Origin of the sequence: Streptomyces mauvecolor, from assembly GCF_039532965.1 — a bacterium.
In the GTDB taxonomy this organism is placed as follows: Bacteria; Actinomycetota; Actinomycetes; order Streptomycetales; family Streptomycetaceae; genus Streptomyces; species Streptomyces violascens.
In genome coordinates this window covers 1-56,460 of sequence record NZ_BAAASQ010000010.1, presented here as the reverse complement: position 1 = coordinate 56,460, position 56,460 = coordinate 1, and the positions used below count along the sequence as shown (strand labels likewise).

Here is a 56,460-nt window from a genome sequence, read left to right as displayed (position 1 = left end):
GGCTCGACCCGGATGTTGCGGTAGCGGGACAGACCCGTACCGGCCGGGATGAGCTTACCGATGATGACGTTCTCCTTGAGGCCGATGAGGCTGTCGGACTTGGCGTTGATCGCCGCATCCGTCAGGACTCGGGTCGTCTCCTGGAAGGAGGCGGCCGACAGCCAGGATTCCGTCGCCAGCGAGGCCTTGGTGATACCCATCAGCTGCGGACGGCCGGAGGCGGGGTGACCGCCCTCGGTGACCACACGACGGTTCTCGGTCTCGAACTTCGAGCGCTCGACGAGCTCGCCCGGCAGCAGCTCCGCGTCGCCGGACTCGATGATCGTCACGCGGCGCAGCATCTGCCGGATGATGATCTCGATGTGCTTGTCGTGGATCGACACGCCCTGGCTGTTGTAGACCTTCTGGACTTCGCCGACCAGGTGGACCTGGACCGCACGCTGACCGAGGATCCGCAGCACGTCGTGCGGGTTGGTGGCACCGACGGTGAGCTTCTGGCCCACCTCGACCGCGTCGCCCTCGCCGACCAGCAGACGGGCACGCTTGGAGATCGGGAACGCCGTCTCCTCGCTGCCGTCGTCCGGGGTGACGACGATCTTCTTGGTCTTCTCGGTCTCCTCGATCCGGACGCGGCCCTTGGCCTCCGAGATCGGCGCGACACCCTTGGGCGTACGGGCCTCGAAGAGCTCGACGACACGCGGCAGACCCTGCGTGATGTCGTCACCGGCCACACCACCGGTGTGGAAGGTACGCATCGTCAGCTGGGTACCGGGCTCACCGATGGACTGGGCGGCGATGATGCCGACCGCCTCACCGATGTCGACCAGCTTGCCGGTGGCGAGCGAGCGTCCGTAGCAGAAGGCACAGGTGCCGACCGCGGACTCACAGGTCAGGACCGAGCGGGTCTTGACCTCCTCGACACCCGCACCCACGAGGGCGTCGATGAGCACGTCACCGAGGTCCACGTTGGCCGGCGCGATGACCTTGCCGTCGACGACGACGTCCTCGGCGAGCATGCGGGCGTAGACGGAGGTCTCGACGTCCTCGGTCTTGCGCAGCACGCCGTCGGCGCCCCGCTCCGCGATCTTGAGCTTGAGGCCGCGGTCGGTGCCGCAGTCCTCCTCGCGGATGATGACGTCCTGCGAGACGTCCACCAGACGACGGGTCAGGTAACCCGAGTCGGCGGTACGAAGCGCGGTGTCCGCCAGACCCTTACGGGCACCGTGCGTGGAGATGAAGTACTCCAGAACGGTGAGGCCCTCACGGAAGGACGCCTTAATGGGACGCGGGATGGTCTCGTTCTTCGCGTTCGACACCAGACCACGCATACCGGCGATCTGACGCATCTGCATCATGTTTCCTCGGGCACCCGAGTCAACCATCATGAAGATGGGGTTCGTCTTGGGGAAGTTCGCGTTCATCGCCTCGGCAACCTCGTTGGTCGCCTTGGTCCAGATCGCGATGAGCTCCTGCGTGCGCTCGTCCTTGGTGATCAGACCGCGCTCGTACTGCTTCTGGACCTTCTCGTCCTGCGCCTCGTAGCCCGCGACGATCGCCTTCTTGGCCTCGGGGACCACGACGTCGGAGATGGCCACGGTGACACCGGAACGGGTCGCCCAGTAGAAGCCGGCCGCCTTCAGGTTGTCGAGCGTCGCCGCCACGATGACCTTGGGGTAGCGCTCGGCGAGGTCGTTGACGATCTCGGAGAGCTGCTTCTTGCCCACCGAGTAGTCGACGAACGGGTAGTCCTCGGGCAGCAGCTCGTTGAAGAGCGCGCGGCCCAGGGACGTACGCAGACGGAACGAGTCGCCCTGCTGCCAGGTCGTCTCGCCGTCCTCGTCGAGCGGCGGGGTCCAGCCACGCGGCGGGACGGTGCCGATCGGGAAGCGGATGTCGACCTTCGCCTGGAGCGAGAGCTCCCGGGCGTCGAACGCCATGATCGCCTCGGCGGTCGAGTTGAAGGAACGGCCCGCGCCCTTCACCTCGCGCTCCTCTTCGTCCGTGGTGAGGAAGAAGAGGCCGAGCACCATGTCCTGGGTCGGCATGGTGACGGGACGGCCGTCGGCCGGCTTCAGGATGTTGTTCGAGGACAGCATCAGGATGCGGGCCTCGGCCTGCGCCTCCGCGGAGAGCGGCAGGTGGACGGCCATCTGGTCACCGTCGAAGTCCGCGTTGAACGCGGTGCAGACGAGCGGGTGGATCTGGATGGCCTTGCCCTCGACCAGCTGGGGCTCGAAGGCCTGGATGCCGAGGCGGTGCAGCGTGGGCGCACGGTTCAGCAGAACCGGGTGCTCGGCGATGACCTCTTCGAGGACGTCGTACACGACCGTGCGGCCGCGCTCGACCATCCGCTTGGCGCTCTTGATGTTCTGCGCGTGGTTCAGGTCGACCAGGCGCTTCATCACGAACGGCTTGAAGAGCTCCAGCGCCATGGCCTTCGGCAGACCGCACTGGTGCAGCTTCAGCTGCGGACCGACGACGATGACGGAACGCGCGGAGTAGTCCACACGCTTGCCGAGCAGGTTCTGACGGAATCGACCCTGCTTGCCCTTGAGCATGTCGGACAGCGACTTCAGCGGACGGTTGCCGGGGCCCGTGACCGGGCGACCACGACGGCCGTTGTCGAAGAGCGCGTCGACGGCCTCCTGAAGCATGCGCTTCTCGTTGTTCACGATGATCTCGGGGGCACCGAGGTCGAGGAGTCGCTTCAGGCGGTTGTTGCGGTTGATCACGCGGCGGTACAGGTCGTTCAGGTCGGAGGTCGCGAAGCGGCCACCGTCCAGCTGCACCATCGGACGCAGGTCCGGCGGGATGACCGGGACGCAGTCGAGGACCATGCCCTTGGGGCTGTTGGAGGTCTGCAGGAACGCGGACACAACCTTCAGCCGCTTCAGCGCACGGGTCTTCTTCTGGCCCTTGCCGGTGCGGATGATCTCGCGGAGGCGCTCGGCCTCCTCGTCGAGGTCGAAGGTCTCCAGGCGCTTCTGCAGAGCAGCGGCACCCATCGAGCCGTCGAAGTACGTGCCGAAGCGGTCACGCAGCTCGCGGTAGAGCAGCTCGTCGCCCTCGAGGTCCTGGACCTTGAGGTTCTTGAAGCGGCTCCACACCTCGTCGAGGCGGTCGATCTCGCGCTGCGAACGGTCGCGCAGCTGCTTCATCTCGCGCTCGGCACCCTCGCGCACCTTGCGGCGCACGTCGGCCTTGGCGCCCTCGGCCTCCAGCTCGGCGAGGTCCGTCTCGAGCTTCTTGGCGCGGGCTTCGAGGTCCGAGTCGCGACGGTTCTCGATCTGCTGACGCTCGACGGAGACGTGCGCCTCCAGCGACGGCAGGTCGCGCGTACGGCGCTCCTCGTCCACGAACGTGATCATGTACGCGGCGAAGTAGATGACCTTTTCGAGGTCCTTCGGCGCGAGGTCGAGCAGGTAGCCAAGACGCGACGGAACGCCCTTGAAGTACCAGATGTGGGTCACGGGAGCGGCAAGCTCGATGTGGCCCATCCGCTCGCGGCGCACCTTGGCACGCGTGACCTCTACGCCACAGCGCTCACAGATGATGCCCTTGAAGCGGACGCGCTTGTACTTGCCGCAGTAGCACTCCCAGTCCCGGGTCGGACCGAAGATCTTCTCGCAGAAGAGTCCGTCCTTTTCGGGCTTGAGGGTGCGGTAGTTGATGGTCTCCGGCTTCTTGACCTCACCGTGGGACCACTGACGAATGTCGTCAGCGGTGGCGAGGCCGATCCGCAGCTCGTCGAAGAAGTTGACGTCGAGCACTTGTCGTCAATCCCTCTTTCGGGGTCGATTCTTCAAGATGGTCTGAGGGGGGTCCGGGGACGGTGGGGGGCTCTCAGGGAGAGCCCCCCACCAGACCCGTCAGACCTCTTCGACGCTGCTCGGCTCGCGCCGGGACAGGTCGATACCGAGCTCCTCCGCAGCGCGGAAGACGTCCTCGTCCGTGTCGCGCATCTCGATGGACATGCCGTCCGAGGACAGCACCTCCACGTTGAGGCAGAGCGACTGCATTTCCTTGATGAGCACCTTGAAGGACTCGGGAATGCCGGGCTCGGGAATGTTCTCGCCCTTGACGATGGCCTCGTAGACCTTCACACGGCCGGTCACGTCGTCGGACTTGATGGTCAGCAGCTCCTGGAGGGCGTACGCGGCGCCGTATGCCTCCAGCGCCCACACCTCCATCTCACCGAAGCGCTGGCCACCGAACTGGGCCTTACCACCCAGCGGCTGCTGGGTGATCATCGAGTACGGACCGGTCGAGCGGGCGTGCAGCTTGTCGTCGACCAGGTGGTGCAGCTTCAGGATGTACATGTACCCGACCGAGATCGGGTCCGGGAACGGCTCGCCGGAGCGGCCGTCGAAGAGCTGCGCCTTGCCGGACGGCTGGACCAGGCGGTCACCGTCGCGGTTGGGGATCGTGGCCTCGAAGAGACCGGAGATCTCGTCCTCGCGGGCACCGTCGAAGACCGGGGTCGCGACGTTGGTACCGGCGGCGACCTGGTCGGCGCCGATGGCCTGCAGACGCTGGGCCCAGTCGTCGGCCAGACCGGAGACGTCCCAGCCGCGGCTGGCGAGCCAGCCGAGGTGGATCTCCAGGACCTGTCCCGGGTTCATTCGGGACGGGACACCGAGCGGGTTGAGGATGATGTCGACCGGAGTTCCGTCCTCGAGGAACGGCATGTCCTCGATCGGAAGGATCTTCGAGATGACACCCTTGTTGCCGTGACGGCCGGCGAGCTTGTCACCGTCCGTGATCTTGCGCTTCTGCGCCACGTAGACACGAACCAGCTGGTTCACGCCCGGCGGCAGCTCGTCGCCCTCTTCACGGTCGAAGACGCGGACGCCGATGACCTTGCCGGTCTCGCCGTGCGGCACCTTCAGCGAGGTGTCACGCACCTCGCGGGCCTTCTCACCGAAGATCGCGCGCAGCAGGCGCTCCTCCGGCGTCAGCTCGGTCTCACCCTTGGGCGTGACCTTGCCGACGAGGATGTCGCCGGCGACGACCTCGGCACCGATACGGATGATGCCGCGCTCGTCGAGGTCGGCGAGGACCTCCTCGGAGACGTTCGGGATGTCCCGGGTGATCTCCTCCGGGCCGAGCTTGGTGTCACGGGCGTCGACCTCGTGCTCCTCGATGTGGATCGAGGAGAGGACGTCGTCCTGCACGAGGCGCTGCGACAGGATGATCGCGTCCTCGTAGTTGTGACCCTCCCACGGCATGAACGCCACGAGCAGGTTCTTGCCGAGCGCCATCTCACCCTGCTGGGTGGCGGGACCGTCGGCCAGGACCTGGCCCTCGATCACGCGGGCGCCCTCGTCCACGACAACCTTCTGGTTGACCGAGGTGCCCTGGTTGGAGCGGGAGAACTTGGCGATCCGGTACGTGGTGTACGTGCCGTCGTCGTTGGCGACGGTGATGTAGTCCGCGGAGACCTCCTGGACGACACCCGCCTTCTCCGCCTTGATGACGTCACCGGCGTCGACCGCGCAGCGGTACTCCATGCCGGTGCCGACGAGCGGCGCCTCGGACGTGATCAGCGGCACGGCCTGACGCATCATGTTCGCGCCCATGAGGGCACGGTTGGCGTCGTCGTGCTCGAGGAACGGGATCATGGCGGTCGCGACCGACACCATCTGGCGCGGCGAGACGTCCATGTAGTCGACCTCGGTGCCGGGCACGTAGTCGACCTCGCCGCCACGGCGGCGGACCAGGACGCGCGGCTCGGTGAACCGCATCTCGTCGCTGAGCGCGGCGTTGGCCTGCGCGATGACGAAGCGGTCCTCCTCGTCGGCGGTGACGTAGTCGACCTCGTCGGTGACCTGGCCGTCGACGACCTTGCGGTACGGCGTCTCGATGAAGCCGAACGCGTTGACGCGGCCGTACGAGGCGAGCGAACCGATCAGACCGATGTTCGGGCCTTCCGGGGTCTCAATCGGGCACATGCGGCCGTAGTGAGACGGGTGCACGTCACGGACCTCGAAGCCGGCCCGCTCACGCGAGAGACCACCCGGGCCGAGCGCCGACAGACGGCGCTTGTGGGTGAGACCCGACAGCGGGTTGTTCTGGTCCATGAACTGCGACAGCTGGCTGGTGCCGAAGAACTCCTTGATGGAGGCGACGACCGGCCGGATGTTGATCAGGGTCTGCGGCGTGATCGCCTCGACGTCCTGGGTCGTCATGCGCTCACGCACGACGCGCTCCATACGAGCCAGACCCGTACGGACCTGGTTCTGGATGAGCTCGCCGACGTTGCGCAGACGACGGTTGCCGAAGTGGTCGATGTCGTCGGTCTCGACGACGATGTTCCGGCCCGACTCGCCGACCGTCTCGGTCTCACCGGCGTGCAGCTTGACCAGGTACTTGATGGTCGCGATGACGTCGTCGGTGGTGAGCACGCCGGCGTCCAGCGGCTCGTCCGCGCCGAGCTTCTTGTTCACCTTGTAGCGGCCGACCTTCGCGAGGTCGTAGCGCTTCGGGTTGAAGTAGAGGTTCTCGAGCAGCGTCTGAGCGGCCTCGCGCGTCGGCGGCTCGCCCGGGCGCAGCTTGCGGTAGATGTCGAGAAGCGCGTCGTCCTGGCCCTGGGTGTGGTCCTTCTCCAGGGTGGCGCGCATGGACTCGTACTCGCCGAACTCCTCCAGGATCTGCTCGGTGGTCCAACCGAGAGCCTTCAGGAGAACGGTGACGGACTGCTTGCGCTTGCGGTCGATGCGGACACCGACCATGTCGCGCTTGTCGATCTCCATCTCGAGCCAGGCACCCCGGGACGGGATGATCTTGGCCGTGAAGATGTCCTTGTCGGACGTCTTGTCGATGTTGGAGTCGAAGTAGACACCCGGCGAGCGGACCAGCTGCGACACGACGACACGCTCGGTGCCGTTGATGACGAAGGTGCCCTTGTTGGTCATGAGCGGGAAGTCGCCCATGAAGACCGTCTGGGACTTGATCTCGCCGGTCTCGTTGTTGGTGAACTCGGCGGTGACGAAGAGCGGGGCCGCGAACGTGAAGTCGCGCTCCTTGCACTCGTCGATCGAGTTCTTCGGCGGCTCGAAGCGGTGGTCGCGGAAGGTCAGCGACATCGACCCGGAGAAGTCCTCGATCGGAGAGATCTCTTCGAAGATCTCCTCCAGACCGGACTTGGTGGGGACGTCCTGTCCACTCTCGAGAGCGGCCTCGACCCGAGACTTCCAAGCGGCATTGCCGAGCAGCCAGTCAAAGCTCTCGGTCTGCAGCGCAAGAAGGTTCGGAACCTCGAGGGGCTCCTTGATCTTTGCAAAGGAGATGCGCAGCGGGGCGGTGCTGGCGCCGTTGTTCGTATTGGCGGTCGAGGCGTTGCGCGAGGCGGCCAAGAGGGGGTCCTTCCGAGGGCTCGGACTCACTACGCGCGTACCGGTCCCACGTGGGCACAGAGAGAGACGTTTCTGATTCGGCCGGAAAGGCCAGTTCAGGGCGGTTCAATCCGAGGTGCTCAAGCGAGGGCATGCCCCTGGTGACGGGCAGGGGACAGCTAACAGGCAGCGCAAAGGGACAGTGTAGCCACTCGGCACACTGATGTCCAGGGCGGATTTTTCGAGACCCGCATTGCTCTTCTCAAGTACCTCGGTACCTCGGTCAGCCGTGCGCCGCGCAGACGCAGATTAGTACTGCCCTCTTCGCCGTCGATCCATGCCTCGGATCCGGATCGTTGTGACGACGCGTCCTGAGAATTGCGCGCTGCGTGCGGTTCGTCAAGACCCCTCCGCTCCCCGGAGATCGCCGCGGGAGCCGTGCGGGGCGTACGCCTGCGTCCCTGCCGAGCAGACGGCGAAGATCACCATACTCCCAGACAGGCCCCGTGCAAGGCAGGGCCGCGGGTACGCCGAAGGGCGACCACCCGGATGGGTGATCGCCCTTGGCGGTGTCCAGCGGCGCGCTGGCGCGCCTGCGAGACGGGTGCGGGTCAGCGAAGACCCGCGAGGTGTTACTTGACCGTGACGGAGGCGCCGGCGGCCTTGAGGGACTCGGCAGCCTTCTCCGCGGCCTCCTTGGCGACCTTCTCGAGGACCGGCTTCGGGGTGCCGTCGACGAGGTCCTTGGCCTCCTTCAGACCCAGGGAGGTCAGCTCGCGCACGACCTTGATGACCTGGATCTTCTTGTCGCCAGCACCCTCGAGGATGACGTCGAACTCGTCCTGCTCCTCGACGGCCTCAGCGGCGGCACCCGGGGCACCCGGGGCAACGGCGGCGACGGCCGCGGCGGCGGTGACGTCGAACTTCTCCTCGAAGGCCTTCACGAACTCGGAGAGCTCGATGAGGGTCATCTCCTCGAACTGAGCGAGCAGGTCTTCCTGGCTGAGCTTCGCCATGATGGGCGATCCTTCCACTAATTCGGCAGGTGCCGGATGTACATGTAGGCGGGCGTACGTTCGGCCCGCTGCGACCGCGTCCCTAGTGGGCCGCGATCAATGCGCGAGCCGAATTACTCGGCACCGCCCTGCTCGGCGAGCTTGACGCGAAGCGCTTCCGCGGTGCGGACGAACTTCGACGGCAGCGCCTGGAGGAGCGAGGCAGTCTGGGACTGCTTGCCCTTGAACGCGCCGGCCAGCTTGCTGAGCAGAACCTCGCGGGACTCGAGGTCCGCAAGCTTCTTGATCTCATCGGCGGACAGCGCCTTGCCATCAAGGACACCGCCCTTGATGATCAGGTTCGGGTTTTCCTTGGCGAAGTCACGAAGACCCTTCGCCGACTCCACCGGGTCACCGGTGATGAAGGCAGCGCCCGTCGGACCGGTGAACTGGTCGTCGAGCGAGGTGATCCCGGCGTTGTTGGCCGCAATCTTGGTCAGCGTGTTCTTCACCACGGCGTACTGGGCGTTCTCACCGAGCGAACGACGCAGCGTCTTGAGCTGCGCCACGGTGAGACCCCGGTACTCGGTCAGCACGACGGCGTTCGAGCTGCGGAACTTGTCCTCAAGCTCGGCTACGTCGGCAGCCTTGTTGGGCGTCGGCATAGTGCGTCGGCCTCCTTCCGGGTGATGAGGACCGCTCAGAAGGGGCTGAACAATACGAAACGCCCCGGCGCAGGCGCACGGGGCGTAGCTCAACCAGCTGCACTCAGAAGAGGAACATCCGGGAACTTTCCACGGTCACCTGCGCGGGTCGTCCGCATTGAGCGGATCCTTCGGCCACCGCCCCTTCGAATGAAGGCACGGCAACGACCAGCGGTCTTTGGCTTCTGGGAGAGCGTACGTTACGGGGTCCGTGTCAAGCAAATCCGCCCATACGGACCCCGCGACAGATCCGGCGGGCTCAGGCTGCGTCGCCCTTGTCCAGGCCCTTCATCATCTCGGCGAAGTCGTACGTCTCCCCCGCGGGCGGCGCCTGGACCGTGTTCTTGGTGCCGTAGTCCGAGTAGTGCGCGCTCATCGAGATCTTGCCCTGCGGGGTGTCGATGCCGACGTTCATCTGCACCGGGTACCCGGCCTTGTTGATCCAGAGCTCGGTGTCGTAGCCCTTGATCCCGGACGTCTTCATGCCGTCGATGAACTTCTGGCGCTCCTGCGCGGACAGGCCGTCCAGACTCTGGTTGCCGGCGACCATCTCCTCCAGCGTCAGGGTGCCCTTGTAGTGCTCCGCGGGGGCGCCGTCGACCTGCTCGCTGCCGAGGTGCTTCACGTTCGGCGAGTCCGTCAGGAGGGCGAGCTGCTGGGCCGGGTCCTGGTTCTGCGCGCCGCCCGTGAGCTGCTGGGCCATCGCGTCGCCGCCGGCGTCCTTGGCGAGCGCGCCGAGGTCCATCTTCATCCAGCGCTTGCCGTCGTGCCTCTGGGCCGCCTCGGCACCCAGGTCCATGTACATGACGTTGTTCACCATGACCGTACGGAACTTGTCCGGCGCGCCCGGCTTGCCCTTGAGGGCCGCCGCGCTCGTGGTGATGTCCATCGCCGCCGGGTTCCACGACTGGACGCCCGTCATCTCCATGTCACCGGCGCCTGCGCCGGCGGCGGACGGCATCGACATCTTCATGGTGACCTTCGCCGACTTGGCCGCCGACGTCTTCTTGTACGCCGCCTGGAGCGCCATGCGCGCGTCGCCGGCGCTCGACTGTCCGGCCGCCTTCTTCGGCGCGTCCGCGGCCTTCTTGGAGTCCCCGCTCTGGCACGCGGCGGCTCCCGCCACCAGCACCGCGACCGCCGCCAGGGAGATTCCGGCGCGCTTGACGGACCTGCTCATCTTGTCCCCACCCTTGATCAAAACCGACGAAATCTTTCACAACCGTAACTCAGCGCACTGACAGCACACACAGAAAAAAACCGGCCCCCGCACCTCTGACGAGGTGCGGGGGCCGGTCTCAGTACGCGGCGTACGTCTCCGTACGCGAACCCGCGACTGCCGGTGATCCGAGGGATCAGACGGCGGCCGGGTCCTCCTCGACGAGGAGGTTGCGGGTGCGGTTCTGGTCCAGGGTGATACCGGGGCCCATCGTGGTGGTGATGGTGGCCTTCTTGATGTACCGGCCCTTGGCGGCGGACGGCTTCAGACGGAGGATCTCCTCCAGAGCCGCACCGTAGTTCTCCACCAGCTTGGTGTCGTCGAAGGACACCTTGCCGATGATGAAGTGCAGGTTCGAGTGCTTGTCGACGCGGAACTCGATCTTGCCGCCCTTGATCTCCTCGACCGCCTTGGCGACGTCGGGGGTGACCGTGCCGGTCTTCGGGTTCGGCATCAGGCCACGGGGACCGAGCACGCGGCCGAGGCGGCCGACCTTGCCCATGAGGTCCGGGGTGGCGACGACGGCGTCGAAGTCCAGACGGCCCTTCGAAACCTCGTCGATGAGCTCGTCGGAGCCGACGATGTCGGCGCCCGCGGCAAGCGCGGCCTCGGCACGGTCGCCGGTCGCGAAGACCAGGACCCGGGCGGTCTTACCGGTGCCGTGCGGGAGGTTCACGGTGCCACGGACCATCTGGTCGGCCTTGCGCGGGTCGACACCCAGGCGGAAGGCGACCTCGACGGTGCCGTCGAACTTGGTCGTGGAGGTCTCCTTGGCGAGACGGACCGCCTCGAGCGGCGCGTACAGCTTGTCCGCGTCGATCTTGGCGTCCGCAGCGCGGAGAGTCTTGCTGCGCTTCACTTCAGCTCCTGTGTGGAGTAGCGCCATGCGGCTGTCGCCGCGTGGCAGGCATGGAGTCGTGGTGCGGGCCAGCGCTTGGCCCTACCACTGGAGGTCAAACGGGGGTGAGCTGAGATCAGCCCTCGACCGTGATGCCCATGGAACGGGCGGTGCCGGCGATGATCTTCGACGCGGCGTCCAGGTCGTTGGCGTTCAGGTCGGCGAGCTTCGTCGTGGCGATCTCGCGGACCTGGGCCTCGGTGATCTTGGCGACCTTGGTCTTGTGCGGCTCGCCGGAGCCCTTCTCGACACCAGCGGCCTTGAGGATCATCTTCGCGGCCGGCGGAGTCTTGGTGATGAAGGTGAAGGAGCGGTCTTCGTAGACCGTGATCTCCACCGGGATCACCCAGCCACGCTGCGACTCGGTCGCGGCGTTGTAGGCCTTGCAGAACTCCATGATGTTGACGCCGTGCTGGCCGAGCGCGGGGCCGACCGGCGGGGCCGGGTTCGCCGCACCGGCGTTGATCTGGAGCTTGATAAGCCCCGTGACCTTCTTCTTCTTGGGAGGCATTGCTCTCTCCGGGTCCTAGTGAGAGTGAACCGCCTGCATCCGATCAACCGGATGGAGGCATACCGCACAACGATAACGGGTATAGCTGTGCGGCTAAAAACCGAGCAGGTCAGAGGGGCTGCGAGAGCCTCTCTGACCTGCTCGGAAGTGCTGGTTCCAGAAAGCGCCGGTGGCCTGGGCCGCTAGTTCTTCTGGATCTGGTCGAAGCTGAGCTCGACCGGGGTCTCGCGGCCGAAGATCTCGACGAGGCCCTTGACCTTCTTCGAGTCGGCGTTGATCTCGTTGATGGTCGCCTGCAGCGTCGCGAACGGGCCGTCGGTGACGGTGACCGAGTCGCCCACCTCGAAGTCCAGTACCTGGACCTCGACCTTGCGCTGCGGAGCCGGCTTGCCCTCGGCCTCGGCGGCCTCGCGGGCGGCCTTCTCCTCGGCCTCCGGGGCGAGCATCTTCACGATCTCGTCGAGCGTCAGCGGGTACGGGTCGTAGGCGTTGCCCACGAAGCCGGTGACACCGGGGGTGTTGCGGACGACGCCCCAGGACTCGTTCGTCAGATCCATGCGGACGAGAACGTAACCGGGCAGCTTGTTCTGCCGGACGTTCTTGCGCTCGCCGTTCTTGATCTGGACGATCTCCTCTTCGGGGACCTCGGCCTGGTAGATGAACTCCTCGACGTTCAGCGAGACGGCACGCTGTTCGAGGTTGGCCTTCACTCGCTTCTCGTAACCGGCGTACGTGTGGATGACGTACCACTCGCCGGGCAGGAAGCGGAGCTCCTGGCGCAGGGCCTCGACCGGGTCGACGGGCTCGGCGGGCTCCGCCGGCTCCTCGTCCTCGCCGGATTCGGCGGAGACTTCGGCGGGCTCCTCGTCCGACTCGGAGGCGTCGTCCTCGACGGAGGCCTCGGCCTCGTCGGAAGCGTCCTCTTCGGCCGCGTCGGAAGCCTCGGCGGCTTCGGTCTCGGGCTCGGCGTCGTCGGACTCGACGTGCAGGGCAGCCTCTTCGGCCGCTTCGCCCGCAGCGGCGTCGGCAGCCTCGGCCTCGTCCTCGTCGGCCGCCTCGATGATCTCGAGCTCGTCCTCGACGGACTCGACCGACTCGATGGCGTCGTTCAGGTTCGGGTCAGACACGGTGGCTGCTTCTTCCTGGCTACAGATTGGGTGGAACATGCGAAAGGGGCGCCGATGAGGGGCGCCCTTCGCTGATCAGCCGAAGACGTACTTGACTACCTGCGAGAAGCCGGAGTCAATCAACGTCACGATGCCAATCATGATGACAACGAACACGATCACCACGGAGGTGTACGTCGTCAGCTGGCTGCGTGTCGGCCAGACAACTTTACGGAGTTCGGCGACGACCTGCCGGTAGAAGAGCGCGAGACGGCCCAGAGGGCCCTTCTTGCCGCGCTTACCGCCCTTGCGGGCCTTCTTCTTCGAATCCTTGGACTCCGCTGCCTCGTCCTGGGCATCAGGCATGTCGATGGAGCCCACGGCGTCCGTCACGCTTCTCACCTGATTCCGGGTCATGGCCGTGCCGCGCCCGGTGGAGCCGCACGGCGGTGCATTGAAGTACGTACATGCGCACACATCCTGGCGAAGGTGTGTGTAGCAGGGCCGGAGGGACTTGAACCCCCAACCGCTGGTTTTGGAGACCAGTGCTCTACCAATTGAGCTACGACCCTTTGTGGTTCCCCCAACCTACCGCATGTGGTGGTGTGGTCGGTGAGGGCCAACAGGCAGTGAGTGTACGTGGTCAGGGGCCCGGCGTCGAACAGCTTGCTCCCGAACACCTTCCGACCGCCTCACCATCACCTCCGCCTCCCCTTCACACAGCCCCTTCGCACGGCCTCTTCAAGCAGGCCGTTCGGACGCCTGTCCACATGCTGACCGGTCCGTGAAACGCGGGTGCTCCCCTCGCAGGGGGTCTGGGACCATGGCCCGCATGAGCGCTGCAACTCCCCCGCCTTCCTCCCCCACCGAGCGCCGGGTCTCCGCGCGCATCGGCGCCATCTCCGAGTCCGCGACCCTCGCCGTCGACGCCAAGGCCAAGGCCCTCAAGGCCGCCGGGCGTCCGGTCATCGGTTTCGGCGCGGGCGAGCCCGACTTCCCGACGCCCGACTACATCGTCGAGGCCGCCGTCGAGGCCTGCCGCAACCCGAAGTACCACCGCTACACGCCGGCGGGGGGCCTGCCCGAGCTCAAGGCCGCCATCGCCGCCAAGACGCTGCGCGACTCCGGCTACGAGGTCGACGCCTCCCAGGTCCTGGTGACCAACGGCGGCAAGCAGGCGATCTACGAGGCCTTCGCGGCGATCCTCGACCCGGGCGACGAGGTCATCGTCCCGGCGCCGTACTGGACCACCTACCCCGAGTCGATCCGGCTCGCGGGCGGTGTCCCCGTCGACGTCGTGGCCGACGAGACGACCGGGTACCGGGTGTCGGTGGAGCAGCTGGAGGCGGCCCGTACGGAGCGTACGAAGGTCGTTCTGTTCGTCTCCCCGTCCAACCCCACCGGCGCCGTCTACAGCGAGGCCGACGCCGAGGCGATCGGGCGCTGGGCCGTCGAGCACGGCCTGTGGGTCATGACCGACGAGATCTACGAGCACCTGGTGTACGGCAGCGCCACGTTCACCTCGCTGCCCGCGATCGTGCCCGAGCTGCGCGACAAGTGCATCGTCGTCAACGGCGTCGCCAAGACCTTCGCCATGACCGGCTGGCGGGTCGGGTGGATCATCGGCCCGAAGGACGTCGTGAAGGCCGCGACCAACCTCCAGTCCCACGCGACGTCCAACGTCAGCAACGTGGCCCAGGTCGCTGCGCTGGCCGCCGTCTCCGGGAACCTCGACGCGGTCGCCACGATGCGCGAGTCCTTCGACCGGCGCCGCACCACCATGGTGCGCATGCTGAGCGAGATCCCCGGCGTGGTCTGCCCCACCCCGGAGGGCGCGTTCTACGCCTACCCCTCGGTCAAGGGCGTGCTCGGCAAGGAGATCCGCGGCAAGCGGCCGCAGACCTCGGCCGAGCTCGCCGCGCTGATCCTGGACGAGACCGAGGTCGCGGTCGTCCCCGGCGAGGCCTTCGGCACGCCGGGCTACCTGCGGCTCTCCTACGCACTGGGCGACGAGGACCTCGTCGAGGGCGTCGCCCGCATCCAGAAGCTGCTGGCCGAGGCTCGGGATTAGGTTCGGGCCGATTCGGGTTGGGCCGGGTCGGGTCGGGTCGGGTGCGGTCGGTTCGGGACTCGTTCGGGTTCGGGTCGGTTCGGAATGGTTCGGGTCGGTTCGGGACTCTTTCGGGTTCGGCTCTGATTCGGGGCTAGTTCGGGTTGGGGTCGGGACTGGGTTCGGGTTCGGGTTCGGGACTCGCTCTGGTTCGGCTCGGTACTGGTTCGGCGCTCGGGTCTGGTTCCGTTCGGGTCTGGGCCGGGGGCGGTGCCTCGTTTGAGGTGTCGCCCCCGTTTCTGCGTTCGGACCCCGTCCCGATCGGGGAAAGGGGCTGTCGAATGCCCGTGGGGTGCGGCAAGATCCCTGGATGGAGCACGTTCGCGACGTACGAGATCTGCCGAAGGCCCATCTGCATCTGCACTTCACCGGGTCCATGCGGCCCTCTACCCTGCTCGAACTCGCCGACAAGTACGGCGTACGGCTGCCCGAGGCGCTGACCGGCGCCGAGCCGCCGAAACTGCGGGCCACCGACGAGCGCGGCTGGTTCCGCTTCCAGCGCCTCTACGACGCGGCGCGGTCGTGTCTGCGCGCCCCCGAGGACATCCAGCGCCTGGTGCGCGAGGCCGCCGAGGAGGACGTCCGGGACGGTTCCGGATGGCTGGAGATCCAGGTCGACCCGACCTCGTACGCGCCGCTGCTGGGCGGGCTCATCCCGGCCCTGGAGATCATCCTGGACGCGGTCGACTCGGCCTCCCGCGAGACCGGGCTCGGCATGCGTGTCGTGGTCGCGGCGAACCGGATGAAGCACCCCCTCGACGCGCGCACCTTGGCCCGGCTCGCGGTCCGCTACGCCGATCGCGGCGTGGTCGGTTTCGGCCTGTCGAACGACGAACGCCGCGGCATGGCAAGGGACTTCGACCGCGCCTTCGCGATCGCCCGCGAGGGCGGCCTGCTCGCGGCCCCGCACGGCGGCGAGCTCTCCGGCCCGGCCTCCGTACGCGACTGCCTCGACGATCTGCACGCGCGGCGGGTCGGCCACGGGGTGCGGGCGGCCGAGGACCCCCGGCTCCTGCGCCGCCTGGCCGACAAGGGCGTCACCTGCGAGGTCTGCCCGGCGTCCAACGTCGCCCTCGGCGTCTACGAGAAGCCCGAGGACGTGCCGCTGCGGGTCCTGTACGACGCGGGCGTCCCGCTGGCCCTGGGCGCGGACGACCCCCTCCTCTTCGGCTCCCGCCTGGCCGCCCAGTACGAAATCGCCCGCCATCACCACGCGTTCACCGACGAGGAACTGGCCGATCTGGCCCGCCAGTCGATCCGGGCCTCGGCGGCCCCGCAGGACGTCCAGGACAAGCTGCTGGCGGGGGTGGAGGGGTGGTTGGCGGGCTGATGCGGCTGAGCCTGCGGGCCGGGGCCGCGGGGTCGTGCCGGCGCGCCGCTTAAGGGGTGCGGGGCTGCGACATTGTGCGGCTCCGCCGCGATGGGGGTCCCCCTGTTCGAGCGAAGCCGAGAACTAGGGGAAGCGACCGGCCTCGGACGGTCCGCGGCCGACGAACCGCACGCGGGAGCATCACGCCGCACCGCCCTGCCAAGGGCCTACCCGATGCCCCGCAGCAGCGCCCGAGCCACCCCCCGCGCAAATTCCTCCGGCGTCTGAGGAGGCTCCCCGGAAGGCGTCATGTCGTACGCGAACGCCCGCTGCGCACACGCCCCGAGCAGCAGCGACGCAGCCGCATACGTATCGGCGTCCTCACGGATCCGCCCGGCCGAACGCTCCGCCCGGAGATACCTGTCCACCCACTCGATCGGCATGTGCGGCCCGGAGCCCAGCTCCCGCAGCGCCTCGTCATGGCGCCGCTTCAGCTGCGGATCCGCGTACAGCGACGCCGCGATCGGAAAGCTCTCCGCGTAGAACAGCGCCGCCTGGCGGGCGATCTCCGTCAGGTTCGACTCCACCGACCGCTTCCCCGGCTCCGCCGCGAGCCCCTCCACCAGCGGGCCGAGCTTCGGCAGCCGCTCCTTCAGGACCGTCACGAACAGGTCCTCCTTGCTCGCGAAGTGCTTGTAGAGCGCCGCCTCCGAGCACCCCGCCGCCTTCGCGATCTCCTTCGTCGTGGCGCGGGCGAGGCCGATCGTGAGCATGAGCTCGTGCGCTGCGTCGAGGATGCGGACGCGGGTCGGCGGCGACTGCATATGTGCTCCAACGGGGCTCGGGGCTTGACGGGTGGGTGAGTACTTACCCACTCTAGTGGTGAGTGAATACTTACCCACCCTAGGAGGGTGACGCCATGAGGCTCACGGTTTTCGGTGCCACAGGGGGCATCGGCCAGGAAATCGTCAAGCAGGCGCTGGCTTCGGGGCACGAGGTCACGGCGGTGGTGCGCGATCCGGCCAGGTTCGCCGTGACCGGCACCGGCCTTCAGGTCGTCAAGGCCGACCTCACCGACCCCGAATCGCTGCGCGGAGCCGTGGCCGGGCGGCACGCCGTCCTTTCCGGGCTCGGCGCCCGCAAACGCTCCGACGCCGGAATCACGGCCCGGCTCACGCGGTCGGTCCTGGCCGCGATGGAGTCCGAGGGCGCTCGGCGGCTGGTCGTCGTGAGCGCGGCCCCCGTCGGGCCGGAGGCCCCCGGCGACGGGCTCCTCGACCGCGGCATGCGGTCCATGATCAGCGCGATCCTGAAGGAGGTGTACGCCGATCTCCGCGCCATGGAGGCCGAGTTGGCGGCCAGCGCCACCGACTGGACGTCCGTACGCCCGCCCAAACTCACCGACAAGCCGTTCACCGGGTCCTACCGCCGGGTCGTCGGCGGCACCCCCAAGGCGGGCCGCACCATCGCCCGCGCCGACGTGGCCCACGCGATGCTGGCCTGCGTGGACGACCCGGCGACGGTGAAGCAGGGGGTGGGGGTGGCGTACTGAGGAGGTTGCGAGCCGAGCGGCACGGGGCGCTTGGCTCGGTACAAATCCTTAAACCTCTACGCCGACCGCCACCGGCTCGTTCACCAGCGTCACGCCGAAGGCCAGCTCCACCCCCGCGACCACCTCGCGGGCCAGCGCCAGCAGGTCCTCGGTCGTGGCGCCGCCGCGGTTCGTCAGCGCGAGGGTGTGCTTCGTGGAGATGCGGGCGGGGCCGGTCCCGTACCCCTTGGTGAAGCCGGCCTTGTCGATCAGCCAGGCGGCGGAGGTCTTGGTGCGGTCGGCGCCGGCCGGCCAGGCGGGGGGCGTCACGTCCGCGCCAAGGCGCTCTTGGGCGCGGGCGACGAAGGCCGCGTACGCCTCGTTGGGGAGGATCGGGTTGGTGAAGAACGAGCCCGCCGACCAGGTGTCGTGGTCCTCCGGGTCGAGCACCATGCCCTTGCCCGCGCGCAGCTTCAGCACGGTCTCGCGGGCGGTCTCGGCGGGGACCCGGTCGCCGGGCTCCACGCCGAGGGTCCGGGCGGTCTCGGCGTACTTGACCGGCGCGGAGAGCCCTCCGGCGTCCTCCAGCTCGAAGACGACGCGGAGGACGACGTAGCGGTCGGGGTGCTGCTTGAAGCGGCTGTTGCGGTACGAGAAGTCGCACTCGGCGTTGGGGATGGTGACGGTGGTGCGGTCGAGGCGGTCGTAGGCGACGACGTGCGTGATGGTGCTGGACACTTCCTGGCCGTACGCCCCGACGTTCTGGATCGGGGTCGCGCCGGCCGAGCCCGGGATGCCGGCGAGGCACTCGATACCGGCGAGCCCGGCCTCGACGCTCCTGGCGACGGCGTCGCTCCACACCTCACCGGCGGCGAGTTCGAGGCGGGTGCCGTCGAGCTCGAAGCCGCGGGTGGCGATGCGCAGGGCCGTCCCGGCGAAGCCCTTGTCCCCGATGAGCAGGTTGCTGCCGCCGCCGATGACGAGCAGCGGGGTGCCGCTGTCGTCGGCCTCGCGTACGGCATCGATGACCTCGGCGTCGGTGACGGCGGTAACCAGCCGGTCCGCCGGGCCGCCGAGGCGGAGGGTGGTCAGGGGGGCGAGGGGGGCGTCGTGAAGTTCCTGCACGGGGTCCAGCGTACGGGGGCGGCCCGGCGGGGCCGCGCGGCGGCTCGGCGGAGCTGCGCCGCCCTGCGGTCCGGAGTGGGGTGCAGGCGTGCGGTGGCGATGCCGCCCTGCGGTCCGGAGTGGGGTGCAGGCGTGCGGTGGCGATGCCGCCCTCCGGTCCGGAGTGGGGTGCAGGCGTGCGGTGGCGATGCCGCCCTCCGGTCCAGAGTGGGGTGCAGGCCTGCGGCGGCGGCGCCGCCCTTCGGTCGGCCGTGCGGGCAGATGCCGCGGGCCGGGGCTGTGGCATCGCCGGTACGGAGCGCACCACCGGGGAGTGGGGGCGTGAACGCGGCGGGGTACCTCCTCATACGTCGCGCAGTTCCGCCCACCGGACATCCCCCCAGAACCAGCGCTCCTCCTTGCGGGGGCACCCCACCACGTCCCCACCCGGCCGGACACGCGCCCGCCCGTAGTGCCTCGGTCACCGTTCAGACAACGGCTGCTCATACGAACCACCGTACGGAGCGTCCCGCCGACGAACCCGCAACCACTGGCTGTTCCCGCAACTGCGTGCAGCCCCCTGGAGAACGGGAGGAGCCGACGGGACCCCCCAAGCCCGCCGAAGGGAGGTAACTCCGGCCAGGCGGATAATTCCCGGCCCGCCGCAGGCGGGCGCCCCGCCTACCGGGGGACGGCCGCCCCGCGGGCAGAGCGGGCGGGTGGGAGAGCACCCCCGACCCGCCCAGCGCCGGCAAGCCTCAGCCCACCAGCTCTCGCACCCCCTCAGAGGCCTCCGGCGCCGCTCCGGCGCGGGGCAGGGCCGCGCGTCCGGGGAGGAGCATCGCCGACATCGCCGCAACCGCGACCACTCCCGCCCCCACCCAGAGCGCCGGGCCAAGGCCGTCCACGAAGGCCTGCGCCGACCCGTACCCGCCCTGCGCGGAGAACACCGACGCCAGCACCGCGATGCCGAGCGCACCGCCGACCTCCCGCAGCGCGTTGTTCGCGCCGGAGGCGATGCCCTGCTCGGAGGGCCGCACGCTGGACATCACCAGATTCGCGGCGGGCGCGAAGTACAGCCCCATCCCGATGCCGCTGATGATCAGCGCCGGCAGCTGCGCCCCGTACGACACGTCCGGCGAGATGATCGCGGCGAACCAGCCGAGCCCGATGGCCTGGAGCGCGAGGCCGGTGGCCACGACGGGCCGCCCTCCGATCCGGTCGGAGAGGAATCCGGCTATCGGCGCGGCGATCATCGGCATGCCGGTCCAGGGCAGCATCCGAAGGCCCGCCTCCGTCGGCGAATAGCCGATGACGTTCTGCAGGAACTGGCTGAGCAGGAAGATCGAGCCGAACATCCCGACGAACATCAGCAGGCTCGCCGCGTTGATCGCGGAGAACGCCCGGCTGCGGAACAGCCGCATCGGCAGCATCGGGTTCGCGCTGCGCATGCCGTGGACCACGAACCCCGCGAGGAGCGCCGAACCCGCGATCAGGCCGGTCAGCACGGTCGCGCTGGTCCACCCGTCGGGGTTGCCGCGGATCAGCGCGTACACGATCCCGAAGAGCCCGCCGCTGGCCAGGAGCGTGCCCGGGATGTCGAGCCGGGCGCCCGTGCCGTACGACTCGTTCAGGCGCAGCCGGGCCAGGGGAAGCGTGAGCAGGCCGAGCGGAACGTTCAGCCAGAAGATCCACTGCCAGGACACGTGCTCGGTCAGGCTGCCGCCGATCAGCGGCCCCGATGCCACCGCGAGGCCGTTCACCGCGCCCCAGATCCCGTACATCAGGCCACGCTTGGCGGCGGGCACGGCCGCGGTCAGCAGCGTGAGGGTCAGCGGCATCATGATCGCGGCGCCGGCCCCCTGTATCGCGCGGGCCGCGATCAGCCCGTCGATCCCGGGAGCGAGTGCCGCCCCCGCCGAGGCACCGGTGAAGATCGTCAGCCCGGTGATGAAGAGCTTCCGCCGGCCGAACCGGTCACCCAGCGCCGCCCCGAACATCAGCAGCACCGCGAAGGTGAGCGTGTACGCGCTCACCGTCCATTCGAGGTCGTCCAGCGCTCCCCCGAGGTCCTCGCGGATCGACGGCAGCGCGGTGGTGACGACGAGGTTGTCCAGCGCCGCCATGAACCCGGCGACGCTGGTGATCACCAGCGCCCACCCCGCACCCCCACGCCGCCCCGCGCCGTCTCGTGGCCTTCTTTCCGGCTTCTTCTCCGACATCGCTCCCCCTTGTTGGGTTAGTTATCAATGACTAACTTCGGCTGCCATGAAGAAATAAGACAGGAGAGGCTCGGGCGGGCCCCATCCCGATGGTTCAGTTCAGTTCGATCCGGTCAGGTCTGTTCGCGGGGGCGGGGTCGACGTCCGGCACGACCCGGCTACACCGCTCCGCCACCCAGCCGCTTCGGCTGGGCCGACTCGTAGAAGCCCTGCCAGACCCGGTCCTCGGGCGGAAACCCCAGCGCCACCAGGGTGTTGATGAGCATCCCGTACGCCAGGAACGTCGTCGTCCCGCCCTGGTCCGCGCCCAGCGCCAGGTGCACCGTGTCGTACAGCTCCGTCCACCCGGCCCGCACCGCCTTGCCGAACTCGTGGTCGCCGGCCGCCTCGGCGGCCGCCGCGGCCACGTACGTCTGCATCTGCAGAAGCAGCTTGTCGCGGTCCTCGGTGATGAGCGTCTGGTACGCCGCGCCCATCGCGTGCAGCGCCTCCTCGCCTTCCAGCCCGTCGGCCGCCTCCCGGAAGACCTCGACAGTCTCCTTGATGCAGCGGTCGGACGCCGCCAGGAAGATGGCCTGCTTGTTAGGGAAAAGGCGGAAGAGGTACGGCTGCGAGACACCCACCCGCTTGGCGATCACCTCGGTGGACGTGCCGTGATACCCACCACGGGCGAACTCCACCATCGCCGCACGGACGACGCTCTCGCGCCTCTCTTCTGCGCTCATCCTGACCATGCGAGTAAGTTAGTGGTTGATAACTAACTACGTCAAGGGTTCGGCTGCGCGGGGGACTCCGGGGGAGCCCCCCGGAGTCCCGCCGACCGGCTCACGCCAGCCGTACGACCGCTCGCGACATCCCGAGGACCTTCTGGCCCGCGCTCATCGCCGTGAGGTCCACCCGTACCGTGCGCGCCTCGTCGTCCAGCTTCGCCGCCACCTTGGCGCTGACCTCGATCAGCGCGCCGGTCTCGTCGTTCGGGACGACCACCGGCTTGGTGAAGCGGACGCCGTATTCGGCCACCGCGCCCGGGTCGCCGACCCAGTCCGTGACCACGCGCACCGCCTCGGCCATCGTGAACATGCCGTGCGCGATGACGTCGGGCAGCCCGACCTCCTTCGCGAACTTCTCGTTCCAGTGGATCGGGTTGAAGTCCCCGGAGGCACCCGCGTACTGGACGAGCGTGGCGCGGCTCACAGGGAACGAGGCGGACGGCAGCTCGGTGCCGGGCTCCACGTCCTCGTAACGGATCTTCGCGGTCATGTCAGGCCCCCTCGGCCGCTCGGGACACCAGCTTGGTCCACGCGGTCACGACGTGTTCGCCGGCCTCGTCGTGGACCTCGCCCCGGATGTCCAGGATGTCGTTGCCCGCGAGGGACTTGATCGCCTCGATGGTGGACGTCACGGTCAGCCGGTCGCCCGCGCGGACCGGGCGGCTGTAGGCGAACTTCTGGTCGCCGTGCACCACCCGGCTGTAGTCCAGGCCCAGCTGCGGGTCCTCGATGACCTGGCCCGCCGCCTTGAACGTGATGGCGAACACAAAGGTCGGCGGCGCGATCACATCGGTGTGACCAAGGGACTTGGCCGCCTCCGGGTCGGTGTAGGCGGGGTTCTCGTCCCCGACCGCCACAGCGAACTCACGGATCTTCTCGCGGCCGACCTCGTACGGGGCGGTGGGCGGATAGGTCCGCCCCACGAAAGACTGGTCGAGCGCCATCTGCTGGCTACCTCCTGCGAATGAGGGTTCGGATCCCTGTGGGTACGGAAAATCTAGTCGTACGCCAACGCCGAGAGGCCGCTCCCCCTGCGGGGAACGGCCTCTCGAACGAGCCTGAATGCCAGATCCGTGATTAACGGGTCTCGCGGTGCGCAGTGTGCGAGTTGCAGCGCGGGCAGTGCTTCTTCATCTCAAGACGGTCCGGGTTGTTACGCCGGTTCTTCTTGGTGATGTAGTTCCGCTCCTTGCACTCCACGCAGGCCAGCGTGATCTTCGGGCGGACGTCGGTGGCAGCCACGTGAGTGCTCCTTGACGGACGGATTGACGGATGAACGCATAAAAGAGTAGCCGATCGAAGGACCGACCCCACAATCGGCTACTGTGTGTAGCGGTGACCGGACTTGAACCGGTGACACAGCGATTATGAGCCGCTTGCTCTACCGACTGAGCTACACCGCTTTGACACGGAGTCCCTCACCCGAAGGTGAGGGCTTCCGCACCAGAGCCCCAATACGGAATCGAACCGTAGACCTTCTCCTTACCATGGAGACGCTCTACCGACTGAGCTATTGGGGCGAGCGATGAAGACATTACACGCTCCCTCGCCGATCGCCCAAATCCGTTTCGTGCCGCCCAGCGGACGGCCTCCCGGGCCCCCGCCCCACCGGTCTCGTAGGCCACTCAGGGCCACACCGGTACGACTATTGCGCTCCTCCTCGATGCGCGGGTTGGCCGCCCCTAGGCTCGCCTCACGCTGCGTGATCATGCCTGCCCGAGCCTGATCACCCGAGCCCGATCAGGAGCGCGATGTCCGACAGCCACCAGCAGCCGGCCCACTCCCCCGGCACCGGCGAAGGCCCCGACCCGACCTCCGCCTCCTCCCTGCTGCTGTGCGGCGCCCGGCTCGCCGACGGGCGCACCGTGGACGTGCGGCTCGGCGGCGGCCGCATCGAGGCGGTGGGCACCGCGGGCAGCCTCACCGCGCACGGCGCGCGCGTCGACCTGAACGGCTTCCTGCTGCTGCCCGCCCCCGCCGAGCCGCACGCCCACAGCGACACCGCGCTGACCGCCTTCAGCGCGGAGGGGCCGGTCTCGTACGCCGTCGAGGAGGTCCAGCGCCGGGCCACCGAAGCCGCCCTGCTCCAGCTCGGGCACGGCGCCACGGCGCTGCGTTCGCACGTACGCATCGACGAGGTCAGCGGGCTCGACCCACTGGAGGCGGTACTCCAGACCCGGCGCTCCCTGCGTGGCCTCACCGAGCTCGCGGTCGTCGCCGTGCCCCGTCTGCTCACCGGGGTGGCCGGCGCGGACGGGCTCGCCATGCTGCGCGACGCGGTGAAGATGGGCGCCTCGGTGGTGGGGGGCTGCCCCGATCTGGACGCCGACCCGGCCGGCTACGCGGAGGCCGTCCTGGAGCTCGCCGCCGAGCACGGCTGCGCCGTCGACCTGCATACCGACGGCACCGACCCGGCGCGCCTGGCCCGCCTCGCGGCCATGTCCGGCGGCCTGCGCCCCGGCGTCGTGATCGGCCCCTGCGGCGGCCTCGCCCGCCTCCCCCGCGACACCGCGGCCCGCGCCGCCGACCAACTCGCCTCCGCCGGAGTCGCGGTGACCTGTCTCCCGCAGGGCGGATGCGGCATGACGGACCGTCAAGGAGCAGCTCCCGTACGGTTGTTGAGGGCCGCCGGGGTCCGACTGGCAGCCGGAAGCGGGGCGTTGCGCGACGTCTCCAACCCGGTCGGCCGGGGCGACCCCCTGGAGGCCGCCTACCTCCTCGCCTCCCAGGCCGGTATGCGCCCCGAGGACGCGTACGCGGCGGTCAGCACGGTCGCCCGCGAGACGATGGGCCTTCCGGAGGTACGCGTCGAGGCGGGCTTCCCCGCCGAACTGCTCGCCGTACGCGGCGAACGCATCGCGGGCGTCCTCTCGCTCGCCTACAGCCGCATCGTCATCCACCGGGGCCGGGTCGTGGCCCGTACCAGCGCGGTGCGCGAGTACTGCGACTCGGCCGCCGCGGTCGCCCTCGGACTCCCCCGCCAGGGCCGCCCCGACCCGGGCCGTGGCGAGACCGGGTGACGAGGTCGCCGCTCCGCCAGCGGGCCGCCGCGTCTGCGGCTACCGTCGTCAGCATGCGCATTGTCATTGCTGGAGGTCATGGTCAGATCGCGCTGCGGCTCGAACGCCTGCTGGCGGCGCGCGGCGACGAGGTCGCGGGAATCATCCGCAAGCCGGAACAGGCGGACGACCTGCGACAAGCGGGCGCGGAGCCGGTCGTCCTGGACCTGGAGTCGGCGTCGGTGGACGCCGTCGCCGAGGTGCTCCGGGGCGCGGACGCGGTGGTGTTCGCGGCGGGCGCGGGCCCGGGCAGCGACGCCGCCCGCAAGGAGACGGTGGACCGGGCGGCGGCCGTCCTGTTCGCCGACGCGGCCGAACGCGCGGGCGTACGCCGGTACGTCATCGTGTCGTCGATGGGTGCGGACGCGGCCCACCGCGGTGACGGCGTCTTCGACGCCTACCTGCGCGCCAAGGGCGCCGCCGACGACGCCGTGCGCTCCCGCGCGACCCTGGACTGGACGGTCCTGCGCCCCGGAAGCCTCACCAACGACGCGGGCAAGGGCCAGGTCTCCCTGGCCGCCTCGACGGGCCACGGCGCGATCCCCCGGGACGACGTGGCCGCGGTCCTGGCCGAACTCCTGGATACCCCGGCAACAGCAGGCCTGACCCTGGAACTGATCTCGGGCTCGGCCCCGGTGACGGTCGCGGTGAAGGGCGTGGCGGGGAACTGAGCCAACCCTTCGGACTCACCCGGCCACCCGCCCGGGGCCGTGACCTCCACCACTCGATGCGACCCGTCGACAGCCTCTCGGTGGCTCGGGCATTCGATGCGGGGGTCCCCGCATCCGGCCGGCAGCCATAGCCCGTATGGCGCACCGTGGCTTCCTCCCGAGTGGCTCCGATGGCGCGAGGCCCTGGATCGCTGGTGTCTGTACGAAGGAGGGCAGGCAGAAAGCGGGAGACCATGGAGCGGAAGCACGAGCGCCTCGCGACACCCTGGGCCGCCGGAGTGGCCGGGGTGGTGTTCGCGGTCCTGATGGCCGCGGCGATCGTCCTGATGCGCATCGCTCTGCCCGGCGGCGCCGGCGGGGACGAGGTGACCGCCGATGCCGGACAGCGCAGCGCCGTCCGGACGGCGCTGGCGCTGCTCCCGTTCGCCGGGATCGCCTTCCTGTGGTTCATGGGCGCCCTGCGCGAGCAGACCGGCGAAAGAGAGGACCGGTTCTTCTCCACTGTGTTCCTGGGCAGCGGTCTGGTCTTCGTCGCGGCCCTGTTCGGCGCCGCCGCGGCAGCCGGAACCGTGCTCGACGAAAGTCAGCAGCACCCTGCTTTCGGCCGGCACTTCGCTTACGCCCTGCTGACCACGTACGCCATGCGGATGGCAGCCGTGTTCATCATCACGACCTCGACCATCGGCCGCCGAAGCGGCGTCCTCCCGCGCCCGCTCGTCGCCCTCGGCTACCTGGCGGGCCTCGCGCTGCTCGTGGTGGGAGCCAATGTGCCCTGGTCCGAACTGGTCTTCCCGGCCTGGGCGTTGCTCCTCGGCCTGAACATCCTGCGGGGTCGGCGTCGCGCCCGGTCACGGTCGGCCCCATCGACCTGACCCGACCGCACCGCCCACTCGAACGGCCGCACTCCCGTCGCCGCATCCCGTCCGGCCACCGAGGGTGGTCACAGGGGGCTGAGCGGGCCGTTGGAGAGGACCCATCCCGTGGTGAGGATTGCCGTCGACCTGAACCGCTGTCAGGGGTATGCGCAGTGCGCCTTCCTCGCGCCCGAGATCTTCGCCATGCACGGGGAGGAGGCGCTGCTGTACACCCCGGAGGCCGACGAGGCACAGCGCGAGAAGCTGATCCAGGCCGCCATGGCGTGCCCCGTCCAGGCGATCCTGGTCGATGCGGTGGACGTCCCCGCCGAGGCGGTGTCCGGTGACCGGTGACGGATCCCTGGAACGGCTCAAGCGCGACGGCCGCATCGTCGTCGTCGGCGCCTCGCTGGCCGGCCTGCGAGCCGCGGAAACCCTGCGTGACAAGGGCTTCGCGGGCTCCCTGACCATCATCGGTGACGAACCCCACGAGCCGTACGACCGGCCCCCGCTGTCCAAGCAGGTGCTGCTGGGCAGGGCGACCGCCGACCGGATCTCGCTGCCCAGGCGCCGGGACGTCGACGCGACCTGGCGGCTCGGGGTCCCGGCCACCGGCCTGGACATGCCCGGCAAGCGGGTGCGGCTGGCCGACGGCGACGAAGTGCCGTACGACCGGCTGCTGATCGCCACCGGGGTACGGGCGCGACCGTGGCCCCGCGAGGCCGAGGCGGAACTCGACGGCGTCTTCGTGCTGCGCACCCGCGACGACGCGGCCGCGCTCGCCCGGCGGCTCGACGAGGGCCCCAAGCGGGTCTTCGTCATCGGCGCCGGGTTCGCCGGCTCGGAGGTCGCCTCCGCCTGCTGCGAACGCGGCATCCCGGTCACGGTCGCCGAGCGCGCCGCAGCGCCCCTGGTCGGCGCGCTCGGCGGGGTGGTCGGCGCGGTCGCCGCCGAACTCCATCGCAAGCACGGGGTGGACCTGCGGTGCGGAGTCATGGTGACCGCTCTGGAGGGCGACGCCTCGGGGCGGGTGCGCGCCGCGCACCTGTCCGACGGCTCCACCGTGGAGACCGACGTGGTGCTCGTTTCGCTCGGCGCCACCCGCAACACCGGCTGGCTCGCCGGATCCGGACTCGGGGCGGGCCCGCGCGGGATCGCCTGCGATGCCGGCTGCCGCGCGTTCGACATCCGGGGGATCGTGACCGACGACATCTATGTGGCGGGCGACGTCGCCCGCTCCCCGCACGCCCTGTTCGGCTACCAGTTCCTGTCCCTGGAGCACTGGGGCAACGCGGTCGCCCAGGCCGAGATCGCGGCGCACAACATGCTGAGCGAAAGCACCGACCGCCTCCCGCACCTGTGGATGCCGGCCTTCTGGTCCTCGCAGTTCGGAGTCAACATCAAGTCGGTCGGGGTGCCGTCACTGGGGACGGAGATCCTCATCTCACAGGGGTCGCTGGAGGAACACCGGTTCGTCGGCGTCTACGGGTACCAGGGGCGCGTCATCGGTGCGGTCGCCTTCGACCACGGCCGGTGGCTGCCGTTCTACCAGGAGCTGATCGAGACCACCGCACCGTTCCCGCCGGCGTTCCCCACCGTCGACCGGCGCTCGGACGGACATCAGCCGATGGACGCGGACTACCCCGACCCGTCGGTCCCCACGCACGGCCCCACCGTGACGCTGAGCGGATACTCGCCGGCCGACCGCCGGATCACGTTCATCCCTGCGCACTGACGCGCACGGCCACGAGGACACGCCATGACGCAATCCCTCCTGCACCAGATCCTGGACTACGCCAACCGCGCCGATCCGTACCCGATCTACGAAGAGCTGCGGAAGACGCCGGTCCACCACGAAGAGGACGGGCCGTACGTCGTCAGCACCTACTACGAGATCCGCAGCCTCCTGCACGATCCCCGGATCAGTTCCGACTCCCGCAACGTGGCCTCGACCAGCCGCGACCCGCTGGCCGAGTCGACCGAAGGAGACGGCGCCCTGCCGCCCAGCTTCCTGCGGCTCGACCCTCCGGAACACGACCGGCTGCGACGCATGACGAACCGGCCCTTCGGCCCGCCGCACTCGCCTCACCGGGTCGACGGGATGCGCGGAGAACTCCACGGCATCGTCTCCGGCCTCATCGACGGCATCGGCGACCCGGGCCGGATCGACCTGGTGGACCAGTTCTCCTACCCCTTCCCCGTGACGGTGATCTGCCGGCTGCTCGGGGTTCCGCGCGAGGACGAGGCGCGCTTCCACACCTGGGCGGACACGATCGCCGCGAGCCTGGACCCCGACCCGGACGGGGATCCCGCCGAGCGGGGCAGGACGTCGCACGACGCCCGGATGCAACTGGGCATGTACTTGGCGGGCCTGATCGAGGAGCGCCGCAAGAAGCCCGGGAACGACATGCTCTCCGAGCTGGCGGCGGCCGGCGGCGAAGACGGCTCGATGACCACGATGGAACTCCTCAGTACCGCGGCGCTGTTGCTGATCGCGGGCCACGAGACGACCGTCAACCTGGTCACCAACGGAATGCTGACCCTGCTGCGCAACCCCGATGTCCTTGCGCGGCTGCGGGCGGATCCCCGGCTGGCCGTGCCCATCGTCGAGGAACTGCTGCGCTTCGAGCCGCCCGTACAACTGGTGCCGCAGCGCACCACCCTCGCCGACATCGAGGTCCGGGGTGTCACCATCCCCAAGGGCGCCTCCCTCTGGCTGGTCCTGGCGTCCGGCAACCGCGACCCCCAGCGCTTCGAGGATCCGGACCGCTTCGACCCGGACCGCGGGGACATCCAGCATCTCGGCCTGGGCAGCGGCATCCACAGCTGTTTCGGCGCACCTCTCGCCCGCCTCGAGGCCCAGTTCGCCCTGTCGGAACTGGCCCGGAGGCTGGAAAACCCCCGGCTCATCGAGGACCCGCCGCCCTACCGGCAGAACGCCGTGCTGCGCGGGCCGCGGCATCTGCCCATCTCGTGCGACGGGATCCGCCCTTAGGGCCTGTCCGGTCCGGCGGACCAGCTCGGCGTCATGGGCCCGCCGGACCGGCTCCAGGAGATCGGCGCCCCTGCGCCGGCCAGCCCGGACAGCTCCGGCGCTTGGCCCGTGACCGGCCCGCACGTGCTGGTCGGATCCCGGATCCGCACGGCACAGAGTGAGACACGTCACCCGGTTTCGATTTCACTCGAAAGATCGCCGAGGGCACAACGAAGAGACCCCCGGTGACCTGCATTTCTGCAGGTCACCGGGGGTCTCACCCAGTGTGGCGGCGCCAGGATTCGAACCTGGGTAGGCAGAGCCGACGGATTTACAGTCCGTTCCCATTGGCCACTCGGGCACACCGCCATGGGATGTCGCCTTCGGTTTCCCGCTTTTCGGCGGTGCTCCGTGGCAACGACGTAAACGATACCCGATGCCCAGGGGTGCTTCGCCACCCCATTGATCAGCGCTCTGCCGGGCATGGGGTGACTAGGCTTTGGGGCGGTGGTCCGGCAGTGGGGCCGGGTCGCCGCGCGCTCGGCCGCAGGGGCCGTGCGCATCCGACACGCACCCGATCCAAGGAGCCACAGGACATGGCCGACTCCAGTTTCGACATCGTCTCGAAGGTCGAGCGGCAGGAGGTCGACAACGCCCTCAACCAGGCCGCGAAGGAGATCTCGCAGCGCTACGACTTCAAGGGCACGGACGCCTCGATCTCCTGGTCCGGCGAGAAGATCCTGATGCAGGCGAACGGCGAGGAGCGGGTCAAGGCGATCCTCGACATCTTCGAGACCAAGCTGATCAAGCGGGGCATCTCCCTGAAGTCGCTGGACGCCGGCGAGCCGCAGCTGTCCGGCAAGGAGTACAAGATCTCCGCCTCCATCGAGGAGGGCATCTCCCAGGAGAACGCCAAGAAGGTCGCCAAGGTCATCCGCGACGAGGGCCCCAAGGGCGTCAAGGCCCAGGTCCAGGGTGACGAGCTGCGCGTCTCCTCGAAGAGCCGCGACGACCTCCAGGCCGTCCAGGCCCTGCTCAAGGGCAAGGACTTCGACTTCGCCATCCAGTTCGTGAACTACCGCTGAACCGGACGTGGTGTCCGATTTCCGCCAGCACACGCTGGGCGGGGGTCGCAGACTCGGTGTCGTACGCAAGGGAAGGAAAGTGCGATGACTGTCTATGCGACCCTCGACAGCCCCCTCGGTGAGCTGTTGCTCGTGGGGGTGGAGTCGGCTACCGCGCCGGGCGGGACCGCGCTGGTCTCGCTTTCCGTGCCGGGACAGAAGGGCGGCGCCGTCGTCCAGGACGGGTGGCGGCTGGCGCCCGAGGCCTTCGCCGGCATCGCCGCGCAGCTGCGCGCGTACTTCGCCGGCGAGCTGACCCGATTCGACATCGCGTACGCGGCCGACGCGCCCGGCACCGACTTCCAGCGCCGCGTCTGGGCCCAGCTCGACGCCATCGAGTACGGGACGACCGCCTCGTACGGGGAGATCGCCCGGCGGATCGGCGCCTCCTCCGTGCAGGTGCGGGCGGTCGGCACCGCCATCGGGCGGAATCCGCTGCTCGTGGTGCGGCCCTGCCATCGCGTGATCGGCTCCGACGGCTCCCTCAAGGGGTACGCCGGTGGGCTTGAGCGGAAGGAAGCGCTGCTCGGGCTCGAGGGCGCTCTGAGCCCGACACCGACGTCATGAGCGAGGGGCTGTTCTCGCTGCCCCGGCCCGCGCGGGCCGAGATCGCGCCCGGCGCCGTTCACGTGCCGGGCTGGCTCTCGCTCGACCGGCAGCGGGAACTCGTCGCGGCCTGCCGGGCCTGGGCGCGCGGGCCCGTGCCGATCCGCCACACCGTGCTGCCGGGCGGCGGTGTCATGTCCGTGCAGACGGTGTGCGTCGGCTGGCACTGGCAGCCCTACCGGTACACCCGCACCGCGGCGGATGTGAACGGGCTCCCCGTGGCCCCATTTCCCGACTGGCTCGCCGAGTTGGGGCGTTCCGCGATCGCGGCGGCGTACGACGACCCGGGCGCCGCCGAGCGCTACTCCCCCGACACCGCGCTCATCAACTTCTACGACGGCGCCGCGAAGATGGGGCTCCATCAGGACAAGGACGAGAAGTCCGGGGCGCCAGTCGTTTCGCTCAGCATCGGGGACAGCTGCGTCTTCCGGTTCGGCAACAGCGAGAACCGCGGGCGCCCTTATACGGATGTGGAGTTGAGCTCCGGCGACCTGTTCGTCTTCGGCGGGCCGGCCCGGTTCGCGTACCACGGCGTGCCCAAGGTGATGCCGGAGACGGGTGATCCCGCGACCGGCCTGAACAGCGGACGCCTCAACATCACCCTGCGCGAGACCGGGCTCGTATAGGCCCGAGCCGTCAGCGGCTGCGCGAGTTGCCGAACAGGATGCGGTAGATGATCAGCAGGACGAGCGAGCCGCCGATCGCCGCCGCCCAAGTGGCGCCGTCGTAGAAGTGGTTGGTGATCGGACGGTCCAGCCAGCGGGCCGATATCCAGCCACCGACGAACGCTCCCGCAACGCCTATGAGGGTCGTGCCGATCAGGCCGCCCGGGTCGCGGCCGGGGAGCAGGATCTTGGCGATCGCCCCGGCGAGCAGGCCGAGAATGATCCAGCTGACGATGCCCATGCCGGGAACCTGCCTTTCGTACGCACTGCGCGGGGCATTGCCGTATTGCGTAACCCCGCAACCATTCGGTTCGTCCGGGAAGACGCCACCAGCGCGCGCACGGTTGCACGCGCCGTCAGGGTACGGGCGGGCCACCCGCCTCAGCGGGCCGCGAACGGCTGGTCCGTGGGGACGATCTCCTTGCCCAGGGGCAGCAGCGACACGGGGATCAGCTTGAAGTTGGCGATGCCCAGCGGGATGCCGATGATCGTGACGCACAGCGCTATGCCGGTGAAGATGTGGCCGAGCGCCAGCCACCAGCCGGCCAGGATCAGCCACAGGACGTTGCCGACGCAGGAGGGCGCACCCGCGCCCTGCCGGTCCACGACCGTGTAGCCGAACGGCCAGAGGGCGTAGAGGCCGATCCGGAAGGCCGCTATCCCGAAGGGGATGCCGATGATCGTGATGCACAGCAGCAGACCCGCGAGCATGTAGCCGAGGAACATCCAGAAGCCGCACAGGATCAGCCAGATGACGTTCAGGATTGTCTTCATGAGCGGCGACCTGCCATCTGTTCGAGTCGGGCGATGCGTTCCGCCATCGGCGGGTGGGTCGAGAACAGTTTGGACACTCCCTGACCGGGGCGGAAGGGGTTCGCGATCATCATGTGGCTCGCCGTCTCGATGCGGGGCTCGGGCGGCAGCGGGAGCTGCTTGGTGCCCGCGTCGAGCTTGCGCAGGGCGCTGGCCAGGGCCAGCGGGTCGCCGGTGAGCTGGGCGCCGGAGGCGTCCGCCTCGTACTCGCGGGAACGGCTGATCGCGAGCTGGATCACCGAGGCCGCGAGCGGGCCGAGGATCATGATCAGCAGCATGCCCACGATGCCGGGGCCCTCGTCGTCGTTGGAGCGGCCGACCGGGATCAGCCACGCGAAGTTGACCAGGAACATGATCACCGAGGCGAGCGCGCCGGCGACCGACGAGATCAGGATGTCGCGGTTGTAGACGTGGCTCAGCTCATGGCCGATCACGCCCCGCAGCTCCCGCTCGTCGAGGATCTGCAGGATCCCCTCCGTGCAGCACACGGCCGCGTTGCGGGGGTTGCGGCCCGTCGCGAAGGCGTTGGGCGCCTGCGTGGGCGAGATGTACAGCCGGGGCATCGGCTGGCGCGCCTGCGTCGAGAGGTCGCGGACCATCCGGTAGAGCGCCGGGGCCTCGAACTCGCTGACCGGGCGCGCCCGCATGGCCCGCAGTGCCAGCTTGTCGCTGTTCCAGTACGCATAGGCATTCGTGCCAAGGGCCACCAGAAGCGCGATGATCAGCCCTCCGCGGCCGAAGAAGCTGCCGATGACGATGATGAGCGCGGACAGTCCTCCGAGGAGGACAGCTGTCCTCAGCCCGTTGTGCCGGCGGTGCACGGTACGCCCTCCAAGTGGTGCGGCGGGGAGCCCTTCACTGGTCGTCCTTCCACGTTCCAGTGGACTCTCCCGTACTGGTCAACGCCAGGCGGGGGACGCTGGTTCCCTTGTGCGCGCTGGAGGGCGCGTTAGGCCGTACGGGTCGGGTCAGCGCGGGGCGGGCAGCCCGGCCATCGCCAGAGCCTTCGCGTCGGGCTCGATCTCGCTGGTGCAGTGGGAGCAGCGGGTCGCGATGCCGGGGATCTGCGAGTAGCAGCGGGGGCAGTCGCGCAGGGCGGCCTTGATGTCCACCGGCTTGTCCCGGTCGAGGCGGGCCTGGACCTTCATCATGGGCACGACGACGAGGAAGTAGAGCACCGCGGCGGTGATCACGAAGGCGATGGCCGCGCCGATGAACTTCCCGTAGGGGAAGGTCACGCCCTCCGCGGTGAAGGTCGCCGTGCTGAAGTCGCCGGTCGAGCTGGTGGCCAGGCCGATCAGCGGGGTGATGAACGCGGTGCTGAAGCCCGTGACCACCGCCGTGAAGGCCGATCCGACGGCCAGGCCGACGGCCATCGTCACTATGTTCCCGCGCAGGATGAAGTCCTTGAACCCGCTCAGCACCGCTCTGCTCCCTGTTGTGTCTCGTCTTGGTTCCGCGTCGTCGCACATGCGTCCGTACTGCGGTGTGCGCGTACGACAGTGCCTTCTCAGGGCCTCCCGGACCAAACCGTGCCCGGGCATCGGGCTTGCCAAAACGGAATCGCGGCCGCAATAGGGTCAGGCCGGCAGGAGATCGGTTTCGATTGCCTGTGGCTCGCCCATGGGGCGAGCCGCGCCCCCGTGAGAGGGCGCGGCTCGACAGGCGCTTCTGTTGACGCGGGCGCGTTCTTGAAGCGCGTCCTTAAAAGAGGGTGACCGAAGCGAAGTGCAGGGCCAGTTGGGGGACGCCGGACAGGACGACGCCGACGAACGCGGTCAATGCGATGGCGACCGTGAGCGGGGCCGGGACACGGGGTCGTGCGGCCTCGGCGGGCTGCTCGGCGGCCTCGGGCGACCGGAACAGGATCGCGGTCCAGCGCAGGTAGTAGTAGAGGGCGACGACCACGTTGACCGCCATGACGACCGCGAGCCAGCCGAGCCCCGCGTCGACGGCCGCCGAGAAGACGGTGACCTTGGCGAACAGGCCGATGATGCCCGGCGGAAGACCGGCCAGGCACAGCAGGAAGAAGGCCAGCGCAAGGGCGGCCAGGGGGCGCTCGGCGTACAGGCCCCGGTAGTCGGTGAGTCGGTTCAGCGGCTTGCCGCGGGCCACCAGGGCGGCGACCGCGAACGCGCCCAGGTTCACGACGGCGTACATCAGGGCGTACGCCACGGTGGCGCCGACCTGGCTGCCGCTGGAGTACGCGGCGGCCGCGATCGGCACCAGGAGGTAGCCGGCCTGCCCGACCGAGGACCAGGCGAGCAGCCGGACCGCGCTGTGGGCGCGCGTCGCGGACTGGCGCAGGGCGGCCGCGTTGCCGATCGTCATGGTCAGCGCGGCGAGGACGGCGAGCGCGGGGCCCCATACGTCGGCGTACGAGGGGAAGGCGACGACGGTCACCAGGATGAGCCCGGAGAAGCCGACCGCCTTGCCGACGACGGAGAGGTAGGCGGCGACGGGCAGCGGCGCGCCCACATAGGTGTCGGGCACCCAGAAGTGGAAGGGTGCCGCGGCCGTCTTGAAGGCGAAGCCGACGAGGGTCAGGACGACGCCGGTCTTCGCGACGGTGCCCAACGGGCCGGGAACGGTGGCCAGTTTGGTGGCGATCTCGGTGAGGTGCAGGGTGCCGGTCGCCGCGTACACGAAGCTCACGCCGAGCAGCATCACGGCGGTCGCGGTGACCGACGACAGGAAGAACTTCAGGGCGGCCTCGGAGGACAGCCGGTCGCCCCGCTTGAGGCCGACCAGGGCGAAGGCCGGCAGCGAGGCGACTTCCAGGGCGACGACGAGGGTGGCCAGGTCGCGGGCGGCGGGCAGCAGGGCCGCACCGGCCGCGGAGGAGAGCAGCAGGAACCAGAACTCGCCCGCGGGGAGCTTCTCCTTGGTGTCCCGTACCGAGAGCAGCGCGGTCAGCAGGGCGCCGCCGAGGACCAGGGCCTGGATGACGAAGGCGAACTGGTCGACGGTGTAGCTGCACGCGTCCGGGTTCGCGGTCAGGCAGAACGTCGAGCGGCTGCCGGTGCGCAGCGGGGCGAGCGAGGCGAGGGCCGCGACCAGGCCCGCGATGGTGATCCAGCCGAGCAGCGGCTTGCGCGACGGCGACAGGAACAGGTCGGCGAGCAGCACGATCAGGGCGACGGCCGCGGCGATCAGGGGCGGCGCGATCGCGACCCAGTCGACGGACTGGACCAGGCTTGCGGTGCCGGCCGCCGCGGTGGTGACGTCGGGGGTCACGACTTGCCTCCTGCGAGGAGCTTCTGGACGGCCGGGTCGGTGAGGCCGAGGAGGACCGCGGGCCAGAGCCCGGCGAGGACGGTGAGCGCGACGAGGGGGCTCCAGGCGGCGAACTCGTAGCCCTGGATGTCGGCGAGCCGCGGGCCCTCGGCCGGCTTGCCGCCCATGCAGACCCGGCGCACCACGACCAGCAGGTACGCGGCGGTGAGCAGGGTGCCGAAGGCGGCGATCGCCACGAAGGTGAGGTAGGCGGGGCGGCTGAGGCCCGCGGCCGGCTCGAAGGCGCCGAACATGGCGAGCATCTCGCCCCAGAATCCGGCGAGTCCGGGCAGTCCGAGCGAGGCGACGGCGGCGAAGGCGAGCAGTCCGCCCAGGCGCGGCGCCCTGCCGTAGAGGGCGGCTCCGGTGGCGCCGGCCAGGGTGTCGAGGTCGGCGGTGCCGTAGCGGTCCTTGAGGGCGCCGACCAGGAAGAACAGCAGGCCGGTGATGAGGCCGTGGGCGATGTTGGCGAAGAGCGCGCCGTTCACGCCGGTCGGGGTCATCGAGGAGATGCCGAGCAGCACGAAGCCCATGTGGCCGACGGAGGAGTACGCGATGAGCCGCTTCAGGTCGCCCTTGTTGCCCTTCTTGGCGAGCGCGAGGCAGGCAAGGGATCCGTAGATGATCCCGGCGACGGCGAAGGCGGCCAGGTAGGGCGCGAAGGTGTGCATGCCGTCCGGCGCGATCGGCAGGACGATGCGGACGAATCCGTACGTGCCCATCTTGAGGAGCACGCCGGCCAGCAGCACCGAGCCGACGGTCGGTGCGGCGGTGTGGGCGTCCGGGAGCCAGCTGTGCAGCGGGAACATCGGGGTCTTGACCGCGAGCCCGATCCCGATCGCCAGAACGGCGATGACCTGCACGGATGTGGTCAGCCCACGGCCGTTGTCAGTGGCGAGTGCCACCATGTCGAATGTGCCCGACTTGAGCCCGACGAGGAGCAGGCCGAGCAGCATGACGACCGAGCCGAGCAGTGTGTAGAGGATGAACTTCCAGGCAGCCGCCTGCCGTTGGTCCCCGCCCCAGCGGGCGATCAGGAAGTACATCGGGATGAGGACCATCTCGAACGCGAGGAAGAACAGCACGAGATCGAGGACGGCGAAGGTGGCGAGGGTGCCGGACTCCAGGACGAGCAGGAGCGCGACGAACGCCTTCGGGGACGGGCCCGCCGGCATCTTGAAAGAGGAGTACAGCGCGCAGAGGAAGGTCAGCAGCGCGGTCAGGACCAGGAGGGGGAGTGAGATGCCGTCGATGCCCAGGTGGATGTGGACGTTCAGGGCCGGGATCCACTGGATGTCCGTCGTGGCCTGCATCGTCGACGGGTGGCCGTGGTCGAAGCCGAGCGCGAGGACGATCGCGGCGATGAGGATCACGCCGGTCACGGTCACGCCGTGGCGCAGCACGGCCTGGTCGGGGCTCTTGCCCTTCAGCCCGGGCGGCGCGGGGAGCAGGGCCGCGACGGCGCCGATGAGCGGGGCGACGACGATGAACGCCAGGAGGAACTGCATCACGGACTCGCTGATATCGATCACGGCTCACGACCCCGCGGTGACGTTGGCAAGGACGACCACGGCGGCCGCCAGGACGAGTGAGCCGGCCAGCAGCGCGCTGAGGTAGCTCTGCACATTGCCGTTCTGCGCACGGCGGACGGCCCAGCCGAGCCAGCGCGGCGCGGCGCTCGCACCGCGTACGTACGTCTCGACGACCTCGCGGTCCAGGAAGCGGACCAGGGCGGCCGCGGCCAGAACGGGGCGGACGAACAGGGCGGAGTAGACGGCGTCCAGGTGGAAGCCGGTGGCCGCGTGGCGGTGCAGCGGGCCGAGCAACAGGCGGCCCGGGTCGGCGGGATCCGGGGCGGACGCGATGTCGCCGTACGCCGCGGCGTGGCTCGCGATGGCTTCCTCCTCGACCAGGCTGCCGTCGCCCTCGGGGTGGGCGGCGACGGCGCCCATCGGGGTGCGGGCGGCCAGCGCCGAGGTGTGGCGCCAGGCGGCGTAGGTGACCAGACCGCCGACCAGGGCGACGCCGGTGGACAGGACGGAGGTGGTGACGGCCGGGGTAAGGGCGCGCCCGTCGAACCAGTCGCCGAGGTAGCCGGTGGTGAGACCGAAGGCGAGGGAAGGGATGGCGAGCACCCAGAGCACCGCGTTCATGACGACCGGCTGCTTGCCGTGGTCCGCGGCTTCGGCTCCCCGGCCGCGGAAGGCGAGCAGCCACAGGCGGGTGGCGTACGCGGCGGTGAGGAGGGCGGTGAGCAGTCCGGCGATCAGCACGGTCCAGCCGGCGCCGGACGGGGCGACCTGGCTCTCGCCGAGCGCGGTGTGCTCGGCGGCCGACAGGACGGCCTCCTTGGAGAAGAAGCCGGCGAAGGGAGGAATCGCGGCGAGCGCGAGCAGGGCGACGGTCATCGTCCAGTACGCGTCGGGGATGCGCTTGGCCAGGCCGCCCATGCGGGACATGGCGGTCAGGGAATTGGTGCCGGCGGCGTGGATGATCACGCCCGCGGCGAGGAAGAGGAGCGCCTTGAAGGCGCCGTGCGACAGGAGGTGGAACACGGCGGCCCCGCGGTCGCCGACGGCCAGGGCGCCCGACATGTAGCCGAGCTGTCCGATCGTCGAGTAGGCGAGGACGCGCTTGATGTCGTCCTGGGCGAGCGCGGCGAGCGCCGAGCCGACCATGGTGACCGCGGCCATCACGGCGAGCACGGTCATCGCGGCGGCCGACGCGGCGAAGACGGGGAGCAGCCGGGCCACGAAGTAGATACCGGCGGCGACCATCGTCGCGGCGTGGATCAGCGCGGAGACCGGGGTCGGGCCGGCCATCGCGTCGGGCAGCCAGGTGTGCAGCGGGAACTGGGCGGACTTGCCGGCCACACCGGCGAGCAGCAGCAGCGCGATGAGGGTGGGGTGGCCGATGCCGCCGGTCAGGGCGGCCTGGACGACGCCGGTGATCCGGAACGTACCGGCGTCGGTGGCGAGCGCGAACAGGCCGATCAGGAAGGGGACGTCGCCGAGCTTGGTGACCAGGAAGGCCTTCAGCGAGGCGGCGCGCGCCTCGGGGGTCTCCCAGTAGTGGCCGACCAGGAAGTACGAGCAGATGCCCATGATCTCCCAGCCGACCAGGAGCACCATCAGGTCGCCGGAGTAGACGACGAGCAGCATCGCGGAGGTGAACAGGGAGACGAGCGCGGCGTACGAGGTGTAGCGCGGGTCGTCGCGCAGATAGCCCGTCGAGTAGAGCTGTACGCAGGTGGCGACCAGGCCGACCAGGACGGCGACGAGGACCGCGAACCCGTCCAGGTGGAGGGCGAGTTCGATCGGTACGGAGCCGGTCGGGGTGAGCCGGGTGGCCGCGTCGATGGCCTTGCCGCCGCCCTGGTCGGCGGCGACGGCGACGGCGAGGACGAACGCGGCGAACGTCGGGAGCACCGCGAGCGGGCGGACGAAGCCGGGGGCGCGGCGGCCGAGCAGCAGGCCGGCCGCGGCACCCAGGAACGGAAGGAGGGGGACGAGGACGGCGAGGGTCGTGGTGGTCACGCGGCGGCCTCAGCCTTCTGTGCCGGGGCGGCGGGGTCTTCGGCGTCCGCCGGGTCGGGCCCGGTGCCCTCGGCGGTGTCGCGGAGCTTGTCGATGTCGGCGGTGCCGCGGTTGCGGTACACCGCGAGCACGATGGCCAGGCCGATGCCGATCTCGGCGGCGGCGATGGCGATCGTGAACAGGGTGAGCGCCTGGCCCGCGTGGAGGGTGTCGCGCAGCCACACGTCGAAGGCGACGAGGTTGAGGTTGACGGCGTTGAGCATCAGCTCGACGGACATCAGGACCAGGATCGCGTTGCGCCGCGCGAGCACACCGTAGAGACCGGTGCAGAACAGGAGGACGGCGAGCACGGCGGGATAGGCGAGGTGCATCAGCGCGACTCCGTCTCACGGGGGGCGGCAGCGTCGGCGGGAGCGTCACCGGGGGCGCTCTTGCGGGACAGCACGATCGCGCCGACCAGGGCGGCCAGGAGCAGTACGGACAGCGCTTCGAAGGGCAGCACCCAGTGCCGGAAGAGGATCTCCCCGGACACCTTGGTGGAGCCCTGGGCCGGGCCGTCCAGGTCGATCCAGCTCGTGCGGAACGCGTCCACGACGACCCAGACGAGGGTTCCTGCCGCGGCGACGGCCACCGTGAGGGCCGCCCAGCGGTTGCCCGAATCGGCGTCCGGGGAGCGGCCGATGGGGGCCTTGGTGAGCATCAGTCCGAACAGGAGGAGCACCACGACCGAACCGACGTAGATGAGTACCTGCACCCAGGCGATGAACTCGGCGGTGAGCAGGAGGTATTCGACGGCCAGGCCGCCGAGCGCCACGACCAGCCACAGGGCGGCGTGCACCAGCTGCTGGGTGGTGACGGTCATGACGGCCGCGGCGAGGGTGGCGATGCCCACGAGGACGAAGGCGATCTCCACGCCGGTCGGCGACAGGAAACCGTGCGGCGCGGTGAGGGCCGCCTGGGCGAGGATCCCGCTCATGCCTGCCCTCCCTCGGGGCCGGTCTGCCCGGTCTGCTCGTTCTGGCCGGTCTGCTCGTTCTGCCCAGCCTGCCCGGTCTCGGCGGCCTGGTCGGTCTCGGCGGCCTGGTCGGCCTCGGCCGCCGCGGCGGCTTCGGCTGCCTGCGCGGCGGCCAGTTTGTCGGCGGCCTTGCGGGCGGCGGCGACTTCCTTCGGCTCCTCGGCGCCGGGGTCGAGCGCGGGCGGGGCCGGGACCGTCCACATCCACTCGCGCAGCTTGTCGCGCTCGTGGGTGAGCTCGTGGATGTCCGTCTCCGCGTACTCGAACTCGGGGGACCAGAACAGCGCGTCGAAAGGACACACCTCGATGCAGATACCGCAGTACATGCAGAGCGAGAAGTCGATGGCGAAGCGGTCGAGGACGTTGCGGCTGCGTTCGCGGCCGCCCTCGACCGCGGCCGGGACCGTCTCCTTGTGGGAGTCGATGTAGATGCACCAGTCGGGGCACTCGCGGGCGCACAGCATGCACACCGTGCAGTTCTCCTCGAACAGGCCGATCACGCCCCGGCTGCGGGGCGGGAGGTCGGGCTGGACGTCGGGGTACTGCGCGGTGACGGTCTTCTTCGTCATCGTGCGGAGCGTGACGGCGAGGCCCTTGGCCAGGCCGGAACCGGGGATCGGAGACATCAGCTGATCGCCACCTTCACGATGCCGGTGAGCGCGATCTGGGCGAGCGCGAGCGGGATGAGCGTGGTCCAGGCGAGCTTCTGCAGCTGGTCCTCGCGGAGGCGGGGGTAGCTGACCCGGAGCCAGATCACGACGAAGGCCAGGACGGCCGTCTTGAGCAGGGTCCAGACCCAGCCGAGTCCGTCGGCGCCGAACGGGCCGTGCCAGCCGCCCAGGAACAGGACGGTGGTGAGGCCGCACAGGACGACGATGCCGGCGTATTCGGCGAGCAGGAACAGCGCGAAGCGCAGCCCCGTGTACTCGGTGTACGCGCCGAAGATGATCTCGGAGTCGGCGACGGGCATGTCGAAGGGAGGGCGCTGGAGTTCGGCGAGGCCGGCGATGAAGAAGACCAGGGCGCCGACGATCTGCCAGGGCAGCCACCACCAGTGGAAGGCGTTGAGGATGCCGGGCAGCGAGACCGTGCCGGCCGCCATCGCCACCGAGGCGGCGGCGAGCAGCATCGGCAGCTCGTACGCGAGGAGCTGGGCGGCGGTGCGCAGGCCGCCGAGGAGGGAGAACTTGTTGGCCGATGCCCAGCCCGCCATCAGCGAGCCGAGCACGCCCACGCCCATCACGGCGAGCACGAAGAAGATGCCCGCGTCGACGACCTGGCCGACCGCGCCCTCGCTCGGGCCGATCGGGACCGCGACGAGCACGAGGAGATAGGGCAGCAGGGCGACGGCGGGGGCGAGTTGGAAGATGCGCCGGTCGGCCGCGGCCGGTACGACGTCCTCCTTCTGCGCGAACTTCACGCCGTCCGCGACGAGCTGGGCCCAGCCGTGGAAGCCGCCCGCGTACATCGGGCCGAGCCGGCCCTGCATGTGCGCCATCACCTTGTGCTCGGTCTGCCCGATGACGAGTGGGAGGACCAGGAACACGACGAAGACGGCGACCAGGCGGATGGCGACGTCGAGTGCGTCATTCACGCGGGTCGCCTCCGGCGGGATCGGTGGTATCGGTGTTCTCGGCAGGGTCGGATTCTTCGGGGGCTTCGGCTTCGGGGGCCGGGGCGGGCCGCGCCTCCTGCTCCCCCTCGTCGAAAGCGGGTTTCGGGTTGTGCCAGGGGGCGTCCGAGCTCCGGGTCCTGGGCGGCGCGGCAGGCTGCCCCTCCCCGGCCCCGGCCTGCTGCGATGCCGAGCCCTGGCCGGCGCTGCGGGTACGGCGGGGGCGTACGGCCGGGGCTTCCGGCGCGGCGGCCTCGGGGGTGGCCGGGGTCGCGGGGGCCTCGGCCGCATCGGGGGTGGCCGGGGTCGCGGGGGCCTCGGCCGCATCGGGGGTCCCGGCTGCCTCAGCAGCATCGGTGGCCCCAGATGCCTCGGCCGGCCCGGATGCCTCCTCAGTCCCCGCTGCCTCGGCAGCGCCCGGCGCCTCGGGGGTGGCCGAAGCCGCGGGGGCCCCGGCCGCATCGGGGGTCCCGGATGCCTCAGCAGCGCCCGGCGTCGTTGGCTCCGGGGTCGTCTGCGACGCCGAGCCCTCGCTCGCGCTGCGGGTACGACGCGGACGCACAGCAGGAGCTTCCGGAGCCCCGGTGGCCTCAGGAGTCCCAGCTGCCTCAGCCACGCCCGGAGTCCCGGTCGCGTCAGCCGTACCCGGCGTCGTCGCGCCCGGCGTTGCCTGCGAAGCCGAACCCTCCGACACGCTCCTGGCGCGCCGGACCGGGCGGTCCCCCGCGGCCCGTGCCGGGCGTTCGCCGGCACCGGCGCCGGCCGCCGCGCGCGGCGTTCGGGCCGGGCGGGCCGGGGCCGGTGGGAGCTGACCCTTCAGGGGGCCCCATTCGTTCGGGTCGGGGACGCCGGGCGGGAGCATCTGGCGGCGCTTGGGGCCGCCGTGCTCGGATTCGCCCGGCTCCTTCGCGCCCGGCCACGCCTTCGCGACTCGGGCCGCGAGCACGAAGTCCTTGCGCAGGGGGTGGCCCTCGAAGTTCTCGGGGAGGAGCAGCGGGACCAGGTGCGGGTGGTCCGTGAAGTCCACGCCGAACATCTCGTGGGTCTCGCGCTCGTGCCAGGCCGCGCCCGCGTAGATGTCGACGGCGGAGTGCAGCACCGGCGCCGAGTGCGGCACGGTCGTGCGCACGAGCAGGCGCCGCACCCGGCCCTCGCCGAGCGAGACGACGTGCGCGCAGATCCGGAAGCCCGTGCCGGGTTCGTCGACGGCGCTGAGCCAGTCGAAGTAGGTGCAGCCCAGCTTGTCGCGGGCGATTTCGAGGGCGGCGATCCAGGAACCGGCGGGCACGTCCACGGTGAGCAGGCCGTACGCCTCCTCCGCCGTGGCCTCCGCGCCGAAGATCTCGGTGACGCCGTCGGGCAGGCTGTCGTACGCGCTCACGCCCGGTCCTCCCCGGGGGCCGGCGGGGCGGCGACGAGCCCGCTGGTCAGCTGGGCCGGGGTGGCCGCGTGCGCGTACCGCTCGCCGAGCGACTCGCGGGCGATCTTCTCCTGGAGCTTGAGGATGCCCTGGAGCAGCGCCTCGGGCCGGGGCGGGCAGCCGGGCACGTACACGTCGACCGGGATGATCTGGTCCACGCCCTTGGTCACCGAGTACGAGTCCCAGTACGGGCCGCCGCAGTTGGAGCAGGCACCGAAGGAGATGACGTACTTGGGCTCGGGCATCTGCTCGTAGAGGCGCTTCACGGCGGGCGCCATCTTGTCCGTCACCGTGCCGGAGACGATCATGAGGTCGGCCTGGCGCGGCCCCGGCGCGAAGGGGATCACCCCGAGCCGGATGAAGTCGTGGCGGGCCATGGAGGCCGCGATGAACTCGATGGCGCAGCAGGCGAGGCCGAAGTTGAAGACCCAGAGGCTGTAGCGGCGGCCCCAGTTGAGGACCACCTTCATCGGCTCGGGTGCCAGGCGCGAGAGCACGCCCAGCTTCTTCGGCTCGGGCAGCAGCACGGGCTGCGACTCGGGTCCGGGAGTCGTCACGTCCATTCCAGGACGCCCTTCTTCCATGCGTAGAGCAGTCCCACGGCCAGGAAGCCGAGGAAGATGAACATCTCGACGAGGGTGGTCGCGCCGTAGCCCGGGGCCGCGAAGACGGTCGCCCAGGGGAAGAGGAAGATCGAGTCGACGGCGAAGATCACGTACAGGAAGGCGTAGACGTAGTAGCGGACCTGGGTGTGGGCCCAGCCCTCGCCCACGGGGTCCACTCCGCATTCGTACGTGAGGAGTTTCTCCGGCGTCGGCACGACCGGCCGCAGCAGCCGCCCGGCCCCGAAGGCCACGGCCACGAACAGCACGCCGATCACGGCGAGCAGGCCCACGACCGAATAGCTGTGGAAGTAGTCGGCAGCCAACACCGGCATCTGGCGCACGGTCGGTTCCGGCACGTCGCGCCCCTCGCTCCCTGGCCTCGATGATCTCGTCGCGCCCTGTTCGACGCTGTGTACGGACGGGAGTCTAGGCCCTGCTAGGGGGTGTCCGATGGGTCAGGGTCGGGTAGGTCGCGGCGTCTGGTGCGGTGCATCGCAAGGCGCCGGAGCGTCCCGATAGCGGAGCTCTCGGGGCGTTTCGGCAACGCGGCGAGGTGCCGTGCCAGGCGTCGCGGCCCCGGCCATGGCCCATTGGACACCCCCTAAGGGGGCCCTTGGCAGGCGCGTCTCACGGGCTGGGCCGCGGGGGTGGGGGTTTCCCCCGTACAAGACGGTGCGGCACCCCATGGCGCCGCCGATCGCGGCCCGGCAGTCTTGGCAGCATGACCAGGACCCTCCGCGACCAGCAGCGGTACCCAGCACAGCACGGACGCGACGAGAGCGCCGCTCCGCCCGCGGTGGGCCTCGCCTACGACCGGCACACCTGGAAGGAGATCGTCCATCTCCTGGCCAATCTGCCGATGGCGCTGATCGGCTGGGTCTACGTCGTCGTGATGGTCGTGCTCGGCCTCGGTCTCTCCATCACCGTGATCGGTCTGCCGTTGCTCGCGGCGGGCCTGCTCGGCACGCGCCAGCTGGGCAAGCTGGAGCGGGCCCGGGCGCGCGCCCTGCTCGGGGTGCGGATCGAGGAGCCGACGCCGATCCCGGCGAGCCCGAGCAAGCACGGCGGCTTCTTCTCCTGGCTGTGGACGAGCCTGAAGGACCCGGTGGCCTGGCGCAATGTGCTGTACGAGTTCGTGCGGCTGCCCTGGGGGATCCTGACCTTCGCTCTCACCCTGGTCTCGCTGATCGTGGCGTGGCCGGTGCTCGGGTTCATCGCGCGGGGGCTCGGCAACGTCGACCGGATGATGGCGCGGGCGCTGCTCTCTCCCTCGGACGAGCTGGAGCGGCGGATCGCCGAGCTGGAGTCCGACCGGGGCGTTGTCGTCGACACGGCCGCGGCCGATCTGCGCCGGATCGAGCGCGATCTGCACGACGGCGCCCAGGCCCGCCTCGTGGCCCTCGCCATGGGCCTGGGCCTCGCCAAGGAGAAGGTCCTCGAAGACCCGGAGGCGGCCGCCGCCATGGTCGACGAGGCGCACGGCGAGGTGAAGCTGGCTCTCCAGGAGCTGCGCGACCTGGCCCGCGGCATCCACCCGGCCGTCCTCACCGACCGCGGCCTCGACGCCGCCCTCTCCTCCGTCGCCTCCCGCTGCACGGTCCCGGTCAAGGTCGCCGTCGACCTGCCCGCGCGGCCTGCCCCCGCCATCGAGGGCATCGCGTACTTCACCGTCTCCGAGCTGCTCCAGAACGTCAGCAAGCACAGCCGGGCGCGCGGCGCCTCGGTCGAGGTGTGGCGCAGCGCCGACCGGCTGCTCATCCAGGTCGAGGACGACGGGGTGGGCGGCGCGCGCCTGGACGGCGGCAGCGGCATGGCGGGGCTCGCCGAGCGGCTCGGCGCCGTGGACGGGCTGCTCGTCCTCGAATCGCCCGTCGGCGGGCCGACCGTCGTCACGGCCGAACTGCCGTGGCGCGACCGGGGCCCCAAGGACTGACGGGCGGGCCGGGGTAGGGAAAACCCCCGGCCGAAGAGGGTGACCGGCTGCATGGTCCGGGCCCGCCCCGGCGACGAAGCTGGTGAGTAAGAGGGGCGGCGCGCGGCCGCGCACCACAGGCGATGGACGGACGGGACCGATGACCATGGACACGGAGTACGGGTACGGCGTGACGCGGTCCCGCGAGCCGCGGCGGCACCTCCTTCCGCAGGCGCTGCGCGCGCCGTTCGAGGCGCGGACCTTCCGCGAGTTCGGCTACCTGCTGCTGAGCATGCCGATCAGCATCGTGCTGTTCGTCTGGGCCGTCGCCACGGTGTCGGTCAGCGCGGGCCTCCTGGTCACCTTCATCGGCATCCCGCTCATGGCGGTGGCGCTGCTGGGCTGCCGCGCGTTCGGCGTGATGGAGCGGGCCCGGGCGCGGCTGCTGCTCGGGGTCGAGATCGCCGAGCCGCAGCCGGTCCGCTCGCGCGGCGGCCTCATGTCGTGGATCGGCGGGGTGCTCAAGAGCGGCGTCTCCTGGCGCCACCTGCTGTACTCGGTCCTCCACTTCCCGTGGGCGCTCTTCGCCTTCTGCACCACCCTGCCGATCTGGCTGACCGGCTGGGCGCTCTTCACGTACCCGGTGTGGCAGTGGGTGTTCCCGATGTACGCGGGCCAGGCCGGCCTCCAGCTCTACGGGGACGACCACCACAACGTCTACCTGGACTCGCCGGGCGAGATCGCTCTGACCTCGCTGGTCGGGCTGCTCATCACGCTGGCCGTGCCGTGGCTGATCCGCGGGTTCGCGATGATGGACCGGGTGATGGTCATCGGCCTTCTCGGCCCCTCGCGCCTGGAGGAGCGGGTCACCGAGCTGGAGTCGGACCGCGGGGTCGTCGTGGACACGTCGGCCGCCGACCTGCGGCGCATCGAGCGTGATCTGCACGACGGCGCCCAGGCCCGCCTCGTGGCCCTCGCCATGGACCTGGGCCTCGCCAAGGAGAAGCTGACCGAGGACCCGGAGGCGGCCGCGAAGATGGTCGACGAGGCGCACGGCGAGGTGAAGGTCGCCCTCCAGGAACTGCGCGACCTGGCCCGCGGCATCCACCCGGCCGTCCTCACCGACCGCGGCCTCGACGCCGCCCTCTCCTCCGTCGCCTCCCGCTGCACCGTGCCGGTGCAGGTCGAGGTGGACCTGCCGGCCCGGCCGGTCCCGGCCATCGAGGGCATCGCGTACTACACGGTCTCCGAGCTGCTCCAGAACGTCAGCAAGCACAGCGGCGCGAGCCGGGCCTCCGTCGATGTGTGGCGGGCCGGCGACCGGCTGATGCTCCAGGTCGGCGACAACGGGCGCGGCGGCGCGGACGCCACCGCCGGCTCGGGCCTCGCGGGCCTCGCCGAACGCCTCGACGCGGTGGACGGAATCCTGGTCGTCGACTCCCCGCGCGGCGGCCCGACGACGATCACGGCGGAGCTTCCGTGGCGCGCGTAGCCCCCGAAGTGCACTAGCCCCCGCCCGCACCTCCCGGCCCTCAAACACGGGGTCGGGGGGTTTTTGCCTGGCGGGGGCCGATTCTTGCCCGAATGCTGGGATGCTGGATGGGCACAACGCCATGGCTTGCACAGAGCTGTGGGGCGCGCGCCCCGACGGCACGCGCCTGGGGAGCCAACGAAGCCCGGGGGGCTGCAGAGTCGTGGAGGACAGGGTGCGGGTGGTCATCGCCGAGGATTCGGTACTGCTTCGGGAGGGCCTGACCCGCCTTCTGACCGACCGGGGGCATGACGTCGTCGCGGGTGTGGGCGACGGGGATGCGCTGGTCAAGACCGTAGGAGAGTTCGCCGACCAGGGCGCGCTGCCCGATGTCGTCGTCGCGGATGTGCGGATGCCGCCCACCCACACCGACGAGGGCGTGCGCGCGGCGGTGCTGCTGCGCAAGCTGTACCCGGGGATCGGGGTGCTCGTGCTCAGCCAGTACGTCGAGGAGCAGTACGCGACCGAGCTGCTCGCCGGGTCGAGCCGGGGCGTCGGCTATCTCCTGAAGGACCGGGTCGCCGAGGTCAGGGAGTTCGTCGAGGCCGTCGTCCGGGTCGCTCAGGGCGGCACCGCGCTCGACCCGGAAGTCGTGGCGCAGTTGCTCGGCCGCAGCCGCAAGCAGGACGTGCTGGCGAACCTCACCCCGCGCGAGCGGGAGGTCCTAGGACTCATGGCCGAGGGACGGACGAATTCCGCCATCGCCAAGCAGCTGGTCGTCAGCGACGGCGCGGTCGAGAAGCACGTCAGCAACATCTTCCTGAAGCTGGGGCTCTCGCCGAGTGACGGGGATCACCGGCGCGTACTCGCGGTATTGACCTACATCAATTCATGACGAGCTGCCACCCTGTCGAGGATCGAGCGGGACCCAGCCGACAGGGCCGAAAGTCGGTCACCGGGCCGGATTGAGTCACCGCTCGCGGGGCTCCCGACACGGTGAGACCTAGAACCGAAGAAGGATTGCTGGGCGTCTTAGCAGAAGGGGCCGGGGGGCGAGTAAATCGTGGCAATTCAGGGCATTAAGGCGTCTCAAAAGAGCGTCCAACATATGAGCGGTCCAGGGAAGGCGACCCTTACCGACGTAGGGTGGGCCTTGGCGCTACCGGTCGGCCGGATGCGCCCGAGCAGCCCGCCCGAGGGAGGTCCAGTTCAGTGACCAGCCAGGTCAGTAGCCCAGCCGAGCAGGCCGACGGAGCCGATGAGGCCGTCGTCGGGGAGCAGCGCAGGCCCACCGGGGAGAAGGAAATCCGGCGTCTCGACCGCGTGATCATCCGTTTCGCGGGTGACTCGGGCGACGGCATGCAGCTCACCGGGGACCGGTTCACGTCGGAGACGGCTTCGTTCGGCAACGACTTGTCGACGCTGCCGAACTTCCCCGCCGAGATCAGGGCGCCTGCCGGAACGCTGCCGGGCGTGTCGAGCTTCCAGCTGCACTTCGCGGACCACGACATCCTCACTCCGGGTGACGCGCCGAACGTGCTGGTGGCGATGAACCCGGCGGCCCTGAAGGCCAACCTGGGGGACGTGCCGCGCGGCGCCGAGATCATCGTGAACACGGACGAGTTCGCCAAGCGCGCGATGGCCAAGGTCGGCTACGACACCTCCCCCCTTGAAGACGGCTCGCTGTCCGCGTACAACGTGCACCCGGTGCCGCTGACGACGCTGACGGTCGAGGCGCTCAAGGATTTCGGGCTGTCCCGCAAGGAGGCGGAGCGCAGCAAGAACATGTTCGCGCTCGGCCTGCTGTCGTGGATGTACCACCGGCCCACCGAGGGCACGGAGAAGTTCCTGCGGACCAAGTTCGCGAAGAAGCCGGCCATCGCCGAGGCGAACGTCGCGGCCTTCCGGGCGGGCTGGAACTTCGGTGAGACCACCGAGGACTTCGCGGTCTCCTACGAGGTCGCGCCGGCCACGAAGGCCTTCCCGGCCGGTACGTACCGCAACATCTCCGGGAACCTGGCGCTGTCCTACGGCCTGATCGCCGCCTCGAAGCAGGCGGACCTGCCGCTCTACCTGGGCTCGTACCCGATCACGCCCGCCTCGGACATCCTGCACGAGCTGTCGCGGCACAAGAACTTCGGTGTGCGCACCTTCCAGGCGGAGGACGAGATCGCCGGGATCGGCGCGGCACTCGGTGCCGCGTTCGGCGGCTCGCTCGCCGTGACGACCACGTCCGGTCCGGGCGTGGCGCTGAAGTCGGAGGCGATCGGTCTGGCGGTGTCCCTCGAGCTGCCGCTGCTGATCGTGGACATCCAGCGCGGCGGCCCCTCCACGGGCCTGCCGACCAAGACCGAGCAGGCCGACCTGCTGCAGGCGATGTACGGCCGCAACGGCGAGGCGCCGGTGCCGGTGGTCGCGCCGAAGACCCCGGCGGACTGCTTCGACGCGGCCATGGACGCGGCGCGGATCGCGCTGGCCTACCGCACGCCGGTCTTCCTGCTCTCGGACGGCTATCTGGCCAACGGCTCCGAGCCGTGGCGGGTTCCCGAGATCGACGAACTCCCGGACCTGCGCGTCCAGTTCGCGACGGGACCGAACCACACGCTGGCCGACGGCACCGAGGTGTTCTGGCCCTACAAGCGCGACCCGCAGACCCTGGCCCGCCCGTGGGCGGTGCCCGGCACCCCGGGCCTCGAGCACCGTATCGGCGGTATCGAGAAGCAGGACGGCACGGGCAACATCTCCTACGACCCGGCCAACCACGACTTCATGGTCCGCACCCGCCAGGCCAAGATCGACGGCATCGAGGTGCCCGACCTGGACGTGGACGACCCGGACGGCGCCCGCACCCTGGTGCTCGGCTGGGGCTCCACCTACGGCCCCATCACCGCCGCCGTCCGCAGGCTGCGCGCCCTGGGCGAGCCCATCGCCCAGGCCCACCTGCGCCACATCAACCCGTTCCCGAAGAACCTCGGCGAGGTCCTGAAGAGCTACGACAAGGTCGTCGTGCCGGAGATGAACCTCGGCCAGCTCGCCACCCTGATCCGCGCCAAGTACCTGGTGGACGCCCACTCCTACAACCAGGTCAACGGCATGCCGTTCAAGGCCGAGCAGCTCGCCACCGCTCTCAAGGAGGCCATCCATGCCTGACGCGAACGAGCTCCTGCAGCTGGTCCCCAAGGCAGAGGGCAAGCAGTCCATGAAGGACTTCAAGTCCGACCAGGAAGTGCGCTGGTGCCCGGGCTGCGGCGACTACGCGATCCTGGCCGCCGTGCAGGGCTTCATGCCCGAGCTCGGCCTGGCCAAGGAGAACATCGTCTTCGTCTCCGGCATCGGCTGCTCCTCCCGCTTCCCGTACTACATGAACACCTACGGGATGCACTCCATCCACGGCCGCGCCCCGGCGATCGCCACCGGGCTCGCCTCCTCGCGGCGGGACCTGAGCGTGTGGGTGGTCACCGGTGACGGCGACGCCCTGTCCATCGGCGGCAACCACCTCATCCACGCGCTGCGCCGCAACGTCAACCTCAAGATCCTGCTGTTCAACAACCGGATCTACGGTCTGACCAAGGGCCAGTACTCCCCCACCAGCGAACTCGGCAAGATCACCAAGTCGACGCCGATGGGCTCCCTGGACGCCCCGTTCAACCCGGTCTCCCTCGCGATCGGCGCCGAGGCCTCGTTCGTGGCCCGTACCGTCGACTCCGACCGCAAGCACCTCACCGAGGTCCTGCGCCAGGCGGCCGAGCACCCGGGCACCGCGCTGGTGGAGATCTACCAGAACTGCAACATCTTCAACGACGGCGCGTTCGAGGTCCTCAAGGACAAGGACCAGGCCGAAGAGGCCGTCATCCGCCTCGAACACGGCGCCCCGATCCGCTTCGGCGCCGACCGGTCCAAGGGCGTCGTCCGCGACCCGGCGACCGGCGACCTCAAGGTCGTCCCGGTCACCCCGGACAACGAGGCCGACATCCTGGTCCACGACGCCCACAGCACCTCGCCGACCACGGCGTTCGCGCTGTCCCGCCTCGCCGACCCGGACACCCTGCACCACACCCCCATCGGTGTGTTCCGCTCCGTCGACCGCCCGGTCTACGACACCCTGATGTCCGACCAGCTCGACACCGCCATCGAACAGAACGGCAAGGGCGACCTGGCCACCCTGCTCGCCGGCAAGGACACCTGGACCGTCGTCGGCTGAACCAGCGGCATGAGAGCCGGGTGCCCGGCCGGGGAGTCTGCATGGACCCTGGGCCGGGCACCCGTTCTCATAGGGGGATGGACCGTCTCGCGTACCGCGTCAAGCGACGCCTGCTCGGCAAGCCCCTCACCACCGAGCGGGTCGGTGAGGAGAAGCTGGACAACCGCACGGCGCTCGGCGTGCTCGCATCGGACTGCATCAGCTCGTCCGCGTACGGCTCCGAGGAGATGCTCCGGGTCCTGGTCCCGGTGGCAGGGGCCGCCGCGTTCTCCCTGCTCATGCCGGTGACCGGGGCGATCCTGCTCGTCCTGCTCCTGCTGACGCTCTGCTACAGCGACGTCGTCATGATCTACACCCGGGCGGGCGGCTCCTACGTCGTGGCCCGCGAGAACTTCGGCCCGACGATCGCGCAGATCGCGGCGGTCGCGCTGCTCGTCGACTACATCGTGACCGTCGCCGTCCAGGTCTCGGCGGGCACCAACGCCATCATCTCCCTCGCGCATCTCGTCGGCGGCGGCCCGACCGCCATGGACCACCTCCAACTCCCCATCTCCGCCGGGGTGATCCTCTTTCTCGCGTACGGAAATCTGCGCGGGGTGCGCGAGGCGGGGCGGCTCTTCGCGCTGCCCGCGTATCTGTTCATGGCGGCCGTCGGCCTGGTGCTCGCGGTCTCCGCCGCACGCGGCCTGACCGGCGGGCTGCCCCGGGCCGATCTGCACGCGTCCGGCGTGATCCCGGTCGGCACCCCGGGGAACGGCTGGCTGTACGGGGCCTCGCTGTTCATCGTGCTGCGCGCGTTCGCCAACGGCGGCTCCTCGCTGACCGGCCTGGAGGCGATCTCCAACGGCATCTCGGCGTTCCGCGAACCGCAGGGCCGCAACGCGCGGCGCACCCTCATCACGATGAGCTGCGTGCTCGGCATCCTGGTCCTCGGCGTCTCGACGCTCGCCCACTTCACGCACGCGGTCCCGTACCGCGACGGCACCCCGACCGTGATCGCGCAGGAGGCCCATTTCGCCTTCGGCGGCGGGGTGCTGGGAACGGCGGGCCTGGTGTTCGTCCAGCTGGCGACGGCACTGGTCCTCTACACGGGCGCCAACACCCCCTTCACCGGCTTCCCGTTCCTGGCCAGCTTCGTGGCCGAAGACCGGTTCCTGCCACGGCAGTTGACCCGCCGGGGCCATCGCCTGGCCTTCTCCAACGGGATCATCGCGCTCACCGTCGTGGCGATGGCCCTGCTGCTCGTGACGCGGGCGAGCGTGGACAAGCTGGTGGCCCTGTACGCGATCGGGGTGTTCACGGCGTTCACGATGGCCGGGGCGGGACTGACCGCGTACCACTGGAGGCGCCGCGAGCGGCACAGGCGGCTGAAGATCGGCGTCAACGCGCTTGCGGCCGTGGTCTCGGCGGCGGTCGTCCTGGTCTTCGCCGTCACCAAGTTCACCGAGGGCGCCTGGCTGGTGGTCGTGGTGTTCCCGCTCGGGGTGTGGGCGCTGACCCGGATCAACCGCGAGTACCGGCGCGAGGCCGAGGTGCTGACCACCATCCAGGCGCCCGGCGCCGACCGGCCGCACGCCCGGCGGCACTTGGTGTTCGTCCTGGTCGAGACGCTGGACCTGGCGACCATCAAGGCCCTGCGGTACGCGCACGAGGTGCGGCCCGACGAGATCAGGGCCATCCACTTCGCGATCGACGAGGCGCACGCGCGCAGGCTCGCGGCGTCCTGGGAGGCGACGGCCGCGACCTCGGTGCCGCTGGAGGTGGTGGAGTGCCCCGACCGGCGGCTGCGGCACGCCATGGTGGGACTGGCCGGCCGCACCACCGAGGACGGCGCGACCTCGCTGACCGTCCTGGTCCCCCGGCGCCTCTACACCAACGCGCTGGGCAAGCTGCTGCACCGGGGCACGGCCGAGGAGATGGCGAAGGCCCTGGAACACCTGCCGTCGGTGGCGGTGACGATCCTGCCCTTCGACGTGTCGCGCGCCCTGCGCTCCCTGGAGGCGGGCCGCGAGCCCCAACCCGATTGATCTAGTGGGGAGTTGACTCGCGCGCCGCGTCATAGGCGGCCCGCGCCCGCTCCACGTCGTCCATCCGTACGTCGGTCCAGCGAGCAAGCGCCCGCACCTGCTCGGCGGCCTCGCGGCCGAGCGGGGTGATCGAGTAGTCGACGCGAGGCGGGATCACCGGCTTGGCGTCCCGGTGCACGAAGCCGTCGCGCTCCAGCGTCTGAAGCGTCTGGGCGAGCATCTTCTCGCTGACCTTGCTCACCCTGCCGATCTGGCGCCGCAGCTCACTGAACCGGTACGAGCGGTCGAGCAGCGCGTCCAGGACGAGGACGCCCCAGCGGCTGGTGACGTGCTCCAGGACGAGCCGGTGCGGACACATGGCCTCGCGCTTGGCCCAGGCCTCCCTCTCACTTACTCCCATACCAGTACCTTACTTCAGAGTGGGTACTTACGAAAGGTTAGCGCACTCCGTAGGGTGGAGCCGAAGCAAGGAAATACCCCCTCACCTCCCCCCAAGGAGCCTTCCCATGAGCATCGTCGTCACTGGAGCCACCGGAGCGCTGGGCCGTCTCGTCGTCGACGAGCTGCTCGCCCGGGTCCCGGCGAGCGAGATCGCCGCCGTCGTACGCGACAAGGACAAGGCCGCCGACCTCGCCGCGCGGGGCGTGGAGCTGCGCATGGCCGACTACAGCGAGCCCGCCACCCTGGCCGGGGCCTTCCGGGCCGGCGACCGGGTGCTGCTCATCTCGGGCAGCGAGGTCGGCCGGCGGGTGCCGCAGCACACCGCGGTGATCGAGGCCGCGAAGGCCGCGGGCGTGGCGCAGCTCGCCTACACCGGCATCCTCGGCGGCCCCGACGCCGACTTCGCGCTCGCCGACGAGCACAAGGCCACCGAGCAGCTGATCCTCGACTCGGGGCTGCCGTACACGTTCCTGCGCAACGGCTGGTACACCGAGAACTACACGGCCAACCTCGCCCCGGTTTTGGAGCACGGCGCGGTCGTCTCCAACGCGGGCGAGGGCCGCATCGCCTCGGCGGCCCGCGCGGACTACGCGGCGGCCGCGGCCGCGGTGCTGACCGGCGAGGGCCACCTGGGCAGGGCGTACGAGCTGAGCGGCGACGTGGCGTGGTCGCTGGCGGAGTACGCGGCCGAGGTCGCGGCCGCCTCCGGCAAGCCGGTGGTGCACACCTCCGTCGCCCCCGAGGCCCACCTCGCCGTCCTGACCGGCGCGGGCGTGCCGGCGGGCTTGGCGGAGATCCTGGTCGACGTCGACCACGCCATCGGGCGGGGCCGGCTGGCCGGCACCTCGGGCGACCTGACCCGCCTGATAGGCCGCCCGACGACGCCGCTGGCGGCGACGGTGCGTGCGGCGCTCACCGCATAACCGGGACCGTCAGGACCGTATCGCGGAACGGACATGACACCGCGGCTCCTTCGGCGCTACCTTCTGCCTTCGATGGGATCGCCTTCTGTGGGATCGAGCGCGCGCAGGGAGGGCCAGTGGCCAAGGAGTCGGCGGGACAACAGCGGACCGGACTGCTCTACGGGATCGGCGCGTACGGAATGTGGGGGCTCGTCCCCCTGTTCTGGCCGCTCCTCAAGCCCGCCGACGCCATCGAGATCCTGGCCCACCGCATGGTGTGGTCCCTGGCGCTCGTTGTCGTGGTGCTGCTCGTGATGCGGCGCTGGGCGTGGATCGGCGAGCTCGTGCGCCAGCCGCGCAGGCTCGGCCTGATAGCCGTGGCCGCCGTCGTGATCACGGTCAACTGGGGCGTCTACATCTGGTCGGTCAACTCCGGCCACGTGGTGGAGGCGTCGCTCGGCTACTTCATCAACCCGCTCGTCACCATCGCGATGGGCGTGCTGATCCTGAAGGAGCGGCTGCGGCGGCCCCAGTGGATCGCGGTCGGGATCGGGGCCGCGGCCGTGGTGGTCCTGACGGTGGGCTACGGGCGGCCGCCGTGGATCTCGCTGACGCTGGCGTTCTCGTTCGCGACGTACGGCCTGGTCAAGAAGAAGGTGAACCTCGGCGGCCTGGAATCGCTGGCCGCCGAGACCGCCGTGCAGTTCCTGCCCGCGCTCGCCTACCTGCTGTGGCTGAGCGGCCAGGGGCGGGCCACGTTCGGGTCCGGGGGCCCGGCCCATGCGGCCCTCCTTGCCGCGACGGGCGTCGTGACGGCCATCCCCCTGATCTGCTTCGGCGGAGCGGCGATCCGGGTCCCGCTCTCGACCCTCGGCCTCCTCCAGTACCTGGCCCCGGTCTTCCAGTTCCTGCTCGGCATCGTGTACTTCCACGAGGCGATGCCGCCGGAACGCTGGGCGGGCTTCGCGCTGGTGTGGCTGGCCCTGACGATCCTGACGTGGGACGCCCTGCGCACGGCCCGCGCCGCCCGCAGGGCGCTGGCGCAGGCGATCACGAGTGTGCCGGGGACGCCGAGGGTGCACGGGCTGATCCCGCCAGCCCAGCGGGAACCGAGGACGCCGGAGGCGCAGGGGTCCTAGCTCTTCGAGGCCCGGGCCGCGAATCTGCTGCGGTACGCGGAGGGGCTGGGTGGGTTGGGCGGATGTGCGGGGGCTCCACTGCGGGCAGTGCGTGGCTGGACGCGCCGTTCCCCGCGCCCCTGACGGGGTCCTGGTGGGGTGGCTCTGCGGGTATTCCCAGGCGTCGGGCGATCAGGGCCGTCGGCCCGACTCCAGCCTGTCATGGGGGTCCCCCTGACCCTTGAGGCCTTGGGGGGCGAGGACGAGCGCCCTTCAGGCGCGATCGGGGGTCCGGGGGCGGAGCCCCCGAAAGGGGTGCAGGGGACGGAGTCCCCGCAGGGGGTC

The 56,460-nt window shown here is 70.0% G+C and carries 51 protein-coding genes and 4 tRNA genes (1 of these 55 only partly in view); 20 read left to right on the top strand and 35 right to left on the bottom strand.

Annotated elements, in window-relative coordinates; translation table 11 throughout:
* The 10 genes from ABD346_RS15115 to ABD346_RS15070 all read right to left on the bottom strand — a co-directional run.
* Nucleotides 1-3,770 carry the 5' portion of a DNA-directed RNA polymerase subunit beta' gene (locus tag ABD346_RS15115; protein ID WP_114037211.1) on the bottom strand. The gene continues 130 nt to the left of window position 1, outside the view, so 3,770 of the gene's 3,900 nt are visible here — the first part of the coding sequence; it begins with the start codon at nt 3,768-3,770; the stop codon falls past the left edge of the window.
* 99 nt (nt 3,771-3,869) lie between these two features.
* Entirely contained in the window at nt 3,870-7,355 is a 3,486-nt protein-coding gene (gene rpoB, locus ABD346_RS15110; RefSeq protein ID WP_344375218.1) for a DNA-directed RNA polymerase subunit beta, read from the bottom strand.
* A gap of 611 nt (nt 7,356-7,966) precedes the next feature.
* On the bottom strand, nt 7,967-8,350 hold the full coding sequence (gene rplL, locus ABD346_RS15105; protein ID WP_344375217.1) for a 50S ribosomal protein L7/L12: 384 nt from the start codon (nt 8,348-8,350) through the stop codon (nt 7,967-7,969).
* A 113-nt stretch (nt 8,351-8,463) separates the two neighbouring features.
* Nucleotides 8,464-8,994 carry a 50S ribosomal protein L10 gene (rplJ, locus tag ABD346_RS15100; protein WP_344375215.1) on the bottom strand — a complete coding sequence of 177 codons (531 nt, stop codon included), beginning with the start codon at nt 8,992-8,994 and terminating at the stop codon, nt 8,464-8,466.
* A 298-nt stretch (nt 8,995-9,292) separates the two neighbouring features.
* The gene (locus ABD346_RS15095) at nt 9,293-10,213 is read right to left on the bottom strand and encodes an SCO4651 family lipoprotein (RefSeq protein ID WP_344375214.1); all 921 of its coding nucleotides are present in this window, start codon (nt 10,211-10,213) and stop codon (nt 9,293-9,295) included.
* A 175-nt stretch (nt 10,214-10,388) separates the two neighbouring features.
* On the bottom strand, nt 10,389-11,111 hold the full coding sequence (rplA, locus tag ABD346_RS15090; RefSeq protein WP_189963093.1) for a 50S ribosomal protein L1: 723 nt from the start codon (nt 11,109-11,111) through the stop codon (nt 10,389-10,391).
* A gap of 115 nt (nt 11,112-11,226) precedes the next feature.
* Nucleotides 11,227-11,661 carry a 50S ribosomal protein L11 gene (rplK, locus tag ABD346_RS15085; RefSeq protein WP_053731185.1) on the bottom strand — a complete coding sequence of 145 codons (435 nt, stop codon included), beginning with the start codon at nt 11,659-11,661 and terminating at the stop codon, nt 11,227-11,229.
* A 182-nt stretch (nt 11,662-11,843) separates the two neighbouring features.
* Nucleotides 11,844-12,788, bottom strand: coding sequence for a transcription termination/antitermination protein NusG (gene nusG / locus ABD346_RS15080; protein WP_344375211.1), 945 nt, complete (start codon nt 12,786-12,788; stop codon nt 11,844-11,846).
* A gap of 75 nt (nt 12,789-12,863) precedes the next feature.
* On the bottom strand, nt 12,864-13,160 hold the full coding sequence (secE, locus tag ABD346_RS15075; protein WP_053731183.1) for a preprotein translocase subunit SecE: 297 nt from the start codon (nt 13,158-13,160) through the stop codon (nt 12,864-12,866).
* A gap of 106 nt (nt 13,161-13,266) precedes the next feature.
* Nucleotides 13,267-13,339: transfer RNA gene (locus ABD346_RS15070), tRNA-Trp, on the bottom strand.
* A gap of 260 nt (nt 13,340-13,599) precedes the next feature.
* Between ABD346_RS15070 and ABD346_RS15065 the strand changes: the two genes are divergently transcribed.
* Both ABD346_RS15065 and ABD346_RS15060 read left to right on the top strand, forming a co-directional pair.
* Nucleotides 13,600-14,838, top strand: coding sequence for a pyridoxal phosphate-dependent aminotransferase (locus ABD346_RS15065; protein WP_344375209.1), 1,239 nt, complete (start codon nt 13,600-13,602; stop codon nt 14,836-14,838).
* 349 nt (nt 14,839-15,187) lie between these two features.
* On the top strand, nt 15,188-16,207 hold the full coding sequence (locus ABD346_RS15060; protein ID WP_344375207.1) for an adenosine deaminase: 1,020 nt from the start codon (nt 15,188-15,190) through the stop codon (nt 16,205-16,207).
* A gap of 206 nt (nt 16,208-16,413) precedes the next feature.
* On the opposite strand, the gene ABD346_RS15055 is transcribed toward ABD346_RS15060, so the two are convergent.
* A complete protein-coding gene (locus ABD346_RS15055; protein WP_344375206.1) occupies nt 16,414-17,010 on the bottom strand; it encodes a TetR/AcrR family transcriptional regulator in 597 nt (198 codons plus the stop codon).
* A gap of 95 nt (nt 17,011-17,105) precedes the next feature.
* Between ABD346_RS15055 and ABD346_RS15050 the strand changes: the two genes are divergently transcribed.
* Nucleotides 17,106-17,738 carry an NAD(P)-dependent oxidoreductase gene (locus ABD346_RS15050; RefSeq protein ID WP_344375204.1) on the top strand — a complete coding sequence of 211 codons (633 nt, stop codon included), beginning with the start codon at nt 17,106-17,108 and terminating at the stop codon, nt 17,736-17,738.
* 48 nt (nt 17,739-17,786) lie between these two features.
* On the opposite strand, the gene ABD346_RS15045 is transcribed toward ABD346_RS15050, so the two are convergent.
* The 8 genes from ABD346_RS15045 to ABD346_RS15010 all read right to left on the bottom strand — a co-directional run bounded on the left by ABD346_RS15045 (nt 17,787) and on the right by ABD346_RS15010 (nt 23,333).
* Entirely contained in the window at nt 17,787-18,842 is a 1,056-nt protein-coding gene (locus tag ABD346_RS15045) for a UDP-N-acetylmuramate dehydrogenase (protein ID WP_381225879.1), read from the bottom strand.
* 737 nt (nt 18,843-19,579) lie between these two features.
* A complete protein-coding gene (locus tag ABD346_RS15040) occupies nt 19,580-21,043 on the bottom strand; it encodes a DHA2 family efflux MFS transporter permease subunit (RefSeq protein WP_344375203.1) in 1,464 nt (487 codons plus the stop codon).
* A gap of 158 nt (nt 21,044-21,201) precedes the next feature.
* Complete coding sequence (locus tag ABD346_RS15035; protein ID WP_344375202.1) at nt 21,202-21,777, bottom strand: TetR/AcrR family transcriptional regulator; 576 nt, start codon at nt 21,775-21,777, stop codon at nt 21,202-21,204.
* Between the two features lie 91 nt (nt 21,778-21,868).
* On the bottom strand, nt 21,869-22,303 hold the full coding sequence (locus tag ABD346_RS15030) for a MaoC family dehydratase (RefSeq protein WP_053724312.1): 435 nt from the start codon (nt 22,301-22,303) through the stop codon (nt 21,869-21,871).
* 1 nt (nt 22,304) lies between these two features.
* Nucleotides 22,305-22,757, bottom strand: a complete 453-nt coding sequence (locus ABD346_RS15025) for an FAS1-like dehydratase domain-containing protein (RefSeq protein ID WP_344375200.1) — start codon at nt 22,755-22,757, stop codon at nt 22,305-22,307.
* 133 nt (nt 22,758-22,890) lie between these two features.
* Complete coding sequence (rpmG, locus tag ABD346_RS15020; protein ID WP_003956487.1) at nt 22,891-23,055, bottom strand: 50S ribosomal protein L33; 165 nt, start codon at nt 23,053-23,055, stop codon at nt 22,891-22,893.
* A gap of 88 nt (nt 23,056-23,143) precedes the next feature.
* A tRNA-Met gene (locus ABD346_RS15015) sits at nt 23,144-23,216 on the bottom strand.
* 44 nt (nt 23,217-23,260) lie between these two features.
* Nucleotides 23,261-23,333: transfer RNA gene (locus ABD346_RS15010), tRNA-Thr, on the bottom strand.
* A 231-nt stretch (nt 23,334-23,564) separates the two neighbouring features.
* Between ABD346_RS15010 and ABD346_RS15005 the strand changes: the two genes are divergently transcribed.
* From ABD346_RS15005 to ABD346_RS14980, 6 genes are all read left to right on the top strand, one after another.
* Entirely contained in the window at nt 23,565-24,833 is a 1,269-nt protein-coding gene (locus tag ABD346_RS15005) for an amidohydrolase family protein (RefSeq protein WP_344375198.1), read from the top strand.
* 53 nt (nt 24,834-24,886) lie between these two features.
* A complete protein-coding gene (locus ABD346_RS15000) occupies nt 24,887-25,543 on the top strand; it encodes an SDR family oxidoreductase (RefSeq protein WP_344375197.1) in 657 nt (218 codons plus the stop codon).
* 233 nt (nt 25,544-25,776) lie between these two features.
* On the top strand, nt 25,777-26,415 hold the full coding sequence (locus tag ABD346_RS14995; RefSeq protein WP_344375196.1) for a hypothetical protein: 639 nt from the start codon (nt 25,777-25,779) through the stop codon (nt 26,413-26,415).
* 111 nt (nt 26,416-26,526) lie between these two features.
* On the top strand, nt 26,527-26,751 hold the full coding sequence (locus tag ABD346_RS14990) for a ferredoxin (protein ID WP_344375432.1): 225 nt from the start codon (nt 26,527-26,529) through the stop codon (nt 26,749-26,751).
* Nucleotides 26,708-28,132 carry an NAD(P)/FAD-dependent oxidoreductase gene (locus ABD346_RS14985; RefSeq protein ID WP_381225889.1) on the top strand — a complete coding sequence of 475 codons (1,425 nt, stop codon included), beginning with the start codon at nt 26,708-26,710 and terminating at the stop codon, nt 28,130-28,132. Before ABD346_RS14990 ends, ABD346_RS14985 begins: the two co-directional genes overlap by 44 nt.
* A gap of 24 nt (nt 28,133-28,156) precedes the next feature.
* Nucleotides 28,157-29,392, top strand: a complete 1,236-nt coding sequence (locus ABD346_RS14980) for a cytochrome P450 (RefSeq protein WP_344375193.1) — start codon at nt 28,157-28,159, stop codon at nt 29,390-29,392.
* 266 nt (nt 29,393-29,658) lie between these two features.
* Here ABD346_RS14980 and ABD346_RS14975 read toward each other — a convergent pair.
* A tRNA-Tyr gene (locus tag ABD346_RS14975) sits at nt 29,659-29,740 on the bottom strand.
* A 227-nt stretch (nt 29,741-29,967) separates the two neighbouring features.
* Here ABD346_RS14975 and ABD346_RS14970 point away from each other — a divergent pair.
* The 3 genes from ABD346_RS14970 (at nt 29,968) to ABD346_RS14960 (ending at nt 31,727) form a co-directional block, all read left to right on the top strand.
* On the top strand, nt 29,968-30,456 hold the full coding sequence (locus tag ABD346_RS14970; RefSeq protein ID WP_344375192.1) for a YajQ family cyclic di-GMP-binding protein: 489 nt from the start codon (nt 29,968-29,970) through the stop codon (nt 30,454-30,456).
* 84 nt (nt 30,457-30,540) lie between these two features.
* Entirely contained in the window at nt 30,541-31,062 is a 522-nt protein-coding gene (locus ABD346_RS14965) for a methylated-DNA--[protein]-cysteine S-methyltransferase (RefSeq protein WP_344375191.1), read from the top strand.
* On the top strand, nt 31,059-31,727 hold the full coding sequence (locus ABD346_RS14960; RefSeq protein ID WP_344375189.1) for an alpha-ketoglutarate-dependent dioxygenase AlkB family protein: 669 nt from the start codon (nt 31,059-31,061) through the stop codon (nt 31,725-31,727). Before ABD346_RS14965 ends, ABD346_RS14960 begins: the two co-directional genes overlap by 4 nt.
* A gap of 10 nt (nt 31,728-31,737) precedes the next feature.
* Here ABD346_RS14960 and ABD346_RS14955 read toward each other — a convergent pair whose 3' ends face one another.
* The 14 genes from ABD346_RS14955 to ABD346_RS14890 form a co-directional block, all read right to left on the bottom strand.
* The gene (locus ABD346_RS14955; protein ID WP_189963108.1) at nt 31,738-32,007 is read right to left on the bottom strand and encodes a GlsB/YeaQ/YmgE family stress response membrane protein; all 270 of its coding nucleotides are present in this window, start codon (nt 32,005-32,007) and stop codon (nt 31,738-31,740) included.
* Nucleotides 32,008-32,147: 140 nt separating this feature from the next.
* Nucleotides 32,148-32,540, bottom strand: a complete 393-nt coding sequence (locus tag ABD346_RS14950; protein WP_344375187.1) for a YccF domain-containing protein — start codon at nt 32,538-32,540, stop codon at nt 32,148-32,150.
* Entirely contained in the window at nt 32,537-33,400 is an 864-nt protein-coding gene (gene htpX / locus ABD346_RS14945; RefSeq protein WP_053724090.1) for a zinc metalloprotease HtpX, read from the bottom strand. Before htpX ends, ABD346_RS14950 begins: the two co-directional genes overlap by 4 nt.
* Before the next feature lie 147 nt (nt 33,401-33,547).
* Nucleotides 33,548-34,003 carry a large conductance mechanosensitive channel protein MscL gene (locus ABD346_RS14940; RefSeq protein ID WP_344375185.1) on the bottom strand — a complete coding sequence of 152 codons (456 nt, stop codon included), beginning with the start codon at nt 34,001-34,003 and terminating at the stop codon, nt 33,548-33,550.
* A 280-nt stretch (nt 34,004-34,283) separates the two neighbouring features.
* Nucleotides 34,284-35,816 (bottom strand): NADH-quinone oxidoreductase subunit N, encoded by a 1,533-nt coding sequence (locus ABD346_RS14935; protein WP_344375183.1) that lies wholly within the window; start codon nt 35,814-35,816, stop codon nt 34,284-34,286.
* The gene (locus ABD346_RS14930; RefSeq protein WP_344375182.1) at nt 35,813-37,387 is read right to left on the bottom strand and encodes a complex I subunit 4 family protein; all 1,575 of its coding nucleotides are present in this window, start codon (nt 37,385-37,387) and stop codon (nt 35,813-35,815) included. Before ABD346_RS14930 ends, ABD346_RS14935 begins: the two co-directional genes overlap by 4 nt.
* A 3-nt stretch (nt 37,388-37,390) precedes the next feature.
* Nucleotides 37,391-39,391: an NADH-quinone oxidoreductase subunit 5 family protein gene (locus tag ABD346_RS14925; protein ID WP_344375180.1), complete on the bottom strand. Its 2,001-nt coding sequence runs from the start codon at nt 39,389-39,391 to the stop codon at nt 37,391-37,393.
* Nucleotides 39,388-39,762: an NADH-quinone oxidoreductase subunit NuoK gene (gene nuoK, locus ABD346_RS14920; RefSeq protein ID WP_344375179.1), complete on the bottom strand. Its 375-nt coding sequence runs from the start codon at nt 39,760-39,762 to the stop codon at nt 39,388-39,390. Before nuoK ends, ABD346_RS14925 begins: the two co-directional genes overlap by 4 nt.
* Entirely contained in the window at nt 39,762-40,367 is a 606-nt protein-coding gene (locus ABD346_RS14915; protein ID WP_344375177.1) for an NADH-quinone oxidoreductase subunit J family protein, read from the bottom strand. The genes nuoK and ABD346_RS14915 overlap by 1 nt, the downstream gene beginning before the upstream one ends.
* Entirely contained in the window at nt 40,364-41,032 is a 669-nt protein-coding gene (locus tag ABD346_RS14910) for a NuoI/complex I 23 kDa subunit family protein (protein ID WP_344375176.1), read from the bottom strand. The genes ABD346_RS14915 and ABD346_RS14910 overlap by 4 nt, the downstream gene beginning before the upstream one ends.
* Complete coding sequence (locus tag ABD346_RS14905; RefSeq protein WP_344375174.1) at nt 41,032-42,000, bottom strand: complex I subunit 1/NuoH family protein; 969 nt, start codon at nt 41,998-42,000, stop codon at nt 41,032-41,034. The genes ABD346_RS14910 and ABD346_RS14905 overlap by 1 nt, the downstream gene beginning before the upstream one ends.
* Nucleotides 41,993-43,399 carry an NADH-quinone oxidoreductase subunit C gene (locus ABD346_RS14900; protein ID WP_344375173.1) on the bottom strand — a complete coding sequence of 469 codons (1,407 nt, stop codon included), beginning with the start codon at nt 43,397-43,399 and terminating at the stop codon, nt 41,993-41,995. The genes ABD346_RS14905 and ABD346_RS14900 overlap by 8 nt, the downstream gene beginning before the upstream one ends.
* The gene (locus ABD346_RS14895) at nt 43,396-44,001 is read right to left on the bottom strand and encodes an NADH-quinone oxidoreductase subunit B (RefSeq protein WP_344375172.1); all 606 of its coding nucleotides are present in this window, start codon (nt 43,999-44,001) and stop codon (nt 43,396-43,398) included. Before ABD346_RS14895 ends, ABD346_RS14900 begins: the two co-directional genes overlap by 4 nt.
* Nucleotides 43,992-44,375 (bottom strand): NADH-quinone oxidoreductase subunit A, encoded by a 384-nt coding sequence (locus tag ABD346_RS14890; protein WP_114037282.1) that lies wholly within the window; start codon nt 44,373-44,375, stop codon nt 43,992-43,994. Before ABD346_RS14890 ends, ABD346_RS14895 begins: the two co-directional genes overlap by 10 nt.
* Before the next feature lie 389 nt (nt 44,376-44,764).
* On the opposite strand from ABD346_RS14890, the gene ABD346_RS14885 reads away from it, so the two are divergent.
* The 6 genes from ABD346_RS14885 to ABD346_RS14860 all read left to right on the top strand — a co-directional run bounded on the left by ABD346_RS14885 (nt 44,765) and on the right by ABD346_RS14860 (nt 53,654).
* A complete protein-coding gene (locus tag ABD346_RS14885; RefSeq protein ID WP_344375171.1) occupies nt 44,765-45,976 on the top strand; it encodes a sensor histidine kinase in 1,212 nt (403 codons plus the stop codon).
* A 145-nt stretch (nt 45,977-46,121) separates the two neighbouring features.
* Nucleotides 46,122-47,447, top strand: coding sequence for a sensor histidine kinase (locus tag ABD346_RS14880; RefSeq protein ID WP_344375431.1), 1,326 nt, complete (start codon nt 46,122-46,124; stop codon nt 47,445-47,447).
* Nucleotides 47,448-47,661: 214 nt separating this feature from the next.
* A complete protein-coding gene (locus ABD346_RS14875) occupies nt 47,662-48,321 on the top strand; it encodes a response regulator transcription factor (RefSeq protein WP_189963150.1) in 660 nt (219 codons plus the stop codon).
* A 317-nt stretch (nt 48,322-48,638) separates the two neighbouring features.
* Complete coding sequence (locus ABD346_RS14870; RefSeq protein WP_344375169.1) at nt 48,639-50,576, top strand: 2-oxoacid:acceptor oxidoreductase subunit alpha; 1,938 nt, start codon at nt 48,639-48,641, stop codon at nt 50,574-50,576.
* Nucleotides 50,569-51,627, top strand: a complete 1,059-nt coding sequence (locus ABD346_RS14865; protein WP_344375168.1) for a 2-oxoacid:ferredoxin oxidoreductase subunit beta — start codon at nt 50,569-50,571, stop codon at nt 51,625-51,627. Before ABD346_RS14870 ends, ABD346_RS14865 begins: the two co-directional genes overlap by 8 nt.
* Nucleotides 51,628-51,704: 77 nt before the next feature.
* Nucleotides 51,705-53,654: an APC family permease gene (locus ABD346_RS14860; protein ID WP_344375166.1), complete on the top strand. Its 1,950-nt coding sequence runs from the start codon at nt 51,705-51,707 to the stop codon at nt 53,652-53,654.
* Between the two features lies 1 nt (nt 53,655).
* Here ABD346_RS14860 and ABD346_RS14855 read toward each other — a convergent pair whose 3' ends face one another.
* Complete coding sequence (locus ABD346_RS14855; RefSeq protein ID WP_344375165.1) at nt 53,656-54,054, bottom strand: winged helix-turn-helix transcriptional regulator; 399 nt, start codon at nt 54,052-54,054, stop codon at nt 53,656-53,658.
* Nucleotides 54,055-54,160: 106 nt separating this feature from the next.
* On the opposite strand from ABD346_RS14855, the gene ABD346_RS14850 reads away from it, so the two are divergent.
* Nucleotides 54,161-55,018 carry an SDR family oxidoreductase gene (locus tag ABD346_RS14850; protein ID WP_344375163.1) on the top strand — a complete coding sequence of 286 codons (858 nt, stop codon included), beginning with the start codon at nt 54,161-54,163 and terminating at the stop codon, nt 55,016-55,018.
* Nucleotides 55,019-55,197: 179 nt separating this feature from the next.
* The gene (gene rarD, locus ABD346_RS14845) at nt 55,198-56,136 is read left to right on the top strand and encodes an EamA family transporter RarD (protein WP_344375429.1); all 939 of its coding nucleotides are present in this window, start codon (nt 55,198-55,200) and stop codon (nt 56,134-56,136) included.
* Nucleotides 56,137-56,460: the final 324 nt, after the last annotated feature.

Bases quoted from the DNA above. Each gene is read 5' to 3' on its own strand.
- rplL (WP_344375217.1), bottom strand. From the start codon at position 8,350: ATGGCGAAGCTCAGCCAGGAAGACCTGCTCGCTCAGTTCGAGGAGATG.
- rplJ (WP_344375215.1), bottom strand. From the start codon at position 8,994: ATGCCGACGCCCAACAAGGCTGCCGACGTAGCCGAGCTTGAGGACAAG.
- ABD346_RS15095 (WP_344375214.1), bottom strand. From the start codon at position 10,213: ATGAGCAGGTCCGTCAAGCGCGCCGGAATCTCCCTGGCGGCGGTCGCG.
- rplK (WP_053731185.1), bottom strand. From the start codon at position 11,661: ATGCCTCCCAAGAAGAAGAAGGTCACGGGGCTTATCAAGCTCCAGATC.
- ABD346_RS15065 (WP_344375209.1), top strand. From the start codon at position 13,600: ATGAGCGCTGCAACTCCCCCGCCTTCCTCCCCCACCGAGCGCCGGGTC.
- ABD346_RS15060 (WP_344375207.1), top strand. From the start codon at position 15,188: ATGGAGCACGTTCGCGACGTACGAGATCTGCCGAAGGCCCATCTGCAT.
- ABD346_RS15055 (WP_344375206.1), bottom strand. From the start codon at position 17,010: ATGCAGTCGCCGCCGACCCGCGTCCGCATCCTCGACGCAGCGCACGAG.
- ABD346_RS15050 (WP_344375204.1), top strand. From the start codon at position 17,106: ATGAGGCTCACGGTTTTCGGTGCCACAGGGGGCATCGGCCAGGAAATC.
- ABD346_RS15040 (WP_344375203.1), bottom strand. From the start codon at position 21,043: ATGTCGGAGAAGAAGCCGGAAAGAAGGCCACGAGACGGCGCGGGGCGG.
- ABD346_RS15035 (WP_344375202.1), bottom strand. From the start codon at position 21,777: ATGGTCAGGATGAGCGCAGAAGAGAGGCGCGAGAGCGTCGTCCGTGCG.
- ABD346_RS15030 (WP_053724312.1), bottom strand. From the start codon at position 22,303: ATGACCGCGAAGATCCGTTACGAGGACGTGGAGCCCGGCACCGAGCTG.
- ABD346_RS15025 (WP_344375200.1), bottom strand. From the start codon at position 22,757: ATGGCGCTCGACCAGTCTTTCGTGGGGCGGACCTATCCGCCCACCGCC.
- ABD346_RS15005 (WP_344375198.1), top strand. From the start codon at position 23,565: ATGTCCGACAGCCACCAGCAGCCGGCCCACTCCCCCGGCACCGGCGAA.
- ABD346_RS15000 (WP_344375197.1), top strand. From the start codon at position 24,887: ATGCGCATTGTCATTGCTGGAGGTCATGGTCAGATCGCGCTGCGGCTC.
- ABD346_RS14995 (WP_344375196.1), top strand. From the start codon at position 25,777: ATGGAGCGGAAGCACGAGCGCCTCGCGACACCCTGGGCCGCCGGAGTG.
- ABD346_RS14985 (WP_381225889.1), top strand. From the start codon at position 26,708: ATGCGGTGGACGTCCCCGCCGAGGCGGTGTCCGGTGACCGGTGACGGA.
- ABD346_RS14980 (WP_344375193.1), top strand. From the start codon at position 28,157: ATGACGCAATCCCTCCTGCACCAGATCCTGGACTACGCCAACCGCGCC.
- ABD346_RS14970 (WP_344375192.1), top strand. From the start codon at position 29,968: ATGGCCGACTCCAGTTTCGACATCGTCTCGAAGGTCGAGCGGCAGGAG.
- ABD346_RS14965 (WP_344375191.1), top strand. From the start codon at position 30,541: ATGACTGTCTATGCGACCCTCGACAGCCCCCTCGGTGAGCTGTTGCTC.
- ABD346_RS14960 (WP_344375189.1), top strand. From the start codon at position 31,059: ATGAGCGAGGGGCTGTTCTCGCTGCCCCGGCCCGCGCGGGCCGAGATC.
- ABD346_RS14955 (WP_189963108.1), bottom strand. From the start codon at position 32,007: ATGGGCATCGTCAGCTGGATCATTCTCGGCCTGCTCGCCGGGGCGATC.
- ABD346_RS14950 (WP_344375187.1), bottom strand. From the start codon at position 32,540: ATGAAGACAATCCTGAACGTCATCTGGCTGATCCTGTGCGGCTTCTGG.
- nuoK (WP_344375179.1), bottom strand. From the start codon at position 39,762: ATGCACCTCGCCTATCCCGCCGTGCTCGCCGTCCTCCTGTTCTGCACC.
- ABD346_RS14915 (WP_344375177.1), bottom strand. From the start codon at position 40,367: ATGAGCGGGATCCTCGCCCAGGCGGCCCTCACCGCGCCGCACGGTTTC.
- ABD346_RS14910 (WP_344375176.1), bottom strand. From the start codon at position 41,032: ATGTCTCCGATCCCCGGTTCCGGCCTGGCCAAGGGCCTCGCCGTCACG.
- ABD346_RS14895 (WP_344375172.1), bottom strand. From the start codon at position 44,001: ATGGACGTGACGACTCCCGGACCCGAGTCGCAGCCCGTGCTGCTGCCC.
- ABD346_RS14890 (WP_114037282.1), bottom strand. From the start codon at position 44,375: ATGCCGGTGTTGGCTGCCGACTACTTCCACAGCTATTCGGTCGTGGGC.
- ABD346_RS14885 (WP_344375171.1), top strand. From the start codon at position 44,765: ATGACCAGGACCCTCCGCGACCAGCAGCGGTACCCAGCACAGCACGGA.
- ABD346_RS14880 (WP_344375431.1), top strand. From the start codon at position 46,122: ATGGACACGGAGTACGGGTACGGCGTGACGCGGTCCCGCGAGCCGCGG.
- ABD346_RS14865 (WP_344375168.1), top strand. From the start codon at position 50,569: ATGCCTGACGCGAACGAGCTCCTGCAGCTGGTCCCCAAGGCAGAGGGC.
- ABD346_RS14860 (WP_344375166.1), top strand. From the start codon at position 51,705: ATGGACCGTCTCGCGTACCGCGTCAAGCGACGCCTGCTCGGCAAGCCC.
- ABD346_RS14855 (WP_344375165.1), bottom strand. From the start codon at position 54,054: ATGGGAGTAAGTGAGAGGGAGGCCTGGGCCAAGCGCGAGGCCATGTGT.
- ABD346_RS14850 (WP_344375163.1), top strand. From the start codon at position 54,161: ATGAGCATCGTCGTCACTGGAGCCACCGGAGCGCTGGGCCGTCTCGTC.
- rarD (WP_344375429.1), top strand. From the start codon at position 55,198: ATGTGGGGGCTCGTCCCCCTGTTCTGGCCGCTCCTCAAGCCCGCCGAC.